This window comes from Nafulsella turpanensis ZLM-10 (assembly GCF_000346615.1).
Taxonomy (GTDB): Bacteria; Bacteroidota; Bacteroidia; order Cytophagales; family Cyclobacteriaceae; genus Nafulsella; species Nafulsella turpanensis.
Window position 1 is genome coordinate 1 of sequence record NZ_ANNU01000049.1, and the last position, 57,671, is coordinate 57,671.

Below are 57,671 nucleotides of genomic sequence, written 5' to 3' on the forward strand. Positions count from 1 at the left end.
CTCTGGCTCTTCTCCTTGTCTCATAACGTTTCTTTTTGTGTATCGCTATTTCAGGACGGGACACCGGATAAAAATAAAAAAGCGGAAGAAAAATCCTTCCGCTTTTTTATTATGAGACTAATTAAAACTTACTTACTATTATTTAAGTATATTAATGAACTATGATTGGGTCTGCATTTCCATCAGGGTCACCAATTACTGTACCATCTGTGCTGGCATTACCTAAAAGTAATACACCGGCAGCATGCGGAGCCGCCATAGAAGTACCACTGATAGTATTGTAGCCACCATCTTTCCAGGTAGACTTAATGTCGACACCTGGCGCACAGTAATCAACAGGAGGGTTCGCCCAGTTAGAGAAGTAGGCAAATTCATCATTTATATCCATGGCAGAGATGGTTACAATATTTGCACCATTTGCCCGGGCAGGAGAATGGTTGTTGGAATCATCTGAATCATTACCAGCTGCAAGGCTAAACACAACCCCATTACTTGAGGCCGCAACCACCGCATCATCAAGTGCCTGCGATACCGGGCCACCAAGGCTCATATTAGCCACGTCACCCGCTTTACCATTCGCACCTACCCAATCCACACCGGCAATTACACCAGAATAAGAGCCGCTTCCACGGGAGTCCAGTACTTTTACCGGAACAACAGTAGCGCCGGCTGCAACACCTACCACACCTACTTCATTATCAATAGCTGCAATAGTTCCTGCTACGTGTGTACCGTGCCCGTTGCCATCATCAGGTGAACCCGCATCGCGACCAGTGGTAAAGGCATTAAAGCCACGGCTGGCATCAACATTCAGGTCTTCGTGGTCCAGGTCAATTCCTGTGTCAATTACCCAGGCAACGTTGCTGCCGGTATAGGTAACTCCACCATTAACACGGGTAATTCCAAATGGCACTTCTTCGGCAACGGAGCCACCATCTCCCCCACGAACTGGCTTAGCCAACACAATTAAGCGATCCTGCTCAACATAATCAACATTAGGGTCTTTCTCTAACCGAGCGGCCGTAGCTGCATCTATTTTAGCCGAAAAACCCAGAACGGTGCTGCTATACACCCGGTCAATAGCATCTTCGCTAATTCTTGCATTTGCAAACATGGACAGAATAGCGGACTTCATTTTAGCCGTACGGGTCGCATAATCCCCGGAAAGATCTACCCGTCCGTTTACTGCACCAGGCTTCATAACAATAATGTACTGGCCCTCAATAAGCTGACTTGTGGAAGTTTCCACCATAGACTGCGGATCAACTTGATTCACTAAAGGCTCATCTGTCTGGCAGGAAGCCAAACCCACCATGGCTGCAATAGATGCAACGGCAATTTGTCTTGTAAAAATGTTTCTGAACATAAGAAAGTGGTTAAAATTAAAAATGTAACTAAAACAAACTTAAAGAATAAAAATTAATAAAACCAATATTTTTAGTCTATAAAATTTCTAAAAAGGCCTTTACGCACATATTTAATGAGCCAAAATATTGATTCGGCAAAATTAAAAATCGTCAATTCAGGTAATTGTTTAAGCAAAAAGTATTTTTTTTTGGAAACCTTCATGAGAAAAATACAAATAGTTGGTTTCCTGCATTTTAAAAACCAGTTCTTATAGAAGAATCAGCTAAACCATTTCCTTCAGCAACAACAAATCCATTACTGTAATTTAATTTTATAAAAGAATAATGATAGTAACCAGTCATGGGTTTCCATCTAAAGACCAAAAAAAATTACAAGACGCAGAAGTATGTTCTTTTTAAATAAAAAATTTTTCTTCTTACAAAAGAAACTCTTTTAGACGCTCTGTCTATCAGTTGTCATAAAAAGCTGAATAGCCAAAAAAATTTTTAAGGAAGGAAGGACGTGCTTGTTTAGACAGAGATAAAAAGGACTCATTTGGCAGCCCCATCACCCCCCCTTCAGGTACAGCCTGATGTTTTTGACCCTCTCTACCCAAACAATTAGGTTTGTCCGCAGAGAAAGCAGTGAAAAAATTAAAAATTCAGAAAGATTACCTCAGGTCTTTGGGGAGAAGCCAGCCGACAACTTTTAGCAGATCAAAAGAAACTAGCAGGGCTACCTCCAGTAAAAAACAAAAAAACTCCTGCATCTGGCAGGTTTAATTTACCAAATGCAGGAGGAGGCGTAAATTAAAGAATTATTTACCTGGACGCTGCTAGTTCGAATCCACTTTCTGCAAAGTAATTGACAGCGGCATCAGTCCGGAGAAGTTGGGAATCTTCGTTATATTTCTGGTCAGGGGCATAAATAAAAAGTACGGTTCGGGCATCTATCGCCTCCACAATGGCGTCTTTATTTTCGAAAGGAACAGCAGGACAACCAAAGCTACGCCCTAAACGCCCCTGGGCCTCTACAAAAGCCTCACTGGCATAATCTGCTCCATGCAAAACAATGGCCCGCTCACGGGCATTATCATTATAACCTTCTTCCAGGCCATCGAGCCGCAGGCTAAGCCCGTACTTTCCATGGTATTTTTCACCTGTCAGATAAAAGCCGAGGCTACTGGTATTCGAATTTCTGACATTGGAAAAGCTTTCCGCAAATAAGGTTCCGCTATTTCGTCCATGGGCCACCAATTCATGAAACAGAAGCTCCTTTTGGTCCAGGTCAATTATCCATAAACGCTTTTGGGAAGAGGGAAGGGAAAAATCGATAAGAGTGAGGATGTTTTTCTCTGAGAGAGAGTTGGCCTTTTGAATGTTCAGGAACCCAATTAGGCCTTTGCGGAAAACCTGGAAATCCGGTCTGGCCGCAGTTCCCCAGTCAAACTGGCTATACAAATTCAGGAATGCTTCTTCCGCCATCTGCCGCTTTAGTGCATCACTAAAAATAGTTTTTACAGTTGCTTCTTTTTCTGAAGCAGGGGTATTGAGGAAATAAGCGGTAGATCTGGCTTTTGAAGATGTTTTTATTGATTCGGGATCAGATTTCCCTGGCATTATGGGTGAGGCAAATGAGAAAAAAGAAAATAAAACAATGCTGAGTGTTAGGAGCGTTTCCTTCATAGTTGCTGGTTTTGTTGGCTATTCCGGTTTCGTCTGGCTAACAGCAGCTTGGAACTTAGTGTTCCCCATAATCGAAAAAACCTCTAATTTTAAGTTGATGATGAATCAATGGTAATATATACCCACCTAAGCTGGCTTTAAGGAGCCAGCAGCTGGTATAGGAACTAATTTGATATTGAGTAGAAGGACCATAATATATAGATAATGAAGCGCAGACCTTTGCAAAATCCCACCTGCATTCTCCCGAATTCAGGTCCAAAAATAAACCAACAATGACAGAGAGAATAAATTAGCCTCCCTGCACCTTCACTCATCAGTATAATATCTCATCAGCAAATTAATTTTCTCCGTACCTTTGCAGCATGAATCATTTATCGGTCGAAAATCTTAGTAAAAGCTATAACGAGAAGGAATTATTCTCAGGAATTACCTTCGGCATTAACCAAGGACAAAAAGTAGCACTGGTCGGGCACAATGGCTGCGGAAAGTCTACCCTCCTGCGCATTATTACCGGACACGAAACTTCCGATAGCGGTCAGGTAGTGTTTGCCAATGACCTGCGAGTTGCCTACCTCCACCAGAATCCCCAGTTCCGGGAAGGCGACACTGTAAAAGAAGCCGTTTTCGACCGCCAGAACCCTCTATTGGCCCTGGTATCTGATTACGAATATTACCTTCACAAATCAGAAACAGACCCTGCCGCGGCCGAAAAGCTGCAGGAGCTGCTACCTGCCATGGAAGAGCAAAATGCCTGGGATTACGAAAGTCAGGTAACGCAAATTCTCGGAAAGCTGGGAGTATATGACCTGGAACAGCGGGTCGATAAAATGAGCGGCGGGCAGAAAAAGCGTGTGGCGATGGCTAAAACACTTATTGAGAAGCCCGATTTTTTAATTCTCGATGAACCTACCAACCACCTCGACCTGGAAACCATTGAATGGCTCGAAGATTACCTTGCAAAAGCCCAGCTAACGCTGCTAATGGTAACGCACGACCGCTATTTCCTGGAGAGAGTAACCAATGAAATTATTGAGATCGACGGCGGTAAGCTGTACAAATATAAAGGCAACTACAGCTATTTCCTTGAAAAGAAAGCTGAACGGGAACAGATGCAGGCCACTGAGGTCGACAAAGCCCGTAACCTGATGAAGAAAGAATTGGAATGGGTACGCCGGCAGCCAAAAGCACGTGGTACCAAGGCCAAGTACCGTATGGATGCCTTCGAAGATATTAAAGACAAAGCAAGCCAGAAGCTCGGCCGCAGCCAGATGGAGCTGGATGTAAAAACCAGCCGGGTGGGTGGTAAAATTTTGGAGGTAAAGAAAATATCCAAATCGTACGGCAACAAAACGCTTTTCAAAGACTTTAGCTATACCTTTAAAAAAGGCGACCGCATAGGTGTGGTGGGCAAAAACGGCATGGGGAAGTCCACCTTCCTGAATATTTTAACAGGTGCTATACCCCCGGATAGCGGCGAGGTAGACAAGGGAACCACCATTGTATTTGGCTACTACTCACAGGAGGAAGCTGTTTTTAACCCCGAACACCGGGTAATTGATGTGGTAAAGGAGGTCGCTGAGGTGGTGCAAACCGGCAGCGGCAAAGAGCTTACCGCCAGTCAGCTCCTTAATTACTTCCAGTTTCCGCCGGCCGTACAATATACCCCGGTTAAGAAACTCAGCGGCGGAGAAAGAAGACGCCTGCAGCTCTTAAGGGTGCTAATCAAGAGTCCGAACTTCCTGATACTCGATGAGCCAACCAATGACCTCGACATTACCACCCTCAACATTCTGGAAGAATACCTGGAAAGTTTTGGCGGCAGCCTCATTATTGTATCGCACGACCGCTATTTCATGGACAGGCTGGTAGACCATTTGTTCGTACTCGAGGGAAATGAAACCATTCGTGACTTCCCTGGGAATTATACCGACTACCGGGAAACCATAGCCGAAGAAGCTGCCGAAGAAAAAGAGAAAGAACAGGCGGCTCAGACAAAAAAAGAGCAGCCTGCTCCCAAACCAGCCCCCACTAAGACAGAAAAACGAAAGCTGACCTTTAAAGAGCAAAAGGAGTTTGAACAGCTGGAAAAAGAGATCGCTTCCCTGGACCAAAAGCGTAAAAAGCTTATTGAGCAGCTCAACAGCGGCAGTGGAAATCATGAAGAGCTAACCACCCTTTCTAAAGAAATTGAAGAAATTGGGGAGCAGATTGATGAAAAAGAGATGCGCTGGCTCGAACTGAGCGAATTTGTAGAATAAGCCAGCTTCTCCTAAATTACAGAACGGACCAGCGCTGAAATTGCATGGAGAAGATAAAAAAGAGCAAGAAGGAATTCGCCTGTTACAGAAAAGTCTGGAAGAGTGGCAGGAAAAAGGATACCTGAACAACGAGCAAAAAGAAGCTCTTGAAGATAGCCTGGAGCCCACCACCTTTAACTGGCAGGATCTTTCACTTTCGGCTTTTGTCTTTGCCATCGGCTGCAGCTTTATTGCCATTATTGCTTTATTTGCCGACCGCTGGCTCATGCAGGCCCTCAACCAGTTTGTTGAAACCAGCGATTTTATCAAGAGCTTTGTACTTGCCCTGCTTGCGCTCGTCCTGTACCTGCTAGGGTGGCGCAGGCAACAAAAGAAGAGTAGCAACACTACTTACAGCAACGAAACTTTTTATACACTTGCCAGCTTTGCCGCGGCCATGGCCATCGGCTTTTTAGGCATAGCCCTTGGAGGAGGAAGAGGCACGCTAACCGCCATGCTGGGTTTAGCGGCTGTACTTTACATGAGCTTAGCCCTGTTCCTCAATTCCCGCCTGAACTGGCTATTCGGGATACTGGCCCTTGCAGCCTGCTTTGGAGCGGCCACCGCCAAAGGAACCGACTACCAGGCTTACTATAAAGGGATGAATTATCCGTTGCGCTTTATTATTTTTGGTACGCTGCTAACTCTCTGCAGCTATCTCCTTACCCTTCACTCCCGCACCAGAATATTCAGTAAAATGACCAGGATAGTAGGTATTAGCTCACTGCTCTTTTGTCTGTGGCTGATGTCGATTTTTGGCAACATGGTCCGCTATGACCTGTGGGAGCAGGTTTCCCAAAGCCACTTTCTTGGCTGGTCGCTACTGCTGATGATTTGCGCTGCTTTAACTACCTGGTGGGGACACCGCTCCGGCCAGCTCACTATTCGCGACCTCGGTATTACTTTTTTTATTCTCAACCTCTATACCCGCTATATTGAGTACTGCTGGACGATTATGCCAAAAGCCCTCTTCTTTTCCCTAATGGCCCTTTCCTTCTGGCTTGTCGGCAAGCAGGCAGAGAAGTTCTGGCAATCAGAAAAAAAGGAGCAGACTGGCATCTAACTTAAGCCCTATCCAATACTTTTTCTATCAGGCCCTCCACCACCAGGTCGGGCGTGGAAGAAAACTCATTACTGATGCGGTTGGCCAGAATAGCGTTGATACTAATTACCTCATGGCCCAGAATTTTACCCATGGCGTAATAGCCGGCGGTTTCCATTTCGAAGTTGGTGAGCATTTTATCTTGAAAGCGGAAGCGGCTAAGGGCTTCCACCATATTTGGTAATCGAAGCGTAGCCCGCACCTGCCGTCCCTGGGGCGCATAAAAGCCGGGACTGGTAAGGGTATTTCCACGAATCATGTCAAAGCCTATTTTTTCGAGCAGCTTTTGCGAACCCCGCACTACATAAGGTTTAAAAGGCAGCTCGCCGGTATCGTGCAGTGCGTTCGAAAAGTTAGCTTCTTCGTCCGTATTGCTCAGCTGGTAAAAGAACATGAGCGTATCAAGCCCAATGGCATAATCAGACACCAGTTGACTCCCTACCGGAATGTTCAGCTGTAAGCTGCCGGATGTTCCCAGCCGGATAATATTGAGAGAGGTATGCTCCTTCTTTACAATACGGAGGTGCAGGTCAATATTCACCAATGCATCGAGTTCCATCATCACAATTTCAATATTATCCGTTCCCATGCCAGTGCTCAGTACTGTCAGGCGCTTTCCTTTATAGGTGCCGGTATGGGTAACAAACTCACGCTTAGCAACTTTATGCTCAATTTTATCGAAGTGGCGGCTAATTTTACTCACCCTTTCCGGGTCTCCCACCGTAATAATGGTATCGGCTAACTGCTCAGGGCGCAGTCCTAAATGATACACACTTAGGTCCGGGTTTAATACTAGTTCTGATGGCGGGATTCTTTCCATGGTAAAAAATGATTGGTGGTTGTCTAATCTAAAGTAACAAAAAAAGTGCAGGATGCCCAGCTTTGCACTATTCATCACCGCACTTTATAATCAATTAATAGTTGTTTCTTATTTCCGGGCCATTCCTTTAAAAGGATTATAGCCATTCATTTCTTTCTGATAATAGCCGGTGCCGTCGTAAGGCCGTTTCTCAGGGTGTTCCCTGCACTCTGGGCTGCAGGCCCCTTCCAGCTCCCATCCGCAGCTCTCGCAAATAGGTACATGCAGGTTGCATACCGGGTTTGCACAATTGACCATGCGATCGTCGGACCTGCCACATACATGACACTGGCTAACCACCTTTGGATTCACCTTATTCACATCCACCGCTACACGATTATCGAAAACATAGCACTTGCCCTCGAAATCTTCTCCACCAGCTTCTATGCCATACTTGATAATGCCGCCGTGCAGCTGGTATACATTTTCGAAACCCTGCTCCAGCAGGTAAGCAGAGGCTTTTTCGCATTTAATACCGCCTGTGCAATAGGTAAGGATTTTCTTTCCTTCCAGCTTCTCCTTCATCTCCTTTACCTTTTCAGGAAAGTCTCGGAAGTTCTCAATATCAAGCGTGAGGGCTCCTTTAAAGCGGCCCATCATATGCTCGTAATTAGAACGCACATCGAGAATAACCACATCGTCCTTATCCTTCAGCTGCTTAAATTCTTCAGGAGAAAGGTGCTGCCCCGTCCGTTGCACCGGGTTGATGTGACGGAGACTGGAGTGCACTATCTCGGGCTTTACCCGTACATGCAGCTTCTGGAAAGCATGTTTATCGCTTTCCTCTACTTTAAAGTCGATGGAGGCAAAGCGGGGGTCGGCCTTCAGGTGAGCCATATAAGTTTCGCAATCGGCTTTCAGCCCGCTTACGGTACCATTAAGACCTTCTTCTGCCACAATGATACGGCCCAATATGCCATTCTCCAGGCAAAAACGATGATGTTCTTCCCGGAACTTCTCCGGGTCGTCAATCTGCGTATAGCAGTAATAAAGAAGTATGCTGTATTTTTCCATAAGAATAACTTTTCCTGCTTCAGACAGGGTGTTATTTAAATTAGTATTGAGTCGTGAGTAATGAGGAAAGAATAATAAAAACTGCACAATGGCTGCTCAGTTCCTTTTTTATTCTCTCATTCAACCATTCTATTATTCTATCATTTCTTTATTGGCTGTGCAGGGTTTCCAAAAACAGTGTCTTTGGCTTTTACATCGGCCACCACTACTGAGCCCGCTCCAATGCGTGCTTTTTTGCCAATGGTAACGCCGGATACAATGGTAACGCCGGAACCAATAAAGGCTCCTTCTTCAATGGTAACCCCACTTCCTACCACCGCACCTGCACCTATCTGCACGAAATCGCCTGCTTTAACATTAAAGTCCAGCAAGGCTCCACTGTGCAGAATGCAATGACTCCCCAATTCTGTACCGGCTCCTATCTTTGCCTGCTGATTTATAAAGTTTCCATGACCGATACTGGCCGATTTTGCAATAACCGCCGTACGGTGAACGGCATTAACCGGCTGCATTTTCCGGCGCTCGTGCAACATTTCCACCAGGCTCTGGCGATATGTGTTTTCATCGGCCGCCACGAAGGCTTCGCACTTTTTGCCAATGAGCTTGAGGTAGCCATCATCGTCAGTACTGCCCAAAACCGGTATGGTATCAATTTCCTTTCCATGCTCTTTCTCATCATCTTCCAGAAAACCATATACCACTACGCCATTATCCTGAAAAATTTCCAATGCTGCCCGGCCTATACCGCCAGCCCCTAATATCATTACCGGTTTATCCATTTCTTATGCTAAAGTACAAAATGATTCATCCTGAAAAGCAGCAGGACCAAACAGCCCTTCTACTCCATTTTGCTGCAAAGGTACGCTTATTCAGGCTTATCTTCAACAGGCAGAAAAAACTATCAGTTCCGTTCCTTTTACTTCCGACTCCACATCATCAGCCCCTGGCGGCAGGCCAGCAAAACCAGGAGCACAAAAAATGGCTGGTAACTTATCCGGTATCGCAGGAGGGTGCCATAGTTGGGGGCCGCAATGGCTATAAGCAGGGCAAAAGTCAGGATGTAGAGAAGAGTAGCAAAAGCCGGCAATGAGAGATGGCCTTTTACTTTCAGCAGCCACACAAAAAGCGCGAGCACCGCCAGTACCAGCAAAAACAGGTTTTCGGCCACGGCTGCCATGGCCATTGGGTTGGTGAAGTCCTGCACATAGAGGGGCGCGAATAAGCCTGCAAATACAGCCTCCGGTGCATTTTGCAATACACTAAGCCAGTTGGCCTGCAACCCTTCAAACACCACAAAACTTCCTTCTTTTGATATTTCTACAAACAAATAGTAGTTATTGACCCATACCTCCAGAAACCGGTGGGCATACATATTTGGATGGAGCTGGCTGACCAGCCACCCTCCCACCAGCAGAAAGGCAACAAAGAGGCCAGAGGCATACAGGATGCTTAGCTTAAAATGCCTCTTCAGCCAGCAGGCAATAAGCAGGCAGGCCAGAAAAGGGATGAGTAAACCGGCATAGTAGTACTTAATCCTAAACAGCAAAACCAGCAATGGCAAAGCAGCCAGCACCTCATACCACACAAGCCTCCTGTTATCCAGTAAATATGGCAGCACAACAGCCACACTGTAAGCAATGCATACCATTGCCACACTTTCCTTTAACAATCCACTCGTCCAGAAAACAAAGCTGGGCCAGAAAAGGAAAGCCAGGGCTACGGCTTTCCGCCAGTGCGGTCGAAAAACGACCAGTCGGTGGGCCAGGAAGAAAACAGAAAAAAAAGACAAAAGAGAAATATAAGCAGAAACCAGCCAATAGTTGCTTCCGGTAAGCACATAAAAGGGACTAAAGAGTTTGGCTGTTAACAGCGCCCTTGGCTGAGCAGCATACACAAGTGAAACATCTTCCGGATAATCGCCTCCCCATGTTTTTAAGTAGGCCGGGAAATCGCGCAGGGCCAGCTGCGCCAGTGCTGCAGCATCATGATGATAACTGAGCGTATCGCCCCCATTGTAGTAAAGAAAATACAGCATCCCCAGCAGAAAGCCACAGGCCAGCTTAAAAGCAAGGGCAGGCCAGTAATACCAGCGCAGCGGTGAAGGGTTTAATTTTTGATATACAAATCGGCTGAGCCATGCCAGCAAAAGGATATGCAGGAGAATGAGCAGCATCAGGCTTCCGAACGCTTAAGCAGGTTAAGGCCAATGCTGCACTGCAAACATTTTTTTGGCAGGCAAAATTCGTTGTAGAGCTCCAGCATTCCCTGGCTGTCGAAAGCGTGTTGTGGCTGAAGCCCCAGCTCCTTCCACTCCTCCACTATGCTATTCGATTCCGCAGGTAATTCCTGCAGCAGCTGCATAGCCCGCTCTATCCAGCTTTCATCATCCAGGTAAAGACCATAAGCCGCCAGTAGCGGGGCAGCCGTATTGATAAGGAGGTTTTGTGCGCTGGAAAGTCCTAAGGAAGGCAGTTTATTTTTTGATGCCTTTTGAACATCATAATGTGCCTGCCAATACGCCGATTGTGGTTGCCTGATTTGAACTAACAACTCTTTCACGCTCTTCCCGCCAGTAAAAAGGCTGAAAACATGTGGCTGGGCCTGTAGTACAGCGGCCAGCTGGGCCAGTCGTAAACTTGGAAAATTAGCAGGGCGCATGCGCAGGAACTTCCATTCGTGCCGCTGCATTTGTCTGCCCGCCAGGCCATATTTATGGCCTAAAAACTGCCACTCCTGCTGTAGCTGTTGAATATATGAGTCAAGGGTTTGAGTGGAAGTAGAGGTACTTTCCAGAAAACCGGCCATACCAAAAAGCAGCGCTTCGCACTGCAGCGGCTGGTTACGGTGTTTGGCCAGCAGTTTAAGGGGGAGCTTCTGAGCCAGGGCCAGGAAAGCTTCATTATTTTTTTTGAATCCGAAGTTCTGAGCCAGCAACCAGTAGGCGACGGTTTCCCAGTCTCCTTCTGCCTCTTTTAGCCAGTTTATCAGTCCTTCTGCCTTCCGCTTCAGGCGCTGCAGCAAGGCTTTATCAAGCATGGACACCCTGGCTAGTGCATCGGCCTTATCAAACTGTGGGGCACAAGGGATAGCATAGAGGCTTTGCATAAGCTGCTGGTAGCGCTGCAGCAACCCTTCCTCCACCCTGTCTTTTAATGCCAGTTGTGGCAGCTCAGTTCCATCTTTTCGCTTCACCTCCCCGTCCTTCTCCCACACCACATGCAGCACCACACTGTTGTAGGCCGGGTCGAGCTGGTGCTGGTGCCGTTCCCAGTCAGTTGAGCAAAGGTGAATTTCCACATCACCATGCCATTCGAGCTCTCCCAGCAGCAGCCTGGCCCCTTTAAAGTCGGGGCCTGCATCCTGCCGGTTATACATTCCCTGTTGCAATACCTTCAGCTCCTCACCTGTGCTACTCACCAGGGCCTCGCGGCTGAAGTACTGATACTGCCATATGAAATGTAAAAAGCTCTCCTGCATAGGATGTTAGGTTTGGGGGGGCAGGTACTTATCGAGGTAATGATCCATTTTCTCCTGTAGCTTTTTAGCTTCTCTGGCTGCTGCCTCGGCAAAATCCTCTCCATCGGAAGCATAAATAATACTACGGCTGGCATTTACCAGGAGTCCGCAATGGCTGTTCATCCCATATTTCGAAACCTCCTCCAGGCTTCCGCCCTGGGTACCCACTCCCGGCACCAGTAAAAAGTTTTTAGGAGCTATTTCCCGTACCTTTTCCAGCTCCTGGGTTTGAGTAGCCCCTACCACGAACATCAGTTGCTCTTTGTCACCCCAGAGCTTAGCGGTTTTCAACACCCGCTCGTATAGCCGTTCCTCTTCGTATTTAAGCACCTGAAAATCCTGGCTTCCTGAATTGGAAGTAAGGGCCAGCAAAATTACCCACTTCCCTTCAAACTCCAGGAAGGGCTGCACGGAATCTGCACCCATATAAGGCGCCACAGTAATGGCATCGAAATTCATTTGCTCGAAAAAGGCACGTGCATACAATTTCGAAGTGTTGCCGATATCGCCTCTTTTGGCATCGGCAATAGCAAAATGTTCCCTGGGAATATGCTGGAGGCTCTGCTGAAGGGTGGCCCAGCCTTTAGCACCGGCCGCCTCATAAAATGCGGTATTGGGTTTGTAGGCAACACAATAAGGTGCGGTGGCCTCAATTATTTGCCGGTTAAATTCCAGCACCGGATTCTCGTATTCCAGCAGATGCTTCGGGAGTAAATTAGGATCCGTATCCAGGCCCACACAAAGGTAGGAGCGCTTCCGGATTATTTGTTCGTATAGTTCCTGGTAGGTCATGCTCTAAAATTATAAAAAGCTTTTGTTTTGAGCAGTACATTTTCCGGTATTTTTATCCGGGGCTTTTACTTCTTCTAAAAGACCTTTTTCGGGCAATAAGTTTTTTCTCACAAAATCATTCCCTTTACAAAAGAAAAGCCTTTTGCCGGCACCATGTGGCACAAACAAAAGGCTTGCAGATGTTCTCCCGAAATTTACAGGTCTGGCATTTAAATTATGCTCCTGCCAACCTGCCGGGAATTATTTTGTTTCTATGAATTATAGTCCATAGTCATATCCAAACTCGTTAAACTCTTCGTCGTCAATTAAATTATCATCGTTGGTATCCCAGGTATCAAAGAGTCCGCTTTCCAGCTCATCATCTGAATACAGTCCATCACCATCGGCATCCCAATCGTTAAAGATTTCAGTTTCTCCTAAACCGGCAGCATACTCCTCTGTATCAAGGATATCATCATTATTTACATCCCATTCGTCAAAGTTGTCACCATACTCGTCTACCCAACCTGAGTTACCGTCATCATACTCTTCATCGGTGAGGTATCCATCTCCATCTTCGTCCCATTCATTGAAGAAACCATCGCTTACTTCATCTTCTTCATAAAAGCCATCAGCATTAGCGTCCCAATCATCGTAAAAGCCATAGTCATCGAACCAGGTGTTGAATTCGGTTTCGTCCCATACTTCATCGGTATTGGCATCCCAATCATCGAACTCTCCAACTTCCTCAACTCCAAGTTCATTGTTTACTTCTACATAATCCTGCGCAAAGGCAGTGGTACCTGCGGTTAAAAACAAGGCAGTAAAAATAGTACCTGCTTTTTTCATGGTTTTATTAATATTCTTCATTTCCATAATAAATCAAAAAATTTAATTCAACATTTATTTCTCCCTTTATTATACGACTCAGAATCAATAAGTTACACTAAATCATGACTTCCTGCCACTCCCATGCAGGAAGAAGCATTTCTTCTATAATTATTCCGTTTTCCCTCTAATATAAAAAAGAGTAGAAATCAAGACCATGAAAAGATGAGATAAACAAGCGCTTTCTTCCTGACCAAACTCAACTGCGGAAGAGCCTTTAACAAAAAAAGCCATTCCCGATTGATAGGAATGGCTTCGTAAGTTTTACGACAAAGAGTGGCTTACCTTAATAATTGCGCAGGTCTACTTCCACCACTTTCGGGTGTTTGCTCTTATTAAAAGTAAAGATATTTTCAGCAACCTCCACATTAGGTGTAAAGTTGTTCAGGTTCACCACGAATCGATTTCCATTTTTCTCGAAGATAGTGAACTTGCTAAATGTCAGGTCTTCTTTATTAATCACCAGCTGGATTTTATAAAAGCCGTTATCGGCCCCATTGGTCGGTTCAAGGTCAATAATATGATGGGCCTTGCCATTAATTACTTTTTCTTCCACATAATTACCTTTGTAGCCCTTTTTGTATATATTATGAATATTCGAAGGGTCTACAAATTCTCCAATGACTGCTTCGTAATTCTGCACATTAACTTCATTGATAGAAGGGCTGTAGGTCCAGAAGGTGGTTCCGTCCGTCATCAATTCCTGGGCATCGGTGCTTACCCTGAACTTCTTACCTTTTACTACTACATCCCCTTTATAGGACATGGTATTACCCGTTACTTCATTATTAAGGGTAAAGGTAAAATCGGCTTTAAAGCTTTTGAGCTTTTCGTATTTTTCGCTGGCTTTATCCAGCACTTCCAGCGCCTTTGGGTCGTACTGGGCAAAGAGGCTTCCGGCAAAGGCCGACATTAAGCAAAACGTTAAAAGAATCTTTCTCATTGGTTCATCATCATGGTTTAATACTGCTGAAAGGATTGTCAGGCATTTAGCCCCTGTTCCGGCACTTGACCTGCTTTCCTCAGCTGCTAATACTTGGAGTTCTTTTCTGCTATGCTATTCAATAATTGTTCCAAACTGTATTCATCCTGAATTAAAACTTCGCGAGCCTTACTTCCTTCAAATGGACCTACCACACCTGCGGCTTCCAGCTGGTCAATTAAACGACCCGCCCGGTTATAACCGAGCTTTAACTTCCGCTGAATAAGAGAGGTACTTCCCTGCTGATGTACCACTATCAGGCGAGCAGCATCTTCAAACAAGTTATCCCGCTCCGCAAGGTCTACTTCCCCAACTTTACTTTCATCACCATCGCCGGCAAACTCCGGCAGTACATAGGCTGAGTCATAGCCGCGTTGCTCGCCAATAAATTCACACACTGCTTCTACCTCAGGCGTATCGAGGAAGGCACACTGAAGACGAATAATATCAGAACCAAGGGAAAGCAGCATATCGCCTTGCCCTACCAGCTGCTCTGCGCCACCTGTATCGAGAATGGTGCGGGAGTCAATTTTGGAGGTTACCCTAAAGGATAAGCGGGCCGGGAAGTTAGCTTTAATGATACCTGTAATTACGTTTACAGACGGGCGCTGTGTTGCCACCACCAGGTGAATACCAATGGCACGGGCCAGCTGGGCCAGACGGGCAATTGGCGTTTCTACCTCTTTTCCCGCCGTCATCATCAGGTCGGCCAACTCATCAATTACAAGTACTATGTAAGGCAGGAAGCGGTGTCCTTTTTCAGGATTCAGCTTCCGCTTCACAAATTTGGCATTGTATTCTTTCAGGTTACGGCAGCCGGCATCTTTCAGCAGGTCGTAACGGTTATCCATCTCAATACAGAGCGAGTTGAGTGTATTTACCACCTTGGAGGTGTCGGTAATAATGGCTTCTCCGCTATCGGGCAGCATAGCCAGGAAGTGGCGCTCAATTTTATTAAAGAGCGTTAATTCCACCTTTTTCGGGTCGACCAGCACGAACTTTAGCTGCGAAGGGTGCTTCTTATAAATAAGGGAGGTAAGCAATACATTAAGGCCTACGGATTTACCCTGGCCTGTAGCACCCGCAATAAGCAGGTGGGGCATTTTTGCCAGGTCCGTTACGTATACCTCATTCGAAATAGTTTTCCCCAATACAATCGGCAGCTCCTTATCGCTCTTCATGAACTTGTCGGTGGTAATTACCGAGTGCATGGAAACCATTTCGCGATTTTTGTTCGGAACCTCTATACCAATGGTACCTTTACCCGGAATAGGCGCAATAATACGAATACCAAGAGCAGCAAGGCTCAGTGCGATATCATCTTCCAGGTTTTTAATTTTAGAGATTTTTACGCCCGGCTCGGGCACAATTTCATATAGGGTCACTGTAGGGCCAATGGTCGCTTTTATGCTGCTGATGCCGATTTTAAAATTGGTAAGCGTTTCGACAATCTTGTCTTTATTCGCCCGCAATTCATCTTCGCTTACTTTTATTTTTCCGGTATCATATTCGTTGAGCAGGCTGATGGGCGGATACTGATAGCTGCCCAGGTCGAGCGTAGGATCGTAATTTTCCTGCACAACTACCTTTTCATCTTCCTCTTCACTTTCGAAAACTTCAAAGCCTAAGTCACTGTCCTCCTCTTCTTCCAGGTGAGCAGACTTTGGCGCCTCCTTTGTTCTATCTTCAATTTCAAAATCAAGCGTGCTAACCTTTTTGGCAGGAGTCGTTTCTGCTACTGGTGGTGCCGGTTTTTTTGTTACCTGCCACTCTTCTTCCTCCTCATCCTCATCGATAGTGGGTTCTGCAAGCTCTTCCTCCACCTGCAGGCCTCCTGCAGTTGCCATCGCCGGCACAGCGTCCAGGGGCTTTTTAATTTCCTCTATATTCTCCCTGAGATTTTGTTCTATGGAGTCTACCCCTTCTTTTATTTTACTGTTAAAACCAATGAGGGTAGTAACATTAAAATAGAATATTACGAAAACAAACAGGCAGAAGGCCAGCAGTAAAAAGGTGCCCCAGCCTAACATTCCATCGAGCAGCAGGGCCAGTTCATAGCCAATTCCACCGCTTAAAAAGCCCCACTGCCCTATACCGTCGGTGCGCAGGAGCAGGTAGCCCAGGAACACACTAATCCAGAACATGAAAAAGAAGCTGAAATTAAAGGTCGAGAAAAGCGGTAGCAGCTTTTTTCGGGTTACAATCCAGTACCCGGCGATGAAGAGGAGTGGCGGCACAAAAAAAGCCGAGAGCCCAAACCACTGGTAAATAAAGTAATGGCTCGTCCAGGCGCCGAAGAGCCCCAGCCAGTTTTCAGTTTCCAGCCCCGAGGCCTTAAGGCCGGTTTCCGGTACCGCCTCAATCATGCTTTGATCTGCCCTGCCGGTAAAAAGGTAGGATAGAAAGGCTGTAAACAGGAAGAGGGATGAAATTAGCAGGAAGAAGCCAAAAGCCAGCTGCAGGCGCCGGTCCTTCAGGAAGTCCATCTTCAACTTCAGCCGAAAGCTTTTGCCCGCTTTCTTCTCTTTCTCCTTATTCTTGATGGTGTTGGTTTTGTAGGTATTCTTCGCCATAGACTTCAATTGCAGAACAACAAATGTAATTAAATTCTACCGAAAAAACCGGGCTGCCTCCGAGACATTTTTACCCCTTTTTTTCTTCCTATCATGGTATTGCACAACGGCTTAAACAAACAGGCAGCATCAATTGCTTTTTGGTCAGGCTTTGCCTAAAAGGGCTTTATTGATATCCCTCACCAGTCCTGGCCCCTCATAAATAAAGCCTGAATAGAGCTGTATAAGAGAGGCACCGGCCTTTAGTTTTTCAATGGCTGCTTCCGGAGAATGAATGCCGCCCACGCCAATAATAGGAAAGCTGCCCCCGGAATGCTGATGGAGATACCGGATAACCCCTGTTGAGCGGTCTCTTAAAACTTTTCCACTTAATCCGCCTGCCCCTATCTGCTCAATAAGCTGCTTGTTGCTTGTCAGTCCATCCCGGCTAATGGTGGTATTGGTGGCGATAATTCCATCGATCCTTGTTTCCTGCACTAAAGCAATAATATCATCAAGCTGGGCATCGCTAAGGTCTGGTGCAATTTTCAGGAGGACAGGCTTACGCAATGGCTTGGTTTCATTCCTTTCCTGAAGGCTATTTAGTAGCTTTTTCAGTGGTTCTTTATCCTGAAGGGCACGCAGATTTGGGGTGTTTGGGGAGCTTACATTAACCACAAAATAATCGACTACCTCAAAAAGGGCATCGAAACAGAAGAGGTAATCCTTTTCAGCCTCCTCATTAGGAGTATCTTTATTTTTACCAATATTTCCGCCAATAATCGTTTTGTGTTTACTCCTTCGCAGGCGCTCCACTGCAGCCATTACCCCTTCATTATTAAAGCCCATGCGGTTGATCAGGCTTTCGTCCTGCGGTAGCCGAAACAATCGCGGCTGTGGATTGCCCACCTGCGGCCTTGGAGTGAGGGTACCAATTTCCACAAAGCCAAAACCTAAGGCCCCCAGCTCATCCACCAGGCGGGCATCTTTATCGAGCCCGGCCGCCAGGCCAACAGGGTTTTTAAATTTCAACCCGAAGAGTTCCCGCTCAAGGCGAGGGTCCTCTACCGCATAAAGCTTTTGAGCCAGGCTTGCTGCACCTGGCACACCAAAGAGTTTTTTGACAGAATCAAAGGTTAGGTGGTGCGCCTGCTCAGGTTGCAGGCGAAACAGGAATGGTTTGATAATGGATTTGTACACGGGAGGCTGTTTTTGGACACAAATATAACAGCTTTTTAATGCCTTTTCAGCAAAATGAGGGAGTATAGAGACAAAGGCTATAATACAGGAAGGGAACCTATGGTTTTTGAGCAGGTGGAAGATGGGGTAAAAACTATTACAGCTTATTGAAATTCTGGTTATAAAAGCCAGCTTCACCCCAGGGTAGGAGGTGCAGGAGCTAACCCTGCATCACATTCTTATAGATCTGGTGATGGGAAGTAAACAGCTTTCTTATCTGGAGGCAATTTTGCAGGGGAGCTGCGGGTGTATATCAGGATTTTATCCAGCGGAGCGCTTCTTCTCTTTCGAGCAGATCAAAAAAGCGTACTTCCGCGGAAGTAAAGGGTTTCATGGCTTTGGTAAGCCACTCCTGCCATTTTTGCGTCCCAACCATAGCAATTTTTGTCAGCTCATTGGCATGTTCAATGTCAAACTTCAGGTCCCGGAGGGCGGCTATGGGTTCCCATCCGCTAAAATCACGCATTTCGAAATACCAGCGCACGCCATCCCACTCATTAACTGTCTGCTGCAGGGCAGGTAGTATTTTATCATAATCCTCCTTAGTCAGCTTATCACTCACATAAGTACTCACCAGGTTTCCCGCTTTTTCTCTTTCTATCCGTACCATAATTGTGTAATCAAAATTAAAGCAAGTTGTTCGCACAGGTAAATAATTCTTCATCATGTCTCTTTCGCCTCACTTCACCTCTTTCGCTTCACCTTACAACCTAAAGGACAAACGATACATGGGAAAATGCCGGAGCAGGAAACCAAATAATTCTATTTAACCGTACTTTCAAAACATTCTAAAGGCCAGGCAATTACAATAATGGAGAAGTAGAAAAGACTTTACCCCTATGAAAAAGACTTTTATCACCCTGCTCATTGTTGTTCTGGTACTTGCGGCCATTAGAATTGCTCTGCCCTATATCGCAGAATACTATGTAAACAAGGTGCTGGATGACATGCCTGGCTATTCCGGAGAGGTAGAAGATGTAGATATGGCACTTTACCGCGGTGCTTATGTAATTGAAAACCTCAGACTGGAAACCACCACAGAAACAGACTCCCTCTCTCCTGCCCGGGAACAGGCCCCTGCTGAAGGTGAAGGCCCTGCTGAGGAGGTAGAAGAACCGCCCTTTTTACTGGTCGATGAAATAGACCTCTCGCTGGAATGGAATGCGCTGTTTAAAGGAGCTATTGTAGGAGAAGCCTATATCCAGAATCCAACGGTAAATTTTGTTGGTGCCGTCGGCAGCCAGAATCAGCAGGACACTACAGATCAAACGCAGCACTGGTCAGAGGCTGTAAAGAAATTAATGCCTATTACTGTTAACAGGCTGGTTATTAACAGTGGTAAAATCTCTTATAAAGATTTTACCACCGAACCCAATGTAGATGTTTTTCTTGACAGCCTGTACCTGCGGGCGGAGAACCTTAAAAATGTGGAAGATAATAACAGCGAACTACCGGCGCCATTTCAAATTTCGGCAGAAACAATTGGTGGGGGTAAACTAGCCGTTAACGGGGAATTAGATATAATCCAGGAAATTCCCGGAATGGATGTCAACTTCAAACTGGTAGGGGTAGATCTGACCGCTTTAAATGATTTTATAAAAGCCTATGCCGGCGTTGATGTAGAAAAAGGCCAGTTTTCTGTATACAGTGAGTATAAACTGGTTGATGGAAGAATGGAAGGCTACATAAAGCCTTTCTTTGATAATCTGGAGGTGTTTGAGTGGGAACAGGATGTGGAAGAACAGGGATTTCTTAAATCTCTCTGGGAGGGAATTTCCGGACTGGTTTCTGAAGTAGTTGAAAACGAGCCTAAAGATGTTATTGCTACCAAGGTTCCTATAGACGGAACAGTCGACCATACAAAAATAGGGGTATGGACAGGAGTAATTAATATTCTCAAAAATGCATTTTTAGATGCCTTTACCCGCGGGCTGGAAGGAAGCATCGATTACGAAGGAAATCTGACCAGAGGGTTCGAGAATACAGTTTCGGTGGAAGGAAACACCGATAATGAACTGGGAAATAGCCCAGGAGCAGTAGAAGCTACAGAGGATAGTGCCGGTAGTCAGGAGTAATTTTTCGCCTTCATGCATGAAAGAAGATAACCTTCTTTCATTTTACCTCTGCAATGCTTAACCGGCTACAGGTTTTACAGGTCCTATAAATTGTTGGCCGGACAGGAAACAAAGTGATTGAACACCTTTTTCCTCTTTTAAAACCGAATTTGCAATAATGGAAAGTACAAAATGGAAAAGGTACTAATAGCCGGGGCAAGTGGTGCCTTAGGAATAGAGGTATTAAAGAAGCTTCACCACCTCGGCATTCCTGCCCGGGCACTGGTTCATAGTGAGCAGGGCTTTGAGAAAGTGGAACCTTATACCCATGATATATTTTTTGCCGATGCGCGCGATCCTCATGCTATGGAAGGCGTTTGTAAAGACATGCAGGTGGTTTTTTCTGCCCTTGGCAAAAGTGTAAGCCTATTCAAACCGCGGCTGAACAGTTATCGCGAAATAGATTACGAAGGAAACAGAAATCTTCTGCACCAGGCACTCCGGTCCGGAGTAAAGCGATTTGTGTATACTTCCATTATGGGGAGTGGTTCGGCCCACCATTTAAGTATTGCAAAGGAACATCAGCGCATTCAGCACCTGCTCGAGCAATCGCCTGTTCAGTATACCATTATAAAGCCTGTAGGCTTTTTCTCAGGCCTGCACGACCTGCTCATCATGGCAAAAAGGGGTATAATCCCTATTCCGGGTTCAGGGCATTTTCGCACCAATTCCATCCACCCGACAGACCTTGCGCAGGTGGCGGTAGACCATTTATTTGAAGGCCCGAAGGTAATGGATGTTGGCGGACCTAAAATTGAAAGCCGCAATGAAATGGCCAGAACAATCCAGGCAAAAACCAATGCCCGCATCATTCATATTTCTCCCCGGCTCATGCAGGCAGGCCTGGTTCCTTTCGGGCTTTTCAAAAAAGGATTTGCCGCTAACCTAGATTACTTTCGCTACGTAACTACCCACGACATGATTGCCCCCTGCTATGGGAAAATCACTTTTAAAGAGTATGTGGAACAGTTAGATCTAAACCAACTCCCCTGATGCCGAAGACGTATGATGCCATTATAACAGGAAGCGGCCCTAACGGACTGGCTGCTGCTATTCGCCTCCAGGAAATGGGCCTCTCTACCATTGTGTTTGAGCAGGCAAATATACCAGGAGGAGCCACCCGTACCGAAGAACTTACCCTGCCCGGATTTAAGCATGATGTAGGCTCATCTATTCATCCGCTGACCATTGGTTCTCCTTTCTTTAGCACCTTACCCCTGGCCGAACACGGACTGGAGTGGATTCACCCGGATATACCCTTTGCACATCCTTTTTTAGATGGCACCGCCTTTGCCGCCTACCGTGATATTGACCAGACGGCCGCTCAAATGGACAAGGACCAGCGGAGTTACCAGTCGCTCTTTCATTCCCTGGCAGAAAAGTGGGACAATGTCAGCCCCGACCTGCTGGGTCCTCTGGGCATTCCGGCGCATCCTGCCGACTTTATCTCCTTTGGCTTAAAAGCCGGCCTTTCTGCCAAATCGCTGGCAAAAATGTACTTTCAGCAGGAAAAGAGCCGCGCATTTTTCTATGGTGCCGCCGCCCATTCCACCCTCCCCCTCAATAAGTTAGCGTCTGCTTCCTTTGGACTGGTGCTTTTTGTCCTGGCGCATAAAATAGGGTGGCCTTTTCCGAAAGGTGGAGCTACAAAAATTTCCGATGCCCTAATCAGTTATTATAAATCTCTGGGAGGTAGCCTTGCACTAGGTGTCCCTGTGAAGGACCTGCGGGAGCTGCCAAAAGCAAGAGCTTATTTATTCGACTTAACTCCAAGGCAGTTGCTGGCGATTAAAGGAACAGAGCTTCCCGCTCTTTACCGGCGGAGGCTGGAAAACTTTCGCTATGGAGCGGGGGTATTTAAAATGGACTGGGCCTTACACAACCCTATTCCTTTTACCAATGAAAAATGCAGGAAGGCAGGCACTATCCACTTAGGTTTCAGCACGCGACAAATGGAGCTTTCGGAGAAGGTAATACATCAGAACGGGCTGGTAAAGGAGCCTTATGTTTTACTTGCCCAGCACTCCCCCTTCGACAGCAGCCGAGCCCCCGCAGGCAAACACACCGCCTGGGCTTACTGCCATGTACCCAATGGTTGCGAACTGGACATGACAGAAGAAGTAGAGAACCAGATTGAAAGAGCAGCTCCCGGGTTTAAAGACAGCATTATAGCCAGAGCCACTCATAATACGAAACAAATGGAAACTTTTGATCCTAACCTGGTGGGTGGAGATGTGAATGGGGGCATGCAGGATATCTGGCAGTTATTTACACGACCCGTTGCAAGCCTTTCACCCTACTCCACGCCTAACCCGGGGGTATACATCTGCTCTGCTTCAACCCCTCCGGGCGGTGGCGTCCATGGCATGGGTGGGTACAATGCAGCACAAAAAGTCCTGCACGACCATTTTCCTGAACTATTAGCAGGAAAGTAGGTGGCAGGCTACAGTCATTATGACATTATTCACTCATACCCACTTTGTTCGTCTTTTTGTAGGTAAACCGTGTTATTTCAAGGTTTCCAAACCGGCTTATAGTGACAACTACCATAACACTAAAAGGCAAAAGACAAGGCCCCACGCTAGCCCAAAAGAGCATCTGTACAATACACCAGTCCTTTAGTTAGAACGTTTAGACCCGGCATTTCCTGTAAGGATATGCATTTTAACCAAGTATCAGGGAATTTTTTCAGTTTAAAACCGCTTTTAATGGTGCAACAACCAAAGTTACACGGCCGGATAGAAAATTTAGTGCCTGTTTTTGTAAAAAAATATATCTTTGGTAATCGATCATAAACAAAACCCTTTATATGAATTCCATTAAGTCAATGGCAACGCTTGCCGCTGCAGGCGTATTCCTCTGGGCATGCAGCCCGGAAGTGCAACAGGAGACCCCACCAGAAGTGAACAATCCATTTTTTACCACCTACAATACTCCTTTTGAAGTCCCTCCTTTTGAGCAAATCAAAAATGAGCACTTCAAGCCGGCCATAGAAGAAGGCATTCGACGGCATGCGGCTGAAATCGAAGCCATCGCCAATGCAGAGGAAGCCCCTACTTTCGAGAATACCATCGCTGCCATGGATACGGCCGGTGCCCTGCTCGATAAGGTAACCTCTGTCTTCTATCCGCTCAGCTCTGCCAATACCAACGATTCCATTCAGGCCATTGCCAAAGAAGTGGCTCCCCTGCTGTCGGCCCACAGCGATAATATCCGGCTGAACCCTGAGCTTTTTGCAAGGGTAAAAGCTGTTTGGGATAAGAAAGATCAGCTCCAGCTGGATGAAGAACAGCAGATGCTGCTGGAAGACACTTACAAATCTTTCGTTCGCAGCGGCGCCAACCTTTCTGAAGCAGACAAGGAAAAACTGCGTGGCATCAACGAAGAGCTTTCGGTACTTAGCCTGCAGTTTGGCCAGAACGTGCTTGACGAAACCAATAATTACCAGCTGGTAATTGAGAAAGAAGAAGACCTTGCCGGTTTACCTGCAGGCCTTGTTGAAAACGCTGCCGCTGAAGCAAAAGAAGCCGGTATGGAAGGTAAGTGGATCTTCACCCTCCACAACCCAAGCGTAATGCCTTTTCTGCAGTATGCCGATAACAGAGAGCTTCGCAAGGAAATCTGGAATGCTTACCAGATGCGCGGCAATAACAACAATGAGTTCGATAATAAAGAAATTATAAGGAAAATGGCTAACCTCCGGATGGAGCGCGCCCAGCTGCTCGGCTACGACACCCATGCCGATTATGTACTGGAAGAGTCTATGGCTAAAACGCCTGAAAACGTATATAAACTGCTCGACCAGCTCTGGGCACCTGCGCTGCAGGTAGCAAAGCAGGAAGCAAAGGATATGCAGAAAATGATTAATGCTTCCGGCGAAAACTTTGAGCTGGCTCCTTATGACTGGCGCTACTATACAGAAAAAATTCGCAAGCAGCGTTACGACCTGAATGCAGAAGAAATTAAGCCTTATTTCAGCCTTGATGCGGTAAAAGAAGGTGCATTCTCCGTTACCAACAAACTGTACGGCCTTACTTTTGAAGAGCTGAAGGACATCCCTAAATACCATGAGGATGTTACGGCCTATGAGGTAAAGGAAGCCGATGGCACGCATGTTGGCGTATTGTATATGGACTTCTTTCCGAGAGAATCTAAAAGAGGTGGTGCCTGGATGACCTCTTACCGCAGCCAGCAGATGGAAGACGGTAAGCGTAAGGCACCGGTAATTTCAATTGTCGGTAACTTCTCTAAACCTACAGAAGGTGCTCCTGCACTTTTAACGTTTGATGAAGTAAGTACTTTCTTCCACGAGTTCGGACATGCCCTCCACGGCCTGCTCTCGGACGTGAAATATGAAAGCCTTGCCGGTACTAATGTTCCCCGCGACTTCGTAGAGCTTCCTTCGCAGATTATGGAAAACTGGGCTTCTGAGCCTGAAGTAATGAAAATGTACGGAAAGCATTATAAAACAGGCGAAACCATCCCTGATGAGCTGATTGAAAAAATGAAAGCAGCCGGCACCTTTAACCAGGGCTTTGCTACCACAGAATACCTTGCTGCTTCCCTGCTGGACCTGAACTACCACACGCTGGAGAAGCCTCTTACTGGCGAAGTAAAGGATTTTGAAGAAGCTTCCATGAACAAGATTGGTCTGATAGAGGAAATTATCCCCCGCTACAGAAGTACTTACTTCAACCATATCTTTGCCGGCGGGTATTCTTCCGGTTATTACAGCTACATCTGGTCCGGAGTGCTGGATTCCGATGCTTACCAGGCATTTAAGGAAAAGTCTCTTTTTGACCCTGAGCTGGCAAAAAGCTTCAGGGAAAATGTACTGGAAAGAGGTGGTACTCGTGAGCCAATGGAAATGTATGTGGATTTCCGCGGCCGCGAGCCCGATATTCAGCCGCTTTTAGAAAAAAGAGGTCTGGATAAATTAGGTAAGACCAACATTGAGGGGAGCAACTAATTACTCCAATAGTAAAAGTTAAAAGCAGGCCGGTTTATTCGGGCCTGCTTTTTTTTTAGCTGATAACCCGGGAGTTGAACTTCCTTTATTTATTCATTCCTACAAAGGGTATGTCAGCATAAATGAAAAACTTAAGCCAATCTGCGCAGGCACTAATGCTCCTTCCGATGTTCCGGGCTAGTAATAAATCAAGAGCAAGCCCTGCTGAAACAACGTCTAGCCGGGGGCAAAAAGCATTAGAAAATGCCCCTCTACAAACCACATAAGGAATTTTAACAGCCAAACTGAAACAAGACTGGCTGTCTTTTAGTATCATATAGTAATTCCTTTAGATTAGGATTTTTTTAACAAATTAATGACAAGGGTTCAGAAAAGGCCTTTCAATATGAATTTCTTTTCTTCATGCCCTTCCCGTTAAACAATATTTTTTTTTACTTAAACAAGATTAAAATGAAAAAGACAAACTTATTTTTAACCGCCTGCATGGCTGCTGCTCTTTCTTTTAGCACCAGCTGTGCGACAGGTGAGTATGCGTACGAAGACTGGAACCGGGATGCTGATGCAGCCCTGAACGACGATGAATTTGATACTGCCCTGACAGATATCGGTTATTATGAAAACTGGGATGATGATGGCGACGATCTCCTGACGGAAGAAGAATGGGGCCTAGGTGTTAATGAATATTTTGGCGATTATGATTCTGCCGATTATGGTCTTTTCTCTGACTGGGATATTGATGGCGATGGAATGTTGTCGGAAGAAGAATTTGGAGAAGGTACTTTTGGGGTTGTCGACGATAACGATAACGACCTGATAGAAGAGAGCGAATACGATATGTGGTATGATGATGATTTTGGACTGTAAGATCAGTATCAATACCTGGTAAATTAAGGTCACTTTCATGAGTGGCCTTTTTTAATTTTAACCCAACTTTCTCCAGGCTCTTTTAAGATCTACTGCCAATTCACCTTCTACCAAATCGCCGCTTGCTCATACCTGCCTTTACCCTACTTCTCCTAAATACTAAATACCAAACGTTCCCTGCCCACCTTCTTCAAACGCAAAGAGCAGCAGCTTCCTGAACTCCACTGCTAATTGTTTTGGGGTAAAATGAGCATTTAATCCGCTGGGGTTTGGCAGTACATACACCGCTGTTCCTGCCAAACCTTCTTCCTGCAGTCCTAATACAGCCTTTGGCTTTTTAAAAGCCGCCCTGTAGGCGGTTATCCCTAAAACCGCCAGTACCGAGGGCTTAAACTTTCTTACTTTCTCTTCCAGCCTTTTTCCACCCTCAATCAGCTCTTCCCTGCGGAGCTCTGCTGCTGCCCTGGAAGCTCGTTCTACAAAATTAGTAATACCAACCCCCTCCTTTAACAACAGTTCTTCCTGCGAAGGGTGGAGCAGCTCAGCAGTAAAGCCTGAGGCATGCAAAGCGGGCCAGAAGCGATTGCCCGGCCGGGCAAAATGGTGCCCCGTAGCACCGGAATACAAGCCGGGATTTATCCCGCAGAAGAGTACCTGCAAACCAGGCGCAATGATATCCGGAACAGTTTTCCCTTCGGCGGCTTCAATTTGCTCCACACTGGGTTTAAAATAGGTTGCCATACCTTTTCTACCCTTAAAGCGAAAAAATTGTTCCCAGGAAGAGCATGATTTGTTTTGTAGTAAACCCGAACTATAAACCATTACAAACCAGCCTCGTAGTTAATAATATGAAGACCACAACAACAAAAAAGCTGACAAAAATATACATTGCCCTGTTTGCTCTTTTCCTTAGCCTGCCAGCCTGCCGGCAGCAGGAAGATTCGGCAGAGGCTGCACTTACCACTGTAACAGCGGGCGAGGAGCCGCTTCCCAACCCGGCAGTTGCTGCACTGAACAGCGAAGATCTGGCCGATACGGTGATTAGAACTGAGGAGGAATGGCGCGAAATTTTAACGCCTGCCGAGTTTGAGGTACTTCGTGAAGAAGGAACCGAGCCTCCATTCCGCAATGAGTACAACGACAATAAAGCGGAAGGCGTGTACGCCTGTGCTGCCTGTGGAAATCCTATGTTTACCTCTGAAACAAAATTTGATTCCGGCACCGGCTGGCCCAGCTTTTATGCCCCTATTGCCAAAGAGAGGGTAAAAGAGGTGGATGATTATGCCCTTGGTGTATTACGAACAGAAGTGGAATGTGCCCGCTGCGGGTCCCATATTGGCCACGTATTCCCGGATGGCCCGGAACCAACCGGCCTACGCTACTGCCTCAATTCCATTGCTCTGGACTTCGAGGAAAAGGACCTGTAATAGCCTAGGATAAAGCCTGAATAAGTATAAAACCACCACAATCTTGTTCTGCTAGCTTCTGGGGTGAAACTCCTGAATTACCTGCTTAAGGTACTCCCGGTCGAGGTGGGTGTAGATTTCGGTTGTGGTAATACTTTCATGCCCGAGCATTTCCTGCACCGCTCTCAGGTCCGCTCCACCTTCTATCAGGTGGGTGGCAAAGGAGTGGCGAAAAGTATGGGGGCTGATATTCTTCTTCAAGCCCAGCTCCCGGGCCAGTTTTTTAATGATAGTAAATATCATTACCCTGCTCAGCTTACTACCCCGGCGGTTGAGAAACACATAATTTTCATTGCCTTTTTTTACCGGTATATGTACTCTTATTTCGTTGGTGTATATCCGGATGTATTTCAGCGCATCGCGCCCGATTGGTACCAGCCGCTCTTTGTTGCCTTTACCAATTACCCGCAAAAAGCCCAGGTCGTAATAGATATTGCTCAGCTTTAGCTCCACCAGCTCGCTCACCCGCAAACCGCTGCTGTAGAGTGTTTCGATTATGGCCCGGTTACGCTGTCCTTCGGGGGTACTAAGGTCGAGGAGGGCCAGCAAAGCTTCAATTTCTTCCACCGAAAGTGTATCCGGTAGTTTTCGTCCCAGTTTAGGTCCTTCAATAAGAGCCGTAGGATCATTCGAAATTACTTTTTCAAAAAGCAGGTAACGAAAAAAAGCCTTCAGTCCGGAAAGGACCCGCGCCTGGGAATGAGGCGTCATGCCCAATTCGTTAACCCATTCCAGAAAATTATGCAGGTGCACCTCATTAACTGCCTCCGGTGCTACACTTTCTTCCGAAAACTGCGCCAGCTTTTGTATATCGCGTACATAAGCCTCTACAGAATTAGGGGAGAGGGAGCGCTCCAGCCGCAAATAATCCTGAAACTGCCTGATATATCCATTCCAACTCATACTGTAAAAGTAAGCTTAAATTTTTATCTGCAAGAGAGCTTTACAGCTCTTTTTACTGAAGAAAAGACCCGATGAAATTTAAGCCCTGCCATAAAACTTATTAATTGTCCTGCCGGAGGCTTATATTTGGCTGAACGACTTATTTTCATCATGCGCATTATCATTATCAACGGCCCTAACCTCAACCTGCTGGGCACCCGTGAGCCGGGTGTATATGGTTCAGTGGGTTTTCAGGCTTTTTTTGAGCAGCTCGAAAACCGATTTCCAGAGCACCAGCTCGAATATTACCAGTCGAATGTGGAGGGCGAGCTCATTAACAAGCTGCATGAAACCGGCTTTAGCTACGATGGTATAATCATTAATCCCGGTGGTTACACCCATACCTCGGTAGCCCTTGCCGATGCTATTGCAGCTATTGGCAGCCTGGTAGTGGAAGTGCACATCAGCAATATTTATGCGCGTGAAGAAATACGCCACCAGAGCCTCACAGGTAAAAACTGCGCAGGAGTTCTGAGTGGTTTCGGGCTGGAAGGATATACCCTGGCACTGCATTACCTTACCGATTACCATAAAGCAAAATGATTAGTTTTTACCCTGGTCCTTCTAAAGTATGGGACAAGCTTCCTCAGTACCTCCAGGAAGCCTTTCAGGAAGGTGTGCTGAGCATCAACCACCGGAGCCCAGAATTTGTCGCTATTTCCAGGGAAGCCATTCGGCTGCTGCACGAGAAACTGAACATCCCGAAGGACTACACCATTTTTTTTACCTCATCTGCTACAGAGTGCTGGGAAATCATCGCGCAATCGATTTTAGGTTCCTCCAAAAGCCTGCACCTGTACAATGGAGCCTTTGGCGAAAAATGGCAGGAATACACCCAAAAGCTTACTGGCCAGGCAACAGCCCGTACTTTTTCGCCTGAAATGCCACCCCAGCCTGTCGGGCTGGAGCTGGAAGAAAACACCCTCCTGCTGGCGCTTACCCAAAACGAAACCTCTAATGGTACGGCCCTTCCCCAGCACTTTTTCCAGGAGGTACGCCGGCTTTATCCAGAGGTACTGATTGCCGTAGATGCTACTTCGGGCATGGCTGGCGTAAATCTCGACTTCCCTACAGCCGATATCTGGTATGCTTCAGTACAAAAATGTTTTGGCCTCCCGGCCGGTCTGGCTCTGATGATTTGCTCCCCCAGAGCACTTGCCCGTGCAGAAGCATTGAATGAGCGCCTGCACTACAACTCCCTGCTGTTTATGCAGGAAAAAATAGTGGATGCCCAAACGACCTATACACCCAATGTACTGGGCATATACCTGCTCATGCGGAGTCTGCAGGACCGGCCCTCCATCACCACCACGGCCGCACTTCTCAAGGAGCGCTATCGGCAATGGGTGCTGTTTTTTGAAGAACACCCGTTTTTTCGGCTACTTATCAAAAATTCAGCCGTTCGTTCCCAAACCGTACTTACCCTCGAAGGGAAGGAAGAGGAAGTTGCACTACTGAAACAGGCAGCGAAAACCGCAGGCCTCTACCTGGGCAATGGCTACGGTAAGTGGAAGAAAAATACCTTTAGGATTGCCAACTTCCCTGCCCTTAACGAAACAGAAATAAGGCAGCTTAAAAACTTCCTCGCCGGGTACAGCCAAGGTTCATGAAAATTTAAATAATAAAAAAGAAGGTTTCGGAGAGCTTTCTTAGCTTTGCACAAATTTTGTACTCAAGGTTATGTTTAACTTCAAGGAAATCATCTCCGTTTCTCTTATTCTCTTCTCCGTTATCGATATTCTGGGCTCTGTGCCTATCATTATCGAAATGCGCAAGCGCGAAGGCCATATCCAGTCAGAAAAAGCGACGATTGTGGCCGGCGCTATTATGATTGCCTTTCTGTATCTGGGAAAGTCTATCCTGGCCCTGTTCGGTCTCGATGTAGAATCCTTTGCCATTGCAGGTGCGTTAATTATGTTTTTACTGGGCATGGAAATGATTCTGGGCATAGAACTTTTTAAACCCGATGCCAGTGGCTCCAGCAATTCATCAATCGTACCCCTGGCCTTCCCGCTTATTGCCGGTGCCGGTACCATGACGACCCTGGTGTCGCTAAGGGCTGAGTATTCGCAGGCGAACGTTTTAGTGGGGGTAGTGCTCAACCTGGTGTTAGTATATATCGTACTAAAGACCTCGGGCTGGCTGGAGCGGAAACTGGGGGCAGCAGGCTTTAACATCCTTCGAAAAGTGTTTGGCATTATTCTGCTGGCCATCGCTATTAAGCTGTTCAAAAACAACATCATGAACTGGGGCATTGGTGGCTAGAGGGATAATGAGCTAATGACAGTCAGGCTTAAATTACAGGTTCTCCAGCTGTCAAATCATTCCAGTCCCTAAAACCAAGTTGCTAACAGCCAAAACCAATTATTGAAATGAAAATTACGATTTATACCGATGGGGCCTCGCGTGGCAACCCCGGCCCGGGAGGCTATGGAACTGTACTGCTGGCACCACCTTACCGCAAGGAGCTGAGCGAAGGCTTTCGCAAAACAACCAATAATCGTATGGAGCTCCTTGCCGTCATTAAAGGATTGGAGAGCCTTAAAAAAGAGGGTTCAGAGGTATTAGTAGTATCTGATTCGAAATATGTAGTAGATGCGGTAACCAAGGGCTGGGTTTGGGGCTGGATAAAAAAAGGCTTTAAAGGCAAAAAGAACGAAGACCTCTGGCGGCGCTTTCTGGAGGTTTATAAAAAGCATAAGGTAGAATTTAAGTGGGTAAAAGGCCATGCCGGCAATGTGGAAAATGAACGATGCGATCAGCTGGCCGTTCAGGCGGCAGAAATGCCCGGCCTCCCTGCCGATACCGGCTATGAATCAGGCCTTTATTCTTAGTCCTAAGCGGCTTCTCCCCTTCTTTATCGGCCCTGGCTAAACATCTTCATTTTATAAACGTTTTCTATGTAAAACAACTTTTTGCTATGACACAGAATGAAGATAGATTACATATACAGAATATTATCCGTTCGGCCGTTGAAATAGACGGTTATACCAAGGGAATGGATTATGAAGATTATACAAGCAACGAGAGCGTTCGTACTGCAGTAGCGACTAACCTGAGCATGATTGGCAATGAAGCTGCCCAGCTTTCAGATGAATTTAAGAACCAGTATGATGAGATAGACATGCGGGTGCTGGAAAACCTGAAGCGCGCCAACTATAACGAAGAAATGGAACTGGACCACCACTATGTGTGGAATATTGCTACTCAGGACCTACCCTTAATCCGCGAAAAGCTGTCTGATGTGCAGACAAGGTTTAAGGAAGAAGAGGATATCAAGGGAACTACTCAGGATACCACGCGTCATAATCTTAAATAATAGTATCGCTTAGTATAGGCAGCCCTGCCTCATTCCTGTTGCGAAACCCCGCAAGCCAAGGAGTGTGGCAGGGCTATTTTTTGTCCGGATCCGCCGCTTTTCGCTTCTTCCGCTATCTTTGCAGCATGGCGAATCCTTTTTTCCAGTTTAAGCAGTTTAAGGTCGGGCAGGAACGGTGCGGCATGAAGGTAAGTGCCGATGCCTGTGTGCTGGGGGCCTTCACCCGCCTACCCTCTGCCGGCCGAATTCTTGATATTGGCGCAGGCACCGGCTTATTAAGCCTGATGCTTGCCCAGAGTCACCCAAACGCCTTTATCGATGCCGTGGAGCTGGACCAGCAGGCCTATGAGCAGGCTAAAGAAAATATAGCCGCCAGCCCCTGGACTGATCGCATTGAGCTTCACCCTTGTGCCATACAGGAGTTTAAGCCGGCTCAACCATATGATCTGATTATTACCAATCCGCCCTTTTACCCTTCCCATTTACCTTCTTCAGACCCAAAGCGAAAGCTGGCCTTCCACCAGGAAAGCCTCGACTTTCCTGCACTGGTAAAAGCCTGTGCTACCATGTTGGCAGCCGATGGTATCTGCAGCGTATTGCTTCCTGTCCGGCAGGCAAAGGAATTCTCCTCCATGGCAACAGACTTTGGGCTTTACCCGCTGCACGAGTTACTACTATACCACAGTCCAGGCCATCCGCCTCACCGGAGCATTACCCTTTATCATCGCCACCAAACAAAAAGCCCGTCGGTCGACAGGCTCTTTGTTCGTTTAAATGATAACAGCTACAGCCCAGCTTACCAGCAGTTACTGCAACCATATTACACAATTTTTTAAGGCTCTTAAGCCAGCGTATCTTCTTTCTCTTCCATATAAATGCCCAGTTCTTTCAGCTCTTCCAGGATAGGTTCATAAATATCGGCTGTAATGGGTACGCAAACACCTGTGCGCGTAATTTTGCCTTCCAGCAACAATTTTGCGGCAATACCTAAAGGCAGCCCTACTGTTTTAGCCATCGCTGTCTGCTGCGGATCATCACCTTTGCTCACCAAAGTGGCTACTATTTCTCGATTTTCTCCCTTCAGCTGATATTCAAACTTGTGCTGCATTACAATCATATCTTTATCCTCGGGGCCCAGCTGCCATTTCTCTTCCAGAATTTTTTGCATGACCTGTGCCGGAGTAGCCTTTTGCATATGGAGTGGTTCTTCGTCAAACATGCCTAACCATGCTATTTTCTTAAACTCCTCTCCTTCTCTTTCTATACCGGTATAGGTACAAAGTTTTTCTTCCACGGAAGCACTTTCATTGTAAGGCAGAAAGGCATTTACAAAATCACGTTTGGTCATTTTCGACACCCCTTCCAGCTGGTAGGTATCGTCGGTCATCCCCAGCTGCACAAAAACATTCCACGCGCGACTGTAGCCTTTCCGGCGAATGGTTCCCCTCAGCAGGGTTGGGATATTATCGATACCATATACCTGCCGGTAACTAAGGGAATCGCGATTGGCATAGCCTTCAAACTCACCCATTCCGTCGACTTCGATGGGTTCCGTACGGGTAAACAGCTTATGATAAGGGATATATTTGTACTGCCCGTGGCGAATATATTGTGCTGTTCCCTGTCCCGCCAACACTACATTGCGCGGATTCCAGCTGAACTTGTAGTTCCAGGGGTTATTGTCCGATTCCGGCGCTACCAGACCACCGGTAAAGGATTTGAATGAAAGCAGTTCGCCTCCCTCCTTTCGAATCCGGTTGATGACCTCCATGGCTGTCATATGGTCAAGGCCGGGGTCGAGGCCACACTCCTTCAGGATAAGGACACCTTTCTTTTGTGCTTCCCCGTTCAGTTCCCGTACCTCAGGAGAAACATAAGAAGCCGAAATCATGTGTTTTTGATGTGCCAGGCAGGCCTTTGCCACCGGAAGGTGAAAACTGGCCGGCACCATACTAATGACAACATCTGCTCCCTTAACAGCGGCCGTCAGTTGCGCCTCATCAAAAATATCGATGGCCATGGCTTTTATTTTATTTGAGCCCTCCCCTGCTTTGGCTTGTGCAAGGTTTACATCTGTATCGGCAACGGTTAAATATACCCCTTCCCGGCTAGCATAAGCTTTTAAGTAGTTAATTAGAACGGTAGAAGAGCGACCTGCTCCGATAATTAAAATGTGTTGCATATTCATTAAGTCAGAAAAGTGGTGAAGCAAACAAGGTATACATTTTAGAATTTTATCTCAAAAAATTCGCCTGAAAATAAAAAAACACTATATTTATCGCCCTTTTAACAGTACACAGGAGTATGAGCAAGAAAATGGAAAGCACCATCCGATACAATTTTTTCAACAGCTTTCAGGAGTTATCGGCCGAAGACCAGCAGTTAGTATTACAGGCACAGGAGGCTTGTAAAACCTCTTATTCTCCCTACTCCAACTTTACCGTGGGCAGCGCAGTCCTGCTACAGGACGGCACTGTTGTGCCCGGAAGTAATCAGGAAAACGCTGCCTACCCCGATGGTTTATGTGCCGAGCGGGTGGCTTTATTTGCCATTGGAGCCTTGCACCCGGGTAAAACTATATTAAAAATGGCCGTAGCGGCCCGTAGAGCCAATACAGAACTTTTTCTGGAGGCTTCTCCATGCGGAAGCTGCCGGCAGGTTATGCTTGAGTTCGAAGGGCGGCAGGAGCCGCCAATAGAAATGATTGTTCGATGGGGACAGGAAGGCTACGTAAAGCTACACTCTGTTAGCGACCTGTTACCCTTTAACTTTAGCAAGGTGAACCTGTAAGGCCGGAATACCACTCCCTTTTCTTCTCTCTCTAGCTAAAGCCTGCCTTACTTCATATTTTTGGCAGTATTGCAAATCCCCTGTTTTTGGGTGTAAGGCAACTATTCTATCATTGCAGCGGGCAATAAATTTCTTTTTTTTACCTGCCCTTACAATACCTTACATTCCACCCTTACTTAAAAGACTTCATTATCGCCTAATATATTACAGCTTTCGGGTACCGATTGAATTATTTTGTAATATTAACAACGAATTAAACGCTTCTAAGACAGTCTGTAAAGGCATTTGACCGCAAGTAATGCCTAAAGTACAGCTCTCGAAATACCATATAGAGCTTTGCAGACTGCGGTAAAGAAGCGTGCAATTACGCAGGAATTGAAAAAAACTGAGAAGACTAAGGAAAATTAGGGAAAGAGTCTGTAAAAACTTACGACTCCCGACCTATAATGAGCGAGGGACATGCAGGACATCGAAATAGCAGATATAAGAAATCTTACGCAGGTTATTAAGGAAAGGTACAATTACGATTTCACGAATTACGCCATGTCTTCTTTTAAGCGGCGTGTACAACGTGTTATTGACTTATACAAATTTGCTTCTGTTGGTCATCTGGTCAGCAGAATTAAAGAGGACCCTGCCTTCTTCCATGATTTTATTTCAGAAATCACGGTAAATGTAACGGAGATGTTTCGCGATCCTTCCTTCTGGCGGGTAGTTCGCGACCACATCATCCCTAATATTATGCTAAACCACGACACCATTAGCATTTGGCATGCAGGCTGCTCCAGTGGTGAGGAGGTGTTTTCCATGTCCATTATGCTAAAGGAAATGGGGGTATTAAATAAGGCTAAAATTATTGCCACCGATATTGATAAGGAAATTCTGGATAAAGCCAAGAAGGGCCTCTATGCTGTAAAGCATATGGACCTCAACGAAAAGAACTACATCCGTTACCAGGGAACCGGCAGTCTTAAGGATTACTACGAAGAAAGAGAAGGTAAAGTATATATGGACCGTTCGTTGGTGGCCAATGTATCGTGGCGGGAGCACAACCTGGTAAACGGGCCGGTCTTCAACAAATTCGACCTGGTGCTATGCCGAAACGTGATGATTTATTTTAACCAGACCCTGCAAAATGAGGTACTAAAGAGGCTTCATGAGAGCATGTTCAAGTACGGTTATCTTGCCATTGGCTCTAAAGAGTCGCTCATCTGGTGCGAAATTGCCAACAAGTTTATTGTGGTGAACAACGAGGAAAAGATATACAAAAAAATCAAGGAGTAGCATTTCACCTGAACAGTTGGGCAAAGGTAAATAATGAATCGGTTTAAGTTACATAACAGATATAAGGCAGTTGTCATCGGTGGTTCGGCGGGTAGCTTCCAGGGTATTACCCGTATTCTCTCCGGTATACCCCAGGACTTTTCGCTTCCGATTATCATGTGCCTTCACCGGCTTAAGCATGTACGTAATGGTTTTACCGAAGCCTTATCTATTAAAAGCATAAAGCCGGTTACTGAACCCTGCGATAAAGAAAATATTAAAAAAGGACAGGTTTACCTGGCTCCGGCCAATTACCACATGTCCATTGAGCTGGGCAACAGCTTTTCGCTCTCTACTGAAGAGATGGTGAACAACTCAAGGCCCGCTATTGACATTACGCTGGAAACAGCTGCCTATGTGTATAAAGACAGGCTCATTGGCATTTTACTTTCCGGCGCCAACCGGGATGGTGCCCTGGGAATGAAAAAGATAAAGGAGCGCGGAGGCCTGACCATAGTTCAGGACCCTGCCGATTGTATGATTGACACCATGCCCGCGGCTGCCATGCAGCTTACAGAAATAGACCATTGCCTGAATATCGATGGGATCATCAGGTTTTTAATAGAATTAGATAAACAATATAAATAGTATGCGGATGAAATCTGTTGTAAAACCTCTATCTGTAATTTCTACCGTTTTGTACGTGGCAGGTATGGTAGTGGCCGCCTTTTACCTCTACCAGTTACCCGACCGCCTGATGGAGCAATCCAGTCTGCTGGATCTGCTAAGCATACAGGAGATTATACCGGTTGTTAATGAGCTCAGGTGGATCGTCAGCATTGCTTTATTTATTGGCCTGGTTTCGCTTATGTCGCAGGTAATGATGGCCACCCGCAGTAGTACTGATAATGTGGTATATGTTGAAAAATTCATGTCAGAAGAGACAGAGGGTACCGCACAACTGGAAGTAGAGGGTGAGCAGGTCGATACCTCTTCTCTCAGCCAGGAAATCCTGAATAAGATAAAAGAAACCGCTGCGGCAAAAGAGGCGCCGGCAAAAGTGCTGGAAAAAGCGCTTCGAATTGTATGTACCCAGCTGGAAGCCAGCCAGGGCGCTGTTTATGTAGCTGCTCAGCAGGACGAAACCCGTTTCCTCGAGTTGTGTGCTTCCTATGCCTATATGAAGCCCGACAGCCAGCTCATTCGTTTCGAGTTTGGAGAAGGCCTTCCCGGCCAGGTTGCCAAGGAAGGGCAGCTGGCCAACCTAAGCAAGGTGCCGGAAGGATATATCCAAATCCTCTCAGGCCTTGGAAAGGCAAGTCCTACGCACCTGCTGCTGGTACCCATTATGGCCGATAACCAGGTAATGGGGGTGGTTGAAATCGCTTCTTTCACCGCATTTACACAAAAACACCAGGAAGTGTGTCGCCAGGCTTTCTCCCTGCTGGCCAAACATTTTAAAGCTGCCAGCGGAGAGCTGGATACCAGCGACTGGATAGCCGAGGAAAAAGAAGAAATCGTAGAAAACCGCCCAAATATATAATCCGTTAGACCCCGATCGTATGTTGAAGAAGTTTAGCATTGGCAATAAAATTACGCTCCTGGTACTGGCAGTGGTGTTACTGAGCATTCTGGCCATCAGTTTTATTACCTATAATTTCACCAAAGATTCGCTTAAAGAACGTTATCTGGCACATCTGCAAACAGTTAATACCCTAAAAACTGAGCAGATTAACAACCACTTTCAGCAGGTAGCAGGAAACCTCCAGCTCATGCGCCAGCAGGCTTCGCTCATTGAGCCCATTTCCCTTTATAACGAATACGCCGCTACTGCCGCCGATAGCATTCTGAGTGTAACAGAAGGGCGGTTTGCGCAGGCTCTTGCACCCCTGCTCAATGCTCACGGCTACCACAGCCTAATGGTGTTAAACATCCAGGGACGTGTACTGTATGCCAGCTCAGGCCAGCAGGCAGGTGAAATGTTCCACGACCCCGATGGGCGCACAATAGCAAAATCACTGCAAGACACCTTCTTTAGCAATGTTTTTCCTTCCGGAACTGATTATTTTATCCTTGCCGGTACTCCCCTACAGGACCAATATGGACAAACCAGCGGCGTGCTTATTGCACAGCTGAGCATGGATCCCATCTACCAGATCACCAGCGACACTTCCGGCCTGGGTCGCACCGGAGAAACACTCCTGGGCAAACAGTATAGCGGAAGCAAAATTCTTTATTTAAACGCAGCCCGCAGTGCAAAGGAGAGCCCTTTACAAAAAGGAGTTTTTGTTGGAGAGAAAAAAGGCGTTCCCATTCAGCAGGCAGTAAAAGGCCAGAAAGGTGCCAGCGTAAAACCTGATTATCGTGAGCAGGAGGCGCTTGCCAGCTGGGATTACCTTCCTGCCCTTGAGTGGGGGGTGGTTACTAAAATAGATACCGAAGAAATTTATGCAGAGGCCGATGCCATGCTGAATAAATACCTGATTGCAGGTGCCATTATCCTGTTTGTCTGCCTCTTTATGGCCCTGCTTTTCTCGCGCATCCTTATTACGCCGCTGGTGTCCTTAAAAAATACCATGCAGCTTTTAGGCAAAGGCGTACTGCCACAAACCGTGGAGCAGAAAAGCAATGACGAAATTGGCGATATGGCCGGCACGGTTAACCATGTGGTACAGGCCCTGAAAAGAACCGCAAACTTTGCTCACAAAATTGGTGAAGGCCACTTCGATGCCGAGTTTGAGCCCATGAGCAAGGACGACACCCTCGGTACCGCGCTGATTACCATGCGCGACAGCATTCAGGAGGCCGAAGCAAAAGACAAGGAACGTAACTGGATTGTATCGGGCGTCGCAGAAATTGGCGAAATTCTTCGTATCCACAACAACCTGGAAGAGCTGGGCGATGCGGTGGTTGCCTATGTAACCCAAAAAATAGGGGCCATACAGGGAGCCTTCTATGTAGTTAATGATGATGACAAGGAAGATGTATACATTGAGCTAAAGGCAAGCTATGCCTATAATAAAAAGAAATACCTCAAGGGGCGCTACCGCTTTGCCGAAGGGCTGGTAGGCCAGTCGGCCATTGAACAGGATACCCTCCTGAGAACGGAAATCCCCCGCGATTATGTAACCGTTACCTCCGGCTTATTAGGCGAGCAACGACCAGACTGTATTCTGATCGTTCCGCTTATCACCAACGAGCAGGTATATGGCGTAATGGAATTTGCCGGCTTTGGCAAATTTACGCCTAAGCACAAAAAGTTTGTTGAGGAAATCAGCTTAATTACCGCCCGCACGGTCTTTAACATTAAAGTAAACGAGCGTACCCGTCGTCTGCTGGGCGAATCGCAGAAGATGAGCCAGGAACTTCAGATGCAGCAGGAAGTTCTTCGCCAGAATGCCGAAGAAATGGAGGCTACGCAGGAAGAGCTCAAGCGAACCAACCACCGCCTCGAAGAGCAGATTGATGAGGTAAACCGTACGCAGAAACGTATGCAGCTGCTGCTGGAAAACGCTTCCGAGGTTATTACTATTTACGAAGAAGACACCACCGTTCGCTATATTTCTCCATCGGTTGAGCGCATCCTCGGCTATAGCCAGGACGAGCTGATTGGCAAAAAAGATATTGCCTATGTGCATGAAGAATGCGTGGATAATGTAAATGAAATGTTCCGCCAACTGCTGGAGAACCCACAGGAGCAGGTAACCATTCAGTACCAGTACCACCTGAAGGATGGCAGCAGTGTTTGGCTGGAGGCAACCGGTACCAACCTGCTGGCCGACCCGGCTATTCAGGGAATTATCGTAAACAGCCGCGACATTACCGAACGCCGCCGTGCCGAACAGGAACAGCGGATGCGCAGCCAGATGCAGGCCCTCTCCGAAAACTCTCCGGACCTTATTACCCGCCTGAACACGCAGAATGAGTTCTTCTATATTAACCCGGTTATTGAAAATTACACAGGGAACTCGCCGGAAGAGCTGGTAAATAAGAATATGCTGGAAGTAAACCTGAACCAGCGCATTACCGAACAGTGGCTTGCAATTTTAAACCAGGTAAGAGAAAAGAACGAGAAGGTAGCAACGGAAATGGAGTTTCCTTCCGAACAGCTGGGCGACCGCGTAATGCAGGTAAATGCCATACCGGAGTATAACGAGTTTCAGGAGATTGAATCGGTACTGGTAGTTTCGCACGATATTACCACCCGTAAGCTAATTGAGCTGGAAATTCAGGCCAAGAATAAGAAGATTAATGACTCCATCAATTATGCTCAGCGCATACAGGGAGCCATTCTGCCGGATAACGACATTATCCGCCGCCTGCTGCCCGACTCCTTCATTCTGTACAAGCCGCGCGATGTTGTCAGTGGTGACTTCCCATGGTTTATGCAGGTAGGCGACGACCTCTTTATTGCTGCCGTCGACTGTACAGGCCACGGGGTACCGGGTGCCCTTATATCCCTGATAGGTTACTTCCTGCTCAACGATATTGTGCGCAGCCGTAAAATTTCCGATCCGGGCCTTATTCTCGACGCGCTGGACGCAGGGGTTACGCAAACGCTTCGCCAGGATGAGGATGCTTCCAGAACAAAAGACGGTATGGATATTTCGCTTTGTAAAATCAACCTCAAGAAGCAGACCCTGGAATATGCCGGTGCTCACCGTCCGCTGTACTTTATGCGCAAGGGCGAACTGGAAGAAATTAAAGGCGACCGCTTCCCGATTGGGGGCGGTAAGTATAAGAACCAGACCAACTTTACCAGCACAAAGATTGAGCTTCAGCCGAAAGATGCGGTATACTTCTGCTCAGATGGCTTTCCGGATCAGTTCGGCGGACCGGAAAACCGCAAGTTTGGCCCTAAGCGCCTGCGCGATCTGATAAAGGAAAACCATACCAAAAGTATGCCGAAGCAGATGCAGACAGTCGATGCAGAATGGGAAGCATGGAAAGGCGATTACAAACAGACAGATGATATGTTGCTCATCGGAATCCGCTTCTGATTCATTTCATTAGAAACAAAAAATAATTTTCAGCCCTCACAGGGCATAAAAGCAAGAAAAAAAGTTTAAGAAACCACTAATTTTAAAGCATACATCATGAAGTATATCTATGAACTGCATAAAACGATGCTCGAACGAAACCTCATTCTGGTTTACGAGGGAGAATTCACGCAGGAGATAACTAAATCCGTGCTGGCAATGGCCGAGCGGAATATGGACTCCATGGGCGAAGAGTCGAGCATTAAGCGGAAGGTTTTTAATGTAATGGTAGAATGTCTCCAGAACATTGTAAAGCACAGCGAAGACCTGCATGCAAAAAAAGAAAACAAGCCTACTGCTATCTTTATGATTGGCAAGCAGGAAGCTTCCTATATTATTACCTCTGGCAACCCCATTAAGAATGAGGAGGTACCAAAACTGCGTGGTAAACTCGAGCAGATTAACGGTTTAGATAAAGATGGCCTTAAGCAGCTTTATAAAGACATTATCAAAAATACCAATCTCTCAGAAAAAGGCGGAGCAGGCTTGGGCTTTGTCGATATGGCCCGGAAGTCAGGTCAGAAACTGGAATTTGATTTTCAGGAAATCGACAGTAACTACTCTTTCTTCTCTCTAAAAACTACCATTGTTAAAGAATAATTAAACAAGGCTAAAAAGACTGGAATATGCAAATTTTACACCTGGAGGGTACAGAAGATACCCCAAAGATCATATTAGACAAGAATAACGGCATCTTTGAAATTTCGGGCCGTTCATTACCAGAAGATTCGGCCGAGTTCTACCAACCCGTTCTGGACTGGATCGACGAATATAAGGAAGAGCCGAAGAATGCTACCGAGTTTGTTTTTAAACTCGAGTATTTTAACACTGCCTCTTCTAAGCTTATCCTCGATATACTCTCCAATTTGGAAGATATTGAAGGAGTTACCATCATCTGGTATTACCACGAAGATGATGAAGATATGCAAGAAGCCGGCGAAGAATTCTCTGAACTGGTCGAGCTTCCTTTCGAATTTAAAACCTACTAAGCAGGTCGGCCTCCGCGGTGGGCCCTGGATCCAAATCCGGGGCTCTGCTCCTGCCGCCATCAGTCCCCTGTTATTTTGTTAAACGATAGTGTTGTATGAGTGAAGAAATACTAAAAGCCCTTACCCAGCTTTTTGCCATTATTACCAAGCAGGATGGCGGCGTGACGGAAAAAGAAAGAATGTTCGTCATCCGTTTCTTTCAGCAGGAGCTGGACCAGGACTCTGTAAAAGAATACCTGGAGCTGTACGATAAGTATGTTGGCTATAACCAGGAAGAGGACGAAGAGGAAGAGAAGCAGAAGAAGGTAAGAAAGTTAACCTCTGTACGCGACTCGGTAAAAACCCTTGCCATCTGTAAAAAGATCAATAAAACGCTTACGCAGAAGCAAAAAGTTGTCGTGTTGATCAAGATTCTGGAGCTGGTGGCTTCCGATAAAAACTTCACTCCGCAGCGAATGGAAATTGTCGATACCATTTCCACTGTATTTAAATTCAGCAAAGATGAGTATAAGCTCATCGAGAGTTTTGTGCTGAGCGAAGGGAGCCGCTCGCTGAATTTTGAGGATATGCTGGTGGTAAACAGCGGCATCGAAAGCCTGCTGGCAGAAACCGGCATTACCACGGCAGAGCAGCCCGAAGAAGATCGCAAAAAGTATGTACATACCGACCTGGAGGGCGAGCTCATCTTTATGCAGGTAAAGAGTGTCGACATGTATTTTGTCCGTTACCTCGGCCACGAAGAGGTGGTACTCAATGGCTTTATTATGAAGCCCGAGCAGGTATACCTCTACTCACACGGCAGCACCATTAAAACCCCAAAGGGGGCCGCACTATATTACAGCGATTTAACCAGCCAGTTTAACCTGGAGGCCGTCCAGACCAAACTATCTTTTAATGCCATTGAAATTGGTTTTCGTTTTGCCAATGGCGATAAAGGCTTACGGAACATCAACATCTCTGAAGGGCCGGGCAACCTCATTGGTATAATGGGTGCCAGCGGAGCAGGTAAAACCACACTACTAAATGTATTGGCTGGTATTGAAAGCCCTTCGGAAGGAGAAATCCTCATCAACGGCTACAACCTGCATACAGAAAAAGACCAGCTGCAGGGAGTAATCGGCTATGTATCGCAGGACGACCTCCTGATCGAGGAACTAACCGTATACCAGAACCTGTATTACAACGCCAAGCTTTGCTTTGCCGGCATGCCTGCAGAAGAGCTCCATCAGCGGGTGCTGGATATGCTCGAAAGCCTCGGCCTGGAGCAGCGCAAAGACCTGAAAGTAGGCTCTGTCCTTGACAAAACCATTAGCGGGGGTCAGCGAAAGCGCCTGAACATTGCCCTGGAGCTTATTCGCGAACCGGCTATTTTATTTGTCGATGAACCCACCTCCGGCCTCTCCTCCCGCGACTCAGAAAACGTAATTGACCTGCTGAAAGAGCTTTCGCTGAAAGGCAAGCTTATCTTTGTGGTTATTCACCAGCCATCGTCGGACATTTACAAGATGTTCGACAAGATGTACATTATGGACACCGGTGGCTATCCTATCTTTTACGGGAACCCCGTGGAAGCGGTCACTTATTTTAAAAAGGCCACCAACCAGGTCGATAGCGACCGGGGCCAGTGCCCTACCTGTAGCAATGTAAATCCTGAGCAGATATTCAACATAATCGAAGCCAAGGTGGTCGACGAATACGGGCAGCTGACGAATAAGCGAAAGGTCAACCCTATGCAGTGGCACGACCAGTTTAAAGAAAAGTTCAGGCTGGAGAAGGTGGAGGATATAAAAGAACTTCCTCCAAAAAACCTGAGCCTCCCCTCCCGCCTGAAGCAAACGGCTATTTTTACCCTGCGCGATACCTTATCGAAGCTGGGTAATAAGCAGTACCTGCTGATTAACCTGCTTGAAGCACCCCTGCTGGCGCTCATACTGTCCTTTATTATTCGCTACCATACACGCCAAGAGTATACCTTCCGCTTTAACGAAAACATTCCTGCCTTCCTGATGATGGCCATCGTGGTAGCGCTGTTCATGGGCTTATCGGTGAGTGCCGAAGAGATTATCCGCGACCGGAAGATACTGAAGCGGGAAAGCTTCCTGAACCTGAGCTGGAACAGTTACCTTACTTCCAAGCTCCTGATCCTGTTTACGCTTTCGGCCATTCAAACCTTTTGTTTTGTGCTGATTGGGAACCTGGTACTCGATATTAAAGGAATGACCATGGCCTTCTGGCTTGTCCTATTCTCCGTTAGTTGTTTTGCAAACGTGCTGGGACTGAATGTATCATCGGCCTTTAACTCTGCTGTAACGGTTTATATTCTTATCCCTATGCTGCTCATTCCGCAAATGATTTTGAGCGGGCTGCTGTTCCCTTTCGATAAGCTGAACAACACCATTAGCAAACGGGGCGAAGTACCACTGGTGGCTGATATGATGGCCAGTCGCTGGGCCTATGAGGCCATGGCTATTTACCAGTTTAAGAACAACCTTTATAATATGCCGGCTTATTATTTCGAACAAAAAGCCCGTACAGCCGACTTTAAGTCAAATTACCTGATGGACAAGCTGGGAGAAACCCTTACGTTTATCCGGACCAACCAGGAAAGTGCAGACGATAGTGTACAGCTGCTGGTTCAGCAGAAAGTAGCTTTGCTCAGGAATGAACTGGCGAAGGAACCTTATAAAGAAGGTCTGGAAAATATAAGGGTTGCGGAGCTAAAACCGGCCGATTTTACAGAAGAACTGGCCGGACAGCTGGAGCTGTATTTCGAGAACCTTCGCTCGCATTACCTCGAAAGTTACCAGCTGGCAGAAACCAAGCTGGAAGAGCTACCGGTCCTCAGGGCCTCTATGGAACCTGGCTTCGACATTAATACCTACAAGAATTTATATTTTAACGAGAGCCTATCCGACCTTGTAAGAAATGTAAGTACAGAAGATAGAATTATTGAGAGTAATGGCGAATTTATTCCGCTCATCGATCCGGTATACCAGATTCCTGATAATCCTGCTCATGCCCTGGATTACCGCTCTCACTTCTTTGCTCCGCAAAAACATCTTTTCGGAAGGTATTTCGACACATATATTTTCAATATCGTGGTCATCTGGCTCATGACCGCCCTTCTCTACTGCACACTTTATGTGGAGGCACTAAGGAAATTCCTTAACCTGTTCAGCAAATAGGCATGATCACCGGAATAAACTAACGGTGTACTATATGATAAAAAATCACACTTGTTAATCGAAGAGTTATTAATACTTTTGTTTAATCTGAAATGAATTACATGAGAAAGTTTTCCCTGTCAGCTATATTACTGGTATCGCTCTGGGCCTGCGAAACACACCAGGCTCCAAGCGCGGAAGCCTATCAGGCAGCATTGGACAGTACCCGTGTGGCAAAACCGGAAATCTCGCAGGAGGTAATTACGGATATTTTACAGCAAATCCCTTCACCACTCGAAATTTCTGTTCTCCTCAAGGAGTCAGGCACGGCTTATAACCAGGCCATGCTCAACGACCCGCAAAAAACCTCGGTATACAATACCAATTACGAAAAAGCCATCAACCTTGGCATATACGGAACGGATCTTGGATATACTAATATTTACGAGCAAAACCAGGATGCTATCTTTTACCTGAATTCCATTAAAGAGCTAGCCGATGAATTAAGTATCGGGCAGTTCTTTGATTTTGGAACTATTAAAAGATTAGCTACCAACAGCAGCAATCTCGATTCTCTGTTGTACCTGACTACTAAAAACTTCAATAATATAAATGCTTTTCTTCAGGACCAGAAACGCTCAAACCTGAGCATCCTTATCCTGACCGGTGGCTGGCTGGAAGCCCTCCATATCACCTGCCAGGTAGCAGAAAAGAATCCTAATAATAAAGTGTTGATTGAGCGTATTGGCGAGCAGAAAATGATTATGGACAATATCATGCTCCTGCTTAGCTTTTACAGCGAAAGCAATAGCAGTATGGCCGCTTACATGAAAGAGCTGCAGCCTTTGGCTGATGCTTTCGGAAAAGTAGAAATTGTCCACACGTATGCCGAACCTACCTTCGTGGAAGTAGATGGCATGCTTGTTGTACAGGACAATAGCACCAGTGAAGTAATCATGTCTCCTGAGAACCTCAAGGAGATTGCTTCTCACACTCAATCAATCAGAAAAAACATTATTAAATAAGTCCGACATGAAGAAAGTTTTCGTAACCTTCAGCTTCCTTGCGTTCTTCCTATTCGCTGGCAATGTAGCAAACGCACAGTGCAGTGCATCTGAACTCGCCGATAATTGTATCACCCAGCTGGGCGATGGTTTTAATTTTGTGAAGAGCTTTCCTGTCGATGGTGAAGGCGGAGGTAAAAATAAAATAGAGTATTCCTATGTTTTTGCCAAAGGAACAGAATACTCCATAAACCTCTGCACCGATGGTGATACCGCTGATGGAATTGTTGTAAGCCTTTACGACTCAAACCGGCGGAAGCTTACCACCAACGCAGCCAATGGAAAGATCTTTAAAGGACTTCGTTATAACTGTAACTCCACAGGTATTTATTACATTACCTTTACCTTCGATGGCTCCAGTACCCATTGCGGCGGTAGTGTTCTGGGCTTTAAACGATAAATAGTTTACTGGTTAAAATATTAATTTTAAAGCAGGTACCAACATAGTACCTGCTTTTCTTTTTAGGATGGAAGCACAACAGCAGAGCATTTTTACGCAGTTTCAGGCCCGGTATTTTACGCTTGGTAAGCTTAACATGCAAACTCCGGCAGTGTGGCTGGTATGCCATGGATACGGACAGCTGGCCTCTTATTTTATCCGCCACTTTCAGTCCCTGGCCGATGCGGGACATTATGTAATTGCCCCGGAGGGATTGTCCCGCTTTTATCTGGAAGGCTTTAGCGGCAGAGTAGGTGCCACCTGGATGACAAAAGAAGACCGCCAGTCGGATATTGATAATTACGTCCGCTACCTTTCAGCGGTATATGCCGCGGCCACAAAAGAACACCCTTCCCGCCCTCTTCATCTGCTGGGTTTTTCGCAGGGAGTTGCCACTATCAGTCGCTGGGCTGCCCTTAGTGGGCAAGCCTTTAAAGAGTTGGTTTTATGGGCAGGCGTTTTTCCTCCCGACCTGCCCGTGGAGCTTTCTGCAGCAGGCCTTAAGGATAGCCGTATTTCCATCGTGTATGGAACGGAAGACCCTTATATTAAAGAAAACCATCTACAGGAGCAAAAGCAGGTTTTTAGTAAAATGGGATTACAACCATCTATTATTTCCTTTCCCGGCAAGCATGAGATTTCAGGCGAAATCCTGAAAACTTATTTCACCCACTAAGCATTTGTCTTCCAATAATTTAAGGAATAATTGCTATCTTTGAACCCAGATTTTAACGGACTTTATTCGCTTTTTAATCAAATTCGGTTTTAATTAAAAAGCTTTTCTTATCCACCAACTTAAAAAGCTGCTTGTCACAGATATATAAATTTTTAGCAGTTATAAGCACTTGCCTGCTCTTACAGGCACTCCCTGCGTTTCCGCAAACCAATGGCTTTGTAGTGGAAGGCACCATCCATGGATATGAGCATAATGCCGGGCAGGGCCTGTTTAAAAAGAATAGTCCTACCCTATTGCAGGGAACCCTGCAGGATGCAAAAATAAAGATTACCCGTAACGGACAATTGGTGCAACAGCTCAACACCAACGAAATAGGCCTCTTCCGGTTCAGGCTACCGTTCAATGGGCTTTATCAGGTTATCATCAGCAAGAAGGGCTATAACCAAAATCTCCTGATAATTGATACAAGAGCTTTTCCTTTGAGTATCAGGAAGGGTGGCTTTGTTTTTACCGGAGCAGAGTTTGTGCTCAACAGCTTTAAGCAGGGAAAAGATTCTTTGCTCAATAAAAACCTGGGCAGGCTCTATTTTAATCCGGGAAAGGAGCAGTTTCACCTCGCTGCTGTAAGTGAAGAGAAAGGAGGGTGGCTCTTCAGCCCCTCTCCCTCCAGCGATACGCCAACCAGTTTGCTGGAACGGGCCATTCAAAAAAATAATGCGCTCCTGAAAGAGTATACTCCACTGACTAAATCCTCTTACACCCGAACAAGAGAAGAGGACTTAGCTGTTAAATCGCCGTCTGAGGAAAAACAGGACAGCCGAAACAAAAACAACAAAACTGTTTCTGAATTGGCTGAAGATGCTCCGCCTCCTCACGCTGTTACCATTGATAAGAACTTTAACTTAAAGCCTGTCCTGAGCCAGATAGATCCTGAGGGAATAAAGGAACAGGAAGAGGCCATTCGTCGAGAAAAAGAGCTGCTCCTCCTGACAAGGCTTAAGGCCAAGACCTTTGGCGACAGCATGGAAATTCTCCGCCGCGAACGCCAGATAGCAATGGCTGAGCAGGAGATTGTAAATGCGAAACTTTTAATTACGGCTCAATCTGCCAAGCTAAGTGCTCAAAAGAACTCTCTGTACCTGATGATTAGCTTTCTGGCGGTATCCCTGGGCCTTTCCATGCTTGCCTACATCAACTATCGGCAGAAGCGCAAAAACAGCCTTCTTGTAGAGTCTAAAAACAGGCAGATAACCGACAGCCTAAATTATGCGCGCCGGATTCAGCAATCTATTCTGCTTAGCGAAAATATCCTGCAACAGCACCTGCCCGAATCTTTTGTTTTTCTGCAACCAAAGGACATTGTAAGCGGGGACTTTTATTTTGTGGCACCAATCGGGCAAAAGTATCTGGTAGCAGTAGCCGACTGTACAGGCCATGGAGTACCCGGCGCTTTTATGTCGTTAATTGGTCACCGCCTGCTCCGCGAAATAGTGGTCGAGCGGCAGGTGCATGACCCTGCCCTTGTGCTGGAACAGTTACACCTGGGCATTATTGAATCGCTGAACCAGCGGAAAGGCGATGAGTTTTCACAGGATGGAATGGACATTTCTGTTTGCCTCATTGATCCGGAGGCCTATACTCTTGTGTTTGCCGGTGCCATGAACCCGGCTTACCTGGTCCACGACCAGGAGCTGCAGGTATTACAGGCAGATGTGAGCTCTGTGGGAGGCAAGACATTACGGGCACGGCACAACGAGAAGGAAAAAAGAAGATTTACCAATAATGCCTGCAGGTACCGCTCCGGCTGTATGCTGTACCTGTTTACCGATGGCTATATGGACCAGTTTAGCGGAAATGACGACCAGAAATTTAATACCAAAAGGTTTAAGAGAATGCTCATGGACATTCAGCCCCTTTCGGCCGAGGAGCAAAAATTTACCATCGAAAGAACCTTCTACCAATGGAAGGAAGAAACACCCCAAACAGATGATGTACTGATAATGGGCATCCGCCTGTTATAAGGGAATGCACAAAAGGAGTTCTTTTCAGTTTTAGAGCGAATAGGACTCCATGCGAAAAGGCAGCTCCACTATACTGGCAAGCTCGCGGCCTTTCATCTCCATCAGTTCATCATCTTCATTATACTTCCAGATAATTTCCACTTCTTTTCCGGCAGCTGTTAGCTCTTCCAGTTTAATTAACAGGCTTAACACCTGTTTAACAGAGCTTGAATTAAAATACTCCAGGTCTAGGCTAAAAACTGTACGCCCGGGTGCGATACTAACATAGCCGCTTACCCAATCGAGCAAAGGGCGGTAAAAGCTTTCGGCATTTTCCGGCAAAGACCTGCCTCGTAGTTCCAAAAGTCCTTCCTGGGCCAGAAAGTTAACCATTGGTGTATCTGCTTTTTTCTCAAGCTCAATATTTTTGGCGATGGTAAAAGCTGTCATATTTTTATTTCAAATGAAAAGAAAGAAACTTCTTTATCTACTGGTAAAAAACTATACTGAAACTGCTGATTACTATAGCGAGCGGTTTCGATTAAGCCCAGCCCTGCCCCTCCCTTGGTATTTTGCTGAGTACGGAGCAGCTCCTGACGGTAGTATTGCTGCAAGCCCTCTTTTTCAAGTCCTCTAAGTTGCAGCAGGTGCTGTTCCAGTGCATCAATATCTGTATTTCTGATATAGTTGCCTGTACTTATTTCAAATCCCTCAGGTGTGGAGGCTATCAGCAAAATACCCTCCTGTCTGTTAAAGGCGGTAGCTGCATGTTTTATGATATTCTGGAAGAGTTCTATCATTACATACATTACCTTTCTCTGTAAAGTACGGGTGGCTGTAACCTTGCTTAGGTTATTCTCCATCATATCAATTAAAGGAAGCATCCCTTCCTGCGAAAAGTCGCTCTTGTACAGGAGCATTACTTTGTGCGTTAGGAGTGCATCATACAGCCCCTCCACTTCTCTTAAGCCTGGTGCGGCAATCGATTGCACTTCCTCGCTAAAGGAAAGCTGCATAAAAAAAAGAGAAAAGCTTTTGTTCAAAGACCTGAAGTCGAATTCCAGCTTTTGTTTCGACTTTCTGGCCATTTCTATCAGCCCTAATCCGGCACCCCCTTTTTCGGAAAGCTCAACAGAAGGTAACAACTGAAGGTACAGCTGCCGCAGCTCTTCGCTACTCAGGTTATTTAAATTCTGTAACTGCTGCTCAAGTTTGCCTGCTTTATCCTTCTTTACCAGGTTTACCGAACCAATATAATAGCTTTGCCGGATATTCCGAATCATAAACATACTGGGCAGGGCAGCTGATTTCTGCCGCTCCCTTGGCAGGTCTTTGTGTCGGATAATATTCTGAAAGCATTCCGATATGGCAAAGGCTACCCTTTTTCTAATCCTGCTTAAGTCCGACTGACTCCTGATATTGGTATCACTCAGGCTTATCAGCTTTTCCGTAATATCATCATGGGTTACCCCCTGGTAAAAAAGGCTTAGGCTGTCTCCCTGGAGCAGCTGGAAAAAATCGTATACCTTTTTCAAGTTCAGTACCATCAGAAAGATAAAGCAGCCATTCGAAGGTTGAAGTGATAAAAACTACACTCCTTCTCCTACTACACGAATTGCGGAATAAATATAAAAATAGCAAGGCTTTTTCGGGAAACAACGTTTAACCTTACTTTTTTTTGTCACCACCTCCACTTATCACACCTCAGCTCTCTTTTCGAACAATGGTAGCATTGGCCTGTGCTGTTGGCAGTAGTATAAGATCGCTGATATTAACATGGGCAGGCCGGCTAATGGCGAACGATATCACCTCGGCCACATCTTCCGGCCTGAGGGGCTCAAAGCCTTCATATACGGTTTTTGCCCTTTCTTCATCGCCCTTAAAACGCACCAGCGAAAACTCTGTCTCTACCAGCCCAGGGTTTATAGCCGTAACCTTTATGCCGTAAGGATTCAGGTCCTGCAGCATTCCTTTATTAAGTGCATCGACTGCATGCTTGGTGGCACTGTATACATTTCCTTTTGGGTACACCTCTTTACCGGCAATGGAACCTATGTTGATGATATGCCCTTCCTTTCTTTCCATCATTTGAGGCATCACCGCTTTGCTTACATACAACAGGCCTTTCACATTAATATCAATCATGGCATCCCAGTCCTCCGGATTGCCCTCGCCTATAGGGTCGAGCCCATGCGCATTCCCTGCATTATTAACGAGTACATCAATCGTTCTAAACTTTTCAGGAAGGCTGCCGATGGCCTGTTCCACTGCCTCTCGGTCGCGCACATCGAAAGTAAGCAGGTGCAGTTGTGCCATTTCACCCAGTTCTCCGGCTAATTCCTGCAGGCGCTCTGTTCTCCTCCCGCAAAGCACAAGGGAGTAGCCTTCTTTTGCCAGCAGGCGGGCTGTAGCCAGGCCTATGCCCGAAGTGGCACCTGTTATTAATATGTTCTTTTTCATCTTTAAAAAATTTAGAAGCTGAAGTATTTTACCAGGATAAACTGCAATAAAAAGCCTTTCCCTCTAAAAAGGAAAGGCTTCTAAAAGTTTTAAACAATACTTAATTAAATATAAGGTAGAGAGCAATGGATTGAGTGTTCATCCGGTCAAAGGCCATTCCAACCTCATTTCTGTTATTTTTAAGCACGTTTACCAGCCCATAGGAGTAGCGAATTTCCGGAGAGAATTTAAAAAGTGGAAAATACAAATCTGTTCCGAAGCCTACTTCCAGCGAAAGATTATCGCCCGCCAGCTGCAGTCCTTCTTCTTCATTTTCTTCACGCTGCTTTTTGCCTGTTACATCAATGGTAGGGCTTACACCAGCCACATAAAACATCCGGAAGTTTTTCCGCCGCTCAGACTTGTATTTGAATAAGAGGGGCAGGTCAATGGTAGTAAAGTCAGCAAAAAAGGTCTTGTCAGGAGTATCAACCGTTGTATACTGGTAATCGATAGAATACTGGTAAAATCCTACCTTAGGCATCAGGCGCAAATCAAGATACTGCGCCAGGCGTAAGCTGCCAAGGAAACCTATTGAAAAGCCAAAGCCATTGGGAGCCGTAATATTGGCCACATCGGCAAAGGCTGCATCATTAACGAAGCTGTCGGCATACTTTAACCGCAGAGCGGAGGAGTGTATTCCAAGTGTAAAGCCATAAGTTAGCAGACGGTCATCATAGCCCACCAGATTTTCACGCGAATAGGTTACGGGGCTTTGTCCGAAAGCAGGAGCCTGGCTCAGAAGGCCGAGCAAAGTAAAAACAATTATTTTATAGCGGTATAAATGGAGCTTATTCCAAATGTTAGCGGTTTGCATCTTGTCTGTTTATATCCGAGGTCTGAAAGAATATTTAAAAAACGGTCGCCATCCGGAAATTCTTGTACGGACTCCGGTAAATAAGTGTAGGCCGAGCGGTCTTTGGAAATGAGTTTACCGATTTTAGGAAGGATGGTCTGAAAATAAAAATTGTAAAGCTGCTTAAAGGGGAAACGGCGTGGCTTTGAAAATTCTATAATTACCACCCTGCCACCCGGGCGTAAAACCCTGAGCATTTCCGCTAAACCGGCCTCCAGGTTCTCGAAATTTCTGACGCCGAAAGAAACTATCACCGCATCGAAGCTATCATCCCCGAACTGCAGGTTTTCAGAATCGCCCTGCTGCAGTTCAATTACATCCTGCAGCCCTTTGCGCTTAATTTTCTCTTTGCCTACTGCCAGCATTCCTTCCGATATATCCACCCCCACCACCTTGTCTGGGCGAAGAGAAAGTGCTTCGATGGCAAAATCGCCGGTACCGGTGGCAATATCGAGCAGGTATTTTGGCTGGTCTTTTTTAAGTAAAGCAATGGCCTTTTTCCGCCAGATGATGTCGATTCCCAAACTCAGAAGATGGTTCAACAAATCGTACTTCTTACTGATATTGTTGAACATATGAGCCACCTGCTCCTTCTTTCCTTTACTTTCTCCTTTATAAGGTACAACAGCCATGCAATTTTACTTAGAGTCCTTGTATAAATACTGTACAATATTACAATCAAAAATCCGGATGAACAGTTTTTATGTTTTAAAATTTGCTTTCTGCCTTTTACAAAAGCAGAAAGCACAGGCTGCCAAACCTGTGCTTTTTAAAAACCTGAGTAGCTAATAATGCTATTTTATATCGGCCGAAGCAGTACCGCCTTTGCTGAGCACTTTAAATTCTACCCGGCGGTTTAGCATACGTCCTTCTTTTTCGTCGTCGTTAGAAGCCAGCGGACGCTCTTCTCCATAACCTTTTGCGATAACCCTGGCTTTGCTGATTCCTTTTTGCACGACATAGTTAACAACCGCATCGGCCCGAAGCTGGGACAGCTGTTTGTTGTAAGCGGCGCCACCAATATTATCGGTATGTCCGGAGATTTCAACCACAATATCAGGGTTCTCATTGAGCAGGCGCTCCAGCTTGTTCAGCTCATCGAATGAGTTCTTCTGGAAGGTAGCTTTATCGAAATCAAAATAAATATTCCTGAGTACCGAAGACAAGCCAACGCGAAGCATATCCAGCTCTACATTTCGACTAATGTGCTGTGCCTCTTCCGTGGAGGCGGGAAGGGTAAGGCGGAAATTCTTAAACATATAACCATCCTTCTCAATGCTAAGCATCATTTCCGTTGGCTCCTTATTTACAATAGTAAATTGGTAGATTCCTTCTTCGATGGATTCCTTGCCGGCCACCTGGTTATTGGACAGCTTCCGAAGATTAATATTTGCCGGCAGCGGCCTGCCTGTAGCATTATCGCTTACCCTAATGGTAAGCGTTACAGGCTGAAGGGCCTTAGGCGCTTCCACAGGTTTCTCTTCCTGCTTCTTTGGTTCTTCCTTTTTAGGCTCTTCTCTTTTAGGTTCTTCTTTCTTAGCTAAAACCGGCTTTGCAGCCACCTCCTCTTCCAGGAAGTTCACCATATAAATGTCCGTGTATCCCTGCCCGTCTTCCCGAACGGAGGCATAGTAGCCCCGCTCTCCGTCCTTGGTAGCAACAAAAAACACGTCATTATCAGGCGTATTTATCGGGTAACCTATATTTACCGGCTCGGTCCATTCTCCTGCTACACTATCGTACTCACTTTTAAAAATGTCGTAGCCGCCCATTCCTTTGCGGCCCTTCGTGCTAAAGTAGAGCGTTTTGCCATCGTGGTGAATAAAAGGGCTTTCATCGTCGAATTTTGTATTAATAATGGGCCCAAGGTTTTTAGACCTTCCCCATTCGCCATTGGCGTCTTTGGTGCTTACATAAATATCGATTCCGCCAAGTCCGCCGGGGCGGTTGCTGGAATAGAAGAGCAGCTGTCCGTCGGGCGACATGGAAACGGACTTCTCGGCGAAGCTGGAGTTAATATATTTATTTAATGGCTCCGGGTAAGACCAGCTTCCGTCTGGTTCTTTTGTAGAGAAAAAGATATCGCCGCCATTATCGTAACGGTAAACAAACAGTGTCTGGCCATCGGCCGAAAGTGCCAGGTTACTGTTATGGAATTCGTCATTTACAGGTACCCCGAGGTTTTTAGCCGAGCTCCACTCTCCGTTTTCGCCTTTTTCAGAAATGAAAATATCCTCAAAATAAAAGTTATCCTCATCCACGTTTTCGTTGAGGTTATCTTCCTGCCGACGGGTGGTAAAAATCATCACTGTTTCGTCAGCATTCACTACCGGCGCATAATCGAGCCAGGGAGAGTTTACTTTTTCGCTAACATTGACAATGGCATAGTGCTTGGGATTCTTGATATATTCAGCGCCATTCTGGCATTCCTGTATTCTTCGCTCCACCTCTGCTAACTGCACCTTGTCTTTACCGCGGTAGTTTACATCCGACAGCGTCTTTTCTTTATATAGGTTAAAGTAGTGAAGAGCTTCTTCAAAGTTAAGACCATACTGGTAAGCACGGCCAATAGAGTACAGGAGGTCGTAGCGAAAGTTAGGATCCAGCTCATACACCCGCTTGAAATATTTGGAGGCTCTTTCTTTGTGTACTGTTTCAAGGTAAGTTTTACCCGTCATGTAGTTCGCCCAGATATTTTCCGGGTTCAGGTTCGCGGCAATTTCGAACTGGTCTCGCGCCTGGGTAACAACTTTTGTTGCCTTTAGAACTTCCTGCCCTATCTCGTAGTAGAGATCTGAAGCGGCTACACTATCTGCCTTAGTTTCGTACTGGGCATGTGCCGCCAATGGGCCAAAACATGCCAGGAGTGCTATAATAAGTCCTTTGGTATACCTGTTTATCATCGCCTTAATTGATACTTGAGCCGAGCAGGCTCAACAAGCTGAAATTCAAGAGTCCTAATTTAGTGAGGAATTTATAGTTTTTCCAATAGCTGTTTACATCCCACAGCCGGAAACATGTAATGCCAGTGCAAGTTTAGCTAATTTTCCTCCACATATCCTACTGGCCCGGGGCGATTAATTTTGCCCTATCAGGCTCACAGGAAACCTTCCATCGATTTATCCTATTGGTTGGCTTGTAAGAAATAAAGAATAATAAGCTGAAAATGAATTAATTCAGTTTTTCCCTCCGATTGCCTGCTATTTTCTTTAATTTTGTAAGTGAAACCCTTTATTTTAAGCGTAATGGCGCACCCGAATCCTCACTTTGTAATCAGCAATACCGATATTGCCAAATGCCCTGCTCCAAACCTGCCGGAGTATGCCTTTATCGGTCGTTCAAACGTTGGGAAATCGTCGCTCATTAATATGCTGGCCGGCAATAAAAAGTTAGCTAAAACATCTGGCAGGCCTGGCAAAACACAGCTCATCAACCATTTTTTGTTTGAAGGAAGCTGGTATCTGGTCGATTTACCCGGCTACGGTTATGCTAAGGTGAGCAAAGCAAAAAAGGCCGACTGGGGCATTATGATTGAAAAATACCTTAAGGAGCGCACGAACCTGTTGTGTACCTTTGTGTTGATTGATGTACGGCATGAGCCACAGGAGGTTGACATGGAATTTATGCTTTGGCTGGGAGAGAATGAAATTCCTTTTGCCATGGTGTTTACAAAAGGTGATAAACTTTCGCCACCCAAACGCGATAAAAATGTAGCCTTTTATAAACGGGAGATGCGAAAATTTTGGGAAGAAATGCCGCAATATTTTGTCACCTCCGCCGTACAGGAAAAAGGGAAAGAGGAACTACTCAATTTTATCCGCGAAATTAATAGTGAATTCAAAAATTTAGCGTAAAATCACGCTCTTTTAATAAAACTAAAACTGACTAATCGTTTATTTAAATTAGGTGTCCATGGATTTAAAAGAAATTGCTTCCGTTTCAGGTAAAGGTGGCCTTTTTCGAATTGTAAAACCCACCCGCTCCGGTGTTATTCTTGAAACACTGGACGATAAGGCAGCCCGTATGGTGGCCACTGCCAGCCACCGGATTTCTGTATTAAAGGAAATTTCGATATATACCACTGACGCAGAAGGCTCTGCCCCGCTCGAAGAAGTGTTTTATACCATCCATAAAGAGTTTGGTGACGACCCCGGTGTTGACAGCTCCTCTTCTCCGGAAGAGCTAAAGGCTTTTTTGCAGCACGTTTTACCCGAGTTTGACCGCGACCGTGTGTATGTTTCAGACATCAAAAAACTGGTAAGCTGGTATAAGATTCTCCTGAAGTATGCTCCGGATGCTTTAAAAGAAAGCACTGAAAAAGAAGGTACTGAGGCCTCCACCGACGCTAAAGAAGAGGCCAGGGCGGAAGAAGGCGAAAAGAAAGCGACAGCAAAAAAAGCTTCTAAAAAAGAAAAAGCGTAAGTCCGCTACTGAATAAAATCAAAAAAAACAGAAAGCCACTCCAATGAGGAGTGGCTTTTCCATTACAACCTAAAACTATTTATCCAAAAACACTACTAAACTGTTCCTGCGGCAGTCTCCTGCTCCTGTTTCTTCATCAGGTCGCTGGCCATTTGCACCATTTTTTTCGAGCCAATAAAGAACGGGCATCGCTGGTGGAGTTCGGTGGGCTGAATTTCAAGAACCCTGCCATAACCATTGGTAGCGCAACCTCCGGCCTGTTCTGCAATAAACGCAAGGGCATTGCATTCGTACAGGAGCCTTAGCTTACCATTTGGGGCTTTAGATGTGCAGGGGTAAATATAAATACCACCCTTTAAAAGGTTTCTATGGAAATCAGCTACCAGCGAGCCTATGTACCTGGCACTGTATTCATTTTCTTTACAATAGTCGATATATTCCTTAACGGCGGGCTCAAAAGAGCAGTAACTTCCTTCATTAATGGAGTAAATTTTCCCGTCTTCAGGCATTTTTATGTCCTGGTGCGAAAGGAAAAACTCTCCCA

52 protein-coding genes (1 of these 52 running past the window's edge) are annotated in these 57,671 nt (G+C 46.1%); 28 read left to right on the plus strand and 24 right to left on the minus strand.

Annotated features, from left to right (window positions below; all coding sequences use genetic code 11):
* Nucleotides 1-151 precede the first annotated feature (151 nt).
* On the minus strand, nt 152-1,366 hold the full coding sequence (locus F752_RS0117915; RefSeq protein WP_017733126.1) for a S8 family serine peptidase: 1,215 nt from the start codon (nt 1,364-1,366) through the stop codon (nt 152-154).
* Between the two features lie 802 nt (nt 1,367-2,168).
* Nucleotides 2,169-3,032 carry a murein L,D-transpeptidase catalytic domain family protein gene (locus F752_RS0117930; protein ID WP_017733129.1) on the minus strand — a complete coding sequence of 288 codons (864 nt, stop codon included), beginning with the start codon at nt 3,030-3,032 and terminating at the stop codon, nt 2,169-2,171.
* Between the two features lie 362 nt (nt 3,033-3,394).
* Here F752_RS0117930 and F752_RS0117935 point away from each other — a divergent pair, with 362 nt between their 5' ends.
* Together F752_RS0117935 and F752_RS0117940 are read left to right on the plus strand one after the other, a co-directional pair.
* Complete coding sequence (locus tag F752_RS0117935; RefSeq protein ID WP_017733130.1) at nt 3,395-5,290, plus strand: ABC-F family ATP-binding cassette domain-containing protein; 1,896 nt, start codon at nt 3,395-3,397, stop codon at nt 5,288-5,290.
* A gap of 40 nt (nt 5,291-5,330) precedes the next feature.
* Nucleotides 5,331-6,392: a hypothetical protein gene (locus F752_RS0117940; protein ID WP_017733131.1), complete on the plus strand. Its 1,062-nt coding sequence runs from the start codon at nt 5,331-5,333 to the stop codon at nt 6,390-6,392.
* A gap of 1 nt (nt 6,393) precedes the next feature.
* Here F752_RS0117940 and F752_RS0117945 read toward each other — a convergent pair whose 3' ends face one another.
* From F752_RS0117945 to F752_RS0118000, 11 genes are all read right to left on the minus strand, one after another.
* A complete protein-coding gene (locus tag F752_RS0117945) occupies nt 6,394-7,251 on the minus strand; it encodes a nucleoside phosphorylase (RefSeq protein ID WP_026135824.1) in 858 nt (285 codons plus the stop codon).
* A 108-nt stretch (nt 7,252-7,359) separates the two neighbouring features.
* Nucleotides 7,360-8,304, minus strand: a complete 945-nt coding sequence (gene trhO / locus F752_RS0117950) for an oxygen-dependent tRNA uridine(34) hydroxylase TrhO (protein ID WP_017733133.1) — start codon at nt 8,302-8,304, stop codon at nt 7,360-7,362.
* Nucleotides 8,305-8,444: 140 nt separating this feature from the next.
* Nucleotides 8,445-9,083 carry an acetyltransferase gene (locus F752_RS0117955; RefSeq protein ID WP_017733134.1) on the minus strand — a complete coding sequence of 213 codons (639 nt, stop codon included), beginning with the start codon at nt 9,081-9,083 and terminating at the stop codon, nt 8,445-8,447.
* 137 nt (nt 9,084-9,220) lie between these two features.
* Nucleotides 9,221-10,477 (minus strand): hypothetical protein, encoded by a 1,257-nt coding sequence (locus tag F752_RS0117960; protein ID WP_017733135.1) that lies wholly within the window; start codon nt 10,475-10,477, stop codon nt 9,221-9,223.
* Nucleotides 10,477-11,781, minus strand: a complete 1,305-nt coding sequence (locus tag F752_RS0117965; RefSeq protein ID WP_017733136.1) for a DUF2851 family protein — start codon at nt 11,779-11,781, stop codon at nt 10,477-10,479. Before F752_RS0117965 ends, F752_RS0117960 begins: the two co-directional genes overlap by 1 nt.
* Before the next feature lie 6 nt (nt 11,782-11,787).
* Nucleotides 11,788-12,612 (minus strand): orotidine-5'-phosphate decarboxylase, encoded by an 825-nt coding sequence (pyrF, locus tag F752_RS0117970; protein ID WP_017733137.1) that lies wholly within the window; start codon nt 12,610-12,612, stop codon nt 11,788-11,790.
* Nucleotides 12,613-12,870: 258 nt separating this feature from the next.
* Complete coding sequence (locus tag F752_RS0117980) at nt 12,871-13,461, minus strand: hypothetical protein (RefSeq protein ID WP_160164135.1); 591 nt, start codon at nt 13,459-13,461, stop codon at nt 12,871-12,873.
* 304 nt (nt 13,462-13,765) lie between these two features.
* The gene (locus tag F752_RS0117985) at nt 13,766-14,392 is read right to left on the minus strand and encodes a LolA family protein (protein WP_017733140.1); all 627 of its coding nucleotides are present in this window, start codon (nt 14,390-14,392) and stop codon (nt 13,766-13,768) included.
* A 116-nt stretch (nt 14,393-14,508) separates the two neighbouring features.
* Complete coding sequence (locus tag F752_RS0117990; RefSeq protein ID WP_017733141.1) at nt 14,509-17,034, minus strand: FtsK/SpoIIIE family DNA translocase; 2,526 nt, start codon at nt 17,032-17,034, stop codon at nt 14,509-14,511.
* Between the two features lie 144 nt (nt 17,035-17,178).
* Nucleotides 17,179-18,213, minus strand: a complete 1,035-nt coding sequence (locus F752_RS0117995) for a quinone-dependent dihydroorotate dehydrogenase (protein WP_017733142.1) — start codon at nt 18,211-18,213, stop codon at nt 17,179-17,181.
* Nucleotides 18,214-18,505: 292 nt separating this feature from the next.
* Nucleotides 18,506-18,862, minus strand: coding sequence for a SpoIIAA family protein (locus tag F752_RS0118000; RefSeq protein ID WP_026135826.1), 357 nt, complete (start codon nt 18,860-18,862; stop codon nt 18,506-18,508).
* A 229-nt stretch (nt 18,863-19,091) separates the two neighbouring features.
* On the opposite strand from F752_RS0118000, the gene F752_RS0118005 reads away from it, so the two are divergent.
* From F752_RS0118005 to F752_RS0118020, 4 genes are all read left to right on the plus strand, one after another.
* Nucleotides 19,092-20,327, plus strand: a complete 1,236-nt coding sequence (locus F752_RS0118005; protein WP_017733145.1) for a DUF748 domain-containing protein — start codon at nt 19,092-19,094, stop codon at nt 20,325-20,327.
* A 171-nt stretch (nt 20,328-20,498) separates the two neighbouring features.
* The gene (locus tag F752_RS0118010) at nt 20,499-21,359 is read left to right on the plus strand and encodes an SDR family oxidoreductase (RefSeq protein ID WP_017733146.1); all 861 of its coding nucleotides are present in this window, start codon (nt 20,499-20,501) and stop codon (nt 21,357-21,359) included.
* Nucleotides 21,359-22,801, plus strand: coding sequence for a phytoene desaturase family protein (locus F752_RS0118015; RefSeq protein WP_017733147.1), 1,443 nt, complete (start codon nt 21,359-21,361; stop codon nt 22,799-22,801). The genes F752_RS0118010 and F752_RS0118015 overlap by 1 nt, the downstream gene beginning before the upstream one ends.
* 374 nt (nt 22,802-23,175) lie before the next feature.
* Nucleotides 23,176-25,335 carry a M3 family metallopeptidase gene (locus F752_RS0118020; protein ID WP_026135827.1) on the plus strand — a complete coding sequence of 720 codons (2,160 nt, stop codon included), beginning with the start codon at nt 23,176-23,178 and terminating at the stop codon, nt 25,333-25,335.
* An 85-nt stretch (nt 25,336-25,420) separates the two neighbouring features.
* On the opposite strand, the gene F752_RS26305 is transcribed toward F752_RS0118020, so the two are convergent.
* A complete protein-coding gene (locus tag F752_RS26305) occupies nt 25,421-25,651 on the minus strand; it encodes a hypothetical protein (protein WP_017733149.1) in 231 nt (76 codons plus the stop codon).
* Between the two features lie 134 nt (nt 25,652-25,785).
* Between F752_RS26305 and F752_RS0118030 the strand changes: the two genes are divergently transcribed.
* The gene (locus tag F752_RS0118030) at nt 25,786-26,199 is read left to right on the plus strand and encodes an EF-hand domain-containing protein (RefSeq protein WP_152425197.1); all 414 of its coding nucleotides are present in this window, start codon (nt 25,786-25,788) and stop codon (nt 26,197-26,199) included.
* A gap of 159 nt (nt 26,200-26,358) precedes the next feature.
* On the opposite strand, the gene mug is transcribed toward F752_RS0118030, so the two are convergent.
* On the minus strand, nt 26,359-26,940 hold the full coding sequence (gene mug, locus F752_RS0118035) for a G/U mismatch-specific DNA glycosylase (RefSeq protein WP_017733151.1): 582 nt from the start codon (nt 26,938-26,940) through the stop codon (nt 26,359-26,361).
* A 44-nt stretch (nt 26,941-26,984) separates the two neighbouring features.
* Here mug and msrB point away from each other — a divergent pair, with 44 nt between their 5' ends.
* The gene (gene msrB / locus F752_RS0118040) at nt 26,985-27,626 is read left to right on the plus strand and encodes a peptide-methionine (R)-S-oxide reductase MsrB (RefSeq protein ID WP_017733152.1); all 642 of its coding nucleotides are present in this window, start codon (nt 26,985-26,987) and stop codon (nt 27,624-27,626) included.
* 51 nt (nt 27,627-27,677) lie between these two features.
* On the opposite strand, the gene xerD is transcribed toward msrB, so the two are convergent.
* Nucleotides 27,678-28,568: a site-specific tyrosine recombinase XerD gene (gene xerD, locus F752_RS0118045; protein WP_017733153.1), complete on the minus strand. Its 891-nt coding sequence runs from the start codon at nt 28,566-28,568 to the stop codon at nt 27,678-27,680.
* A 150-nt stretch (nt 28,569-28,718) separates the two neighbouring features.
* Between xerD and aroQ the strand changes: the two genes are divergently transcribed.
* The 6 genes from aroQ (at nt 28,719) to F752_RS0118075 (ending at nt 32,762) form a co-directional block, all read left to right on the plus strand.
* Nucleotides 28,719-29,150 carry a type II 3-dehydroquinate dehydratase gene (aroQ, locus tag F752_RS0118050; protein WP_017733154.1) on the plus strand — a complete coding sequence of 144 codons (432 nt, stop codon included), beginning with the start codon at nt 28,719-28,721 and terminating at the stop codon, nt 29,148-29,150.
* Nucleotides 29,147-30,217, plus strand: coding sequence for an aminotransferase class V-fold PLP-dependent enzyme (locus F752_RS0118055; protein ID WP_017733155.1), 1,071 nt, complete (start codon nt 29,147-29,149; stop codon nt 30,215-30,217). The genes aroQ and F752_RS0118055 overlap by 4 nt, the downstream gene beginning before the upstream one ends.
* A 70-nt stretch (nt 30,218-30,287) precedes the next feature.
* Nucleotides 30,288-30,872 carry a MarC family protein gene (locus F752_RS0118060; protein WP_017733156.1) on the plus strand — a complete coding sequence of 195 codons (585 nt, stop codon included), beginning with the start codon at nt 30,288-30,290 and terminating at the stop codon, nt 30,870-30,872.
* 107 nt (nt 30,873-30,979) lie between these two features.
* Nucleotides 30,980-31,441, plus strand: a complete 462-nt coding sequence (gene rnhA, locus F752_RS0118065) for a ribonuclease HI (RefSeq protein WP_017733157.1) — start codon at nt 30,980-30,982, stop codon at nt 31,439-31,441.
* An 86-nt stretch (nt 31,442-31,527) separates the two neighbouring features.
* The gene (locus F752_RS0118070; RefSeq protein WP_017733158.1) at nt 31,528-31,926 is read left to right on the plus strand and encodes a HepT-like ribonuclease domain-containing protein; all 399 of its coding nucleotides are present in this window, start codon (nt 31,528-31,530) and stop codon (nt 31,924-31,926) included.
* A 125-nt stretch (nt 31,927-32,051) separates the two neighbouring features.
* On the plus strand, nt 32,052-32,762 hold the full coding sequence (locus tag F752_RS0118075) for a tRNA1(Val) (adenine(37)-N6)-methyltransferase (RefSeq protein ID WP_026135830.1): 711 nt from the start codon (nt 32,052-32,054) through the stop codon (nt 32,760-32,762).
* A gap of 5 nt (nt 32,763-32,767) precedes the next feature.
* Here F752_RS0118075 and F752_RS0118080 read toward each other — a convergent pair whose 3' ends face one another.
* Nucleotides 32,768-34,108, minus strand: a complete 1,341-nt coding sequence (locus F752_RS0118080) for a saccharopine dehydrogenase family protein (RefSeq protein ID WP_026135831.1) — start codon at nt 34,106-34,108, stop codon at nt 32,768-32,770.
* Nucleotides 34,109-34,230: 122 nt separating this feature from the next.
* On the opposite strand from F752_RS0118080, the gene cdd reads away from it, so the two are divergent.
* The 12 genes from cdd to F752_RS0118140 all read left to right on the plus strand — a co-directional run bounded on the left by cdd (nt 34,231) and on the right by F752_RS0118140 (nt 49,371).
* The gene (gene cdd, locus F752_RS0118085; protein WP_017733161.1) at nt 34,231-34,716 is read left to right on the plus strand and encodes a cytidine deaminase; all 486 of its coding nucleotides are present in this window, start codon (nt 34,231-34,233) and stop codon (nt 34,714-34,716) included.
* 459 nt (nt 34,717-35,175) lie between these two features.
* Nucleotides 35,176-36,000 carry a CheR family methyltransferase gene (locus F752_RS0118090; protein ID WP_017733162.1) on the plus strand — a complete coding sequence of 275 codons (825 nt, stop codon included), beginning with the start codon at nt 35,176-35,178 and terminating at the stop codon, nt 35,998-36,000.
* A gap of 33 nt (nt 36,001-36,033) precedes the next feature.
* On the plus strand, nt 36,034-36,627 hold the full coding sequence (locus F752_RS0118095; RefSeq protein WP_017733163.1) for a chemotaxis protein CheB: 594 nt from the start codon (nt 36,034-36,036) through the stop codon (nt 36,625-36,627).
* Nucleotides 36,628-36,634: 7 nt separating this feature from the next.
* Nucleotides 36,635-37,522: a GAF domain-containing protein gene (locus F752_RS0118100; protein ID WP_017733164.1), complete on the plus strand. Its 888-nt coding sequence runs from the start codon at nt 36,635-36,637 to the stop codon at nt 37,520-37,522.
* Between the two features lie 19 nt (nt 37,523-37,541).
* Nucleotides 37,542-40,979, plus strand: coding sequence for a PAS domain S-box protein (locus F752_RS0118105; RefSeq protein ID WP_017733165.1), 3,438 nt, complete (start codon nt 37,542-37,544; stop codon nt 40,977-40,979).
* Between the two features lie 96 nt (nt 40,980-41,075).
* Nucleotides 41,076-41,618 (plus strand): SiaB family protein kinase, encoded by a 543-nt coding sequence (locus F752_RS0118110; RefSeq protein WP_017733166.1) that lies wholly within the window; start codon nt 41,076-41,078, stop codon nt 41,616-41,618.
* A 26-nt stretch (nt 41,619-41,644) separates the two neighbouring features.
* Nucleotides 41,645-42,007, plus strand: a complete 363-nt coding sequence (locus F752_RS0118115; RefSeq protein WP_017733167.1) for a DUF1987 domain-containing protein — start codon at nt 41,645-41,647, stop codon at nt 42,005-42,007.
* Nucleotides 42,008-42,102: 95 nt separating this feature from the next.
* A complete protein-coding gene (locus F752_RS0118120) occupies nt 42,103-45,192 on the plus strand; it encodes an ATP-binding cassette domain-containing protein (RefSeq protein WP_017733168.1) in 3,090 nt (1,029 codons plus the stop codon).
* A 101-nt stretch (nt 45,193-45,293) separates the two neighbouring features.
* Nucleotides 45,294-46,196, plus strand: coding sequence for a hypothetical protein (locus F752_RS0118125; RefSeq protein ID WP_026135832.1), 903 nt, complete (start codon nt 45,294-45,296; stop codon nt 46,194-46,196).
* Nucleotides 46,197-46,203: 7 nt separating this feature from the next.
* Nucleotides 46,204-46,635 (plus strand): hypothetical protein, encoded by a 432-nt coding sequence (locus tag F752_RS0118130; protein ID WP_017733170.1) that lies wholly within the window; start codon nt 46,204-46,206, stop codon nt 46,633-46,635.
* A gap of 67 nt (nt 46,636-46,702) precedes the next feature.
* Nucleotides 46,703-47,350, plus strand: a complete 648-nt coding sequence (locus F752_RS0118135; RefSeq protein ID WP_017733171.1) for an alpha/beta hydrolase — start codon at nt 46,703-46,705, stop codon at nt 47,348-47,350.
* Nucleotides 47,351-47,481: 131 nt separating this feature from the next.
* Entirely contained in the window at nt 47,482-49,371 is a 1,890-nt protein-coding gene (locus F752_RS0118140) for a PP2C family protein-serine/threonine phosphatase (protein WP_017733172.1), read from the plus strand.
* 30 nt (nt 49,372-49,401) lie between these two features.
* Here the strand turns inward: F752_RS0118140 and F752_RS0118145 are convergent, their stop codons facing one another.
* The 6 genes from F752_RS0118145 to F752_RS0118175 all read right to left on the minus strand — a co-directional run bounded on the left by F752_RS0118145 (nt 49,402) and on the right by F752_RS0118175 (nt 55,608).
* A complete protein-coding gene (locus F752_RS0118145; protein ID WP_017733173.1) occupies nt 49,402-49,800 on the minus strand; it encodes a DUF1987 domain-containing protein in 399 nt (132 codons plus the stop codon).
* Complete coding sequence (locus F752_RS0118150) at nt 49,797-50,885, minus strand: SiaB family protein kinase (protein WP_160164136.1); 1,089 nt, start codon at nt 50,883-50,885, stop codon at nt 49,797-49,799. Before F752_RS0118150 ends, F752_RS0118145 begins: the two co-directional genes overlap by 4 nt.
* A gap of 169 nt (nt 50,886-51,054) precedes the next feature.
* The gene (locus F752_RS0118155) at nt 51,055-51,810 is read right to left on the minus strand and encodes an SDR family NAD(P)-dependent oxidoreductase (RefSeq protein ID WP_017733175.1); all 756 of its coding nucleotides are present in this window, start codon (nt 51,808-51,810) and stop codon (nt 51,055-51,057) included.
* 100 nt (nt 51,811-51,910) lie between these two features.
* Nucleotides 51,911-52,666: a type IX secretion/gliding motility protein PorT/SprT gene (porT, locus tag F752_RS0118160; protein WP_017733176.1), complete on the minus strand. Its 756-nt coding sequence runs from the start codon at nt 52,664-52,666 to the stop codon at nt 51,911-51,913.
* Nucleotides 52,615-53,337, minus strand: coding sequence for a bifunctional demethylmenaquinone methyltransferase/2-methoxy-6-polyprenyl-1,4-benzoquinol methylase UbiE (ubiE, locus tag F752_RS0118165; protein WP_017733177.1), 723 nt, complete (start codon nt 53,335-53,337; stop codon nt 52,615-52,617). Before ubiE ends, porT begins: the two co-directional genes overlap by 52 nt.
* A 162-nt stretch (nt 53,338-53,499) precedes the next feature.
* On the minus strand, nt 53,500-55,608 hold the full coding sequence (locus tag F752_RS0118175) for an OmpA family protein (RefSeq protein WP_017733179.1): 2,109 nt from the start codon (nt 55,606-55,608) through the stop codon (nt 53,500-53,502).
* A 342-nt stretch (nt 55,609-55,950) separates the two neighbouring features.
* On the opposite strand from F752_RS0118175, the gene yihA reads away from it, so the two are divergent.
* A complete protein-coding gene (gene yihA, locus F752_RS0118180) occupies nt 55,951-56,559 on the plus strand; it encodes a ribosome biogenesis GTP-binding protein YihA/YsxC (RefSeq protein WP_017733180.1) in 609 nt (202 codons plus the stop codon).
* Nucleotides 56,560-56,617: 58 nt separating this feature from the next.
* On the plus strand, nt 56,618-57,127 hold the full coding sequence (locus F752_RS0118185; protein WP_017733181.1) for a DUF5606 family protein: 510 nt from the start codon (nt 56,618-56,620) through the stop codon (nt 57,125-57,127).
* A gap of 95 nt (nt 57,128-57,222) precedes the next feature.
* On the opposite strand, the gene fbp is transcribed toward F752_RS0118185, so the two are convergent.
* Nucleotides 57,223-57,671: the 3' portion of a class 1 fructose-bisphosphatase gene (gene fbp, locus F752_RS0118190; RefSeq protein ID WP_017733182.1), read on the minus strand. It continues 577 nt past the right edge of the window; 449 of the gene's 1,026 nt are visible here — the last part of the coding sequence; its start codon lies beyond the right edge, outside the window; its stop codon occupies nt 57,223-57,225.

Bases quoted from the DNA above. Each gene is read 5' to 3' on its own strand.
- F752_RS0118075 (WP_026135830.1), top strand. From the start codon at position 32,052: ATGGCGAATCCTTTTTTCCAGTTTAAGCAGTTTAAGGTCGGGCAGGAA.
- ubiE (WP_017733177.1), bottom strand. From the start codon at position 53,337: ATGGCTGTTGTACCTTATAAAGGAGAAAGTAAAGGAAAGAAGGAGCAG.
- F752_RS0118155 (WP_017733175.1), bottom strand. From the start codon at position 51,810: ATGAAAAAGAACATATTAATAACAGGTGCCACTTCGGGCATAGGCCTG.
- porT (WP_017733176.1), bottom strand. From the start codon at position 52,666: ATGCAAACCGCTAACATTTGGAATAAGCTCCATTTATACCGCTATAAA.
- F752_RS0117935 (WP_017733130.1), top strand. From the start codon at position 3,395: ATGAATCATTTATCGGTCGAAAATCTTAGTAAAAGCTATAACGAGAAG.
- F752_RS0118015 (WP_017733147.1), top strand. From the start codon at position 21,359: ATGCCGAAGACGTATGATGCCATTATAACAGGAAGCGGCCCTAACGGA.
- F752_RS0118095 (WP_017733163.1), top strand. From the start codon at position 36,034: ATGAATCGGTTTAAGTTACATAACAGATATAAGGCAGTTGTCATCGGT.
- F752_RS0118135 (WP_017733171.1), top strand. From the start codon at position 46,703: ATGGAAGCACAACAGCAGAGCATTTTTACGCAGTTTCAGGCCCGGTAT.
- F752_RS0118090 (WP_017733162.1), top strand. From the start codon at position 35,176: ATGCAGGACATCGAAATAGCAGATATAAGAAATCTTACGCAGGTTATT.
- F752_RS0118070 (WP_017733158.1), top strand. From the start codon at position 31,528: ATGACACAGAATGAAGATAGATTACATATACAGAATATTATCCGTTCG.
- F752_RS0117915 (WP_017733126.1), bottom strand. From the start codon at position 1,366: ATGTTCAGAAACATTTTTACAAGACAAATTGCCGTTGCATCTATTGCA.
- trhO (WP_017733133.1), bottom strand. From the start codon at position 8,304: ATGGAAAAATACAGCATACTTCTTTATTACTGCTATACGCAGATTGAC.
- F752_RS0118020 (WP_026135827.1), top strand. From the start codon at position 23,176: ATGAATTCCATTAAGTCAATGGCAACGCTTGCCGCTGCAGGCGTATTC.
- F752_RS0118080 (WP_026135831.1), bottom strand. From the start codon at position 34,108: ATGCAACACATTTTAATTATCGGAGCAGGTCGCTCTTCTACCGTTCTA.
- F752_RS0117945 (WP_026135824.1), bottom strand. From the start codon at position 7,251: ATGGAAAGAATCCCGCCATCAGAACTAGTATTAAACCCGGACCTAAGT.
- F752_RS0117960 (WP_017733135.1), bottom strand. From the start codon at position 10,477: ATGCTGCTCATTCTCCTGCATATCCTTTTGCTGGCATGGCTCAGCCGA.
- F752_RS0118000 (WP_026135826.1), bottom strand. From the start codon at position 18,862: ATGGTACGGATAGAAAGAGAAAAAGCGGGAAACCTGGTGAGTACTTAT.
- pyrF (WP_017733137.1), bottom strand. From the start codon at position 12,612: ATGACCTACCAGGAACTATACGAACAAATAATCCGGAAGCGCTCCTAC.
- F752_RS0118110 (WP_017733166.1), top strand. From the start codon at position 41,076: ATGAAGTATATCTATGAACTGCATAAAACGATGCTCGAACGAAACCTC.
- rnhA (WP_017733157.1), top strand. From the start codon at position 30,980: ATGAAAATTACGATTTATACCGATGGGGCCTCGCGTGGCAACCCCGGC.
- F752_RS0118055 (WP_017733155.1), top strand. From the start codon at position 29,147: ATGATTAGTTTTTACCCTGGTCCTTCTAAAGTATGGGACAAGCTTCCT.
- F752_RS26305 (WP_017733149.1), bottom strand. From the start codon at position 25,651: ATGATACTAAAAGACAGCCAGTCTTGTTTCAGTTTGGCTGTTAAAATT.
- F752_RS0117930 (WP_017733129.1), bottom strand. From the start codon at position 3,032: ATGAAGGAAACGCTCCTAACACTCAGCATTGTTTTATTTTCTTTTTTC.
- F752_RS0118105 (WP_017733165.1), top strand. From the start codon at position 37,542: ATGTTGAAGAAGTTTAGCATTGGCAATAAAATTACGCTCCTGGTACTG.
- F752_RS0117985 (WP_017733140.1), bottom strand. From the start codon at position 14,392: ATGTCGGCCTTTGCCGGAAGCCTCTTTGCCCAGTACGACCCAAAGGCG.
- msrB (WP_017733152.1), top strand. From the start codon at position 26,985: ATGATTTGTTTTGTAGTAAACCCGAACTATAAACCATTACAAACCAGC.
- F752_RS0118120 (WP_017733168.1), top strand. From the start codon at position 42,103: ATGAGTGAAGAAATACTAAAAGCCCTTACCCAGCTTTTTGCCATTATT.
- F752_RS0118175 (WP_017733179.1), bottom strand. From the start codon at position 55,608: ATGATAAACAGGTATACCAAAGGACTTATTATAGCACTCCTGGCATGT.
- F752_RS0118100 (WP_017733164.1), top strand. From the start codon at position 36,635: ATGAAATCTGTTGTAAAACCTCTATCTGTAATTTCTACCGTTTTGTAC.
- yihA (WP_017733180.1), top strand. From the start codon at position 55,951: ATGGCGCACCCGAATCCTCACTTTGTAATCAGCAATACCGATATTGCC.
- mug (WP_017733151.1), bottom strand. From the start codon at position 26,940: ATGGCAACCTATTTTAAACCCAGTGTGGAGCAAATTGAAGCCGCCGAA.
- F752_RS0117990 (WP_017733141.1), bottom strand. From the start codon at position 17,034: ATGGCGAAGAATACCTACAAAACCAACACCATCAAGAATAAGGAGAAA.
- F752_RS0118115 (WP_017733167.1), top strand. From the start codon at position 41,645: ATGCAAATTTTACACCTGGAGGGTACAGAAGATACCCCAAAGATCATA.
- cdd (WP_017733161.1), top strand. From the start codon at position 34,231: ATGAGCAAGAAAATGGAAAGCACCATCCGATACAATTTTTTCAACAGC.
- F752_RS0118185 (WP_017733181.1), top strand. From the start codon at position 56,618: ATGGATTTAAAAGAAATTGCTTCCGTTTCAGGTAAAGGTGGCCTTTTT.
- F752_RS0118005 (WP_017733145.1), top strand. From the start codon at position 19,092: ATGAAAAAGACTTTTATCACCCTGCTCATTGTTGTTCTGGTACTTGCG.
- F752_RS0118060 (WP_017733156.1), top strand. From the start codon at position 30,288: ATGTTTAACTTCAAGGAAATCATCTCCGTTTCTCTTATTCTCTTCTCC.
- F752_RS0118030 (WP_152425197.1), top strand. From the start codon at position 25,786: ATGAAAAAGACAAACTTATTTTTAACCGCCTGCATGGCTGCTGCTCTT.
- aroQ (WP_017733154.1), top strand. From the start codon at position 28,719: ATGCGCATTATCATTATCAACGGCCCTAACCTCAACCTGCTGGGCACC.
- F752_RS0118010 (WP_017733146.1), top strand. From the start codon at position 20,499: ATGGAAAAGGTACTAATAGCCGGGGCAAGTGGTGCCTTAGGAATAGAG.
- F752_RS0117955 (WP_017733134.1), bottom strand. From the start codon at position 9,083: ATGGATAAACCGGTAATGATATTAGGGGCTGGCGGTATAGGCCGGGCA.
- F752_RS0117965 (WP_017733136.1), bottom strand. From the start codon at position 11,781: ATGCAGGAGAGCTTTTTACATTTCATATGGCAGTATCAGTACTTCAGC.
- F752_RS0118130 (WP_017733170.1), top strand. From the start codon at position 46,204: ATGAAGAAAGTTTTCGTAACCTTCAGCTTCCTTGCGTTCTTCCTATTC.
- F752_RS0118145 (WP_017733173.1), bottom strand. From the start codon at position 49,800: ATGACAGCTTTTACCATCGCCAAAAATATTGAGCTTGAGAAAAAAGCA.
- F752_RS0118125 (WP_026135832.1), top strand. From the start codon at position 45,294: ATGAGAAAGTTTTCCCTGTCAGCTATATTACTGGTATCGCTCTGGGCC.
- xerD (WP_017733153.1), bottom strand. From the start codon at position 28,568: ATGAGTTGGAATGGATATATCAGGCAGTTTCAGGATTATTTGCGGCTG.
- F752_RS0117980 (WP_160164135.1), bottom strand. From the start codon at position 13,461: ATGAAGAATATTAATAAAACCATGAAAAAAGCAGGTACTATTTTTACT.